This is a genomic window from Hyphomicrobium sp. GJ21 (genome assembly GCF_001006785.1).
GTDB lineage: Bacteria > Pseudomonadota > Alphaproteobacteria > Rhizobiales > Hyphomicrobiaceae > Hyphomicrobium_B.
Map to the genome: position 1 here is coordinate 224,155 of NZ_CDHO01000001.1, position 55,133 is coordinate 279,287.

Consider the following 55,133-nt stretch of genomic DNA (forward strand, 5'->3'; position numbering starts at 1 on the left):
AGCTTGTCGACTTCGCTCTGCGGCAGCTTGATCGGCAGAATGCCGTTCTGGAAGCAGTTGTTATAGAAGATGTCGGCGAAGTCCGGAGCGACGACGCAGCGGATGCCGAAGTCGAGCAGGGCCCAGGGCGCGTGTTCGCGCGAGGAGCCGCAGCCGAAGTTCTCGCCCGCGACGAGGATTGTCGCCTTGCGGTACTGCGGCTTGTTCAGAACGAATTCGGGAAGCTCGTTGCCGGTCTCCGGGTCGTAGCGCATCTCGTAGAAGAGCGATTTGCCAAGACCGGTCCGCTTGATCGTTTTCAGAAACTGCTTCGGAATGATCATGTCGGTGTCGACGTTGCGGATCGGCAAGGGCGCCGCGACGCCCGTCAGAACCGTGAACTTGTCCATGCTTTCGTCTCCAATCAGCCGCGCCGTCGATCAGGCGCGCAACGTATCCGCAAGTGCCCGGAAATATCCCTCCGCCGCCGTCAGGCGCCGCGCCTGCGGAAAGGCGCCGAATTCCCGGATGGCAGCTTCGAGGTCAAAGGGCTTCAGATGTTCCAGGCGCCGTTTAACGCCAGCCCGCTTGCGTCCGTCAAGATGCACGGCGAGCGCGGCCATGATGGTTTCGAGGTAGCCGGCGATGCGGCCAAGCTCACGCGTGGCCGTCAGCACCGCCAAGCGGTCGTCAGGCGCGTTTTCGAGCGTGCCGAGGGCGGCGGCTGCCCGCGAGAGGGTTGCGGCGATCTCTTCGGCGTAAAGGGCCACCTTTTCGCGGCGGAGTTCATCGAGGCGGGCGGCTTCTCCCAGCCAGCGGTGGATCGTCTCGGCAAAGCTCGATAGGCGTCGAAGGTAGGCGGCAAGCCGCATTGGCAAAATCCTGAACTCTACGGTCCAGGATTTTACGGCCGACGCCGGGCGCGGGGATAAGATTCAGCGGCAGGCGCTATTTGATCGTCGGGTCGTCGTAACATTTGCGCATGTAGGCGCAACGATAGGACCCCGAGAAGTGCATCGCGTCGCCCTTGGCCGGGGAAATGAAGGTGCAGACTTCCTCGAGCCCCTCGGGCTTCAGCCAGCCTTGGCGGCGGCCGCGCTGCACGGCGAAGCAATCGGCGGTTTCTTCATCGGGACCGCGGAACTGGTGGCCGCATTCGTGGGCGTAGATCCACTGTTTGACGGGCGTCGAGACTTTCTCGAGGTATCGCGGATTCATGATCAGGAAGCCAGGATAGGCGGCGCCATAGTCGTCGAGCTTGTTGTCGATGACCGTCGGCCGTTGGCCGCAATACTGCGTGTTGCCGTCAAGCTTGAATTCGCCGGGCTTCACAATGCGACTGTCGCCGCCGACCGTCGCGACGTACTGCTCCGGTGTTGGAATGCCGTCGCCGAGGTTCTTGGCGTCCTGCGCATCGGCGCCGGGCGCAAGCATGAGCATCGCGCCCATGCACAGACCCAAGGCGATCCGGTGAAACAATCCCCGCGCTTCCATCCCCGCTTCCGTTCTCAAAACGACCCCACCGGTTTCGTGCACGTCCCTACAACATGGCGCGAAACGGCTTATGGCTCAATCCCATCTAACTTGTGACGTGTGGGAGGTTAACTTCGCGTGTTCTGACCCTGTTCAGGACGCAGCCCCGGCTTCGATATGCTCCATATCCTCATCGGAAAAGCCGAAATGATGGCCAATCTCATGGATGAGCACATGCCCGATCAGGTGGCCTAACTCCTCCCCGTTTTCCGACCATTCGTCGAGAATAGCGCGCCGGTAGAGGAACACCATATCTGGTTCGCGCGCACTTTCCATGACGCTTTGCTTCGTCAGGCTCACGCCCTGGTAGAGGCCCGTCAGCTCGAACGGATCCTCGATGCCGAGGCTATCCAGGATTTCGTCAGTGGCGAAGTCTTCGACGCGGATGAGAAGATCGCCAGCGATGTCGCGGAATTCTGGTGGCAGTTTTTCCCATGCCTCCATCGCGAGAGCCTCGAACTCGGCGAGCGTCGGGGCCTTGGCGCTGGCCCATTGCACTGACACGTTTGCACTCCTTCCGCTGCCGAACCGCAATCTACCGAGATAGTGTCGCGATAAGCGAATGAAAGGGCTGCGAAACCGCCCATTCAGGCGGTCTTGTCGGCAACAATCAGCAGCTCCTGCAGGGTGAAATGCAACTCGCCGTCTTGATCGGTGCGCGGCTGCAAGAAGGTTCGCAGGCCCGACGGGCCGCTCGTGAGGATGCGCCGAAGTTCGGTGACGGTATCGGGCGCGCATCGCATTCGCGTCACCCATGACGAGAAATCGAGTTCTTTGCCGAACTGCTCTCTCGCGACGATCCTGAAGCCTGCATCCGTCAGCAGGCTGATCCATGTTTCGGGCGGCGGCGCGAGGGCATGGCTCGGGTCGCGCAATTTCTCGAAGGCGTTGTAGGCGGTAGCCGTGTCCGCAATGTCGCTTTGAGATGCGTCCGGCAACTGCTGCGCGTCCGGAGCGACGTTGTCGACGAGGGCGAAGCGGCCTCCCGCCTTCAAGACGCGGCGGACTTCGGCAACGAAGCGACGCAAGTCTGGGAAATGATGAGCCGCCAGGCGGCAACAGACGAGATCGAAGCGGGAGTCCTCGAAGGGAAGCGCTCCAGCTTCGGCCTTGGCGGTCGACACGTTGGCAAGGTTTCGGTCAGCGGCGAGCTTCGCTGCTTCGCGCAGCATCTCGTCGGTGATGTCGCTGGCTATAATGTTCGCCAAGTGTGGCGCGAATGCCGCGGCCATATGGCCTGCCCCGGTCGCGACGTCGAGGCCCTGCCAGCGGCGCTGCGGCTGGGCCAATTCCACGATCCGGGCGAGACTTTCGCCTTTGGCGTGCACATCCGAGGTCGCATACGCGGCGGCGGACGCACCAAACTGCGAGCGGACGAGGTCGGAGCCGTCTTTCGTCATGATGAGCTCAATTAAGCATTAACGGTTTGCTAAAAAGTCTTTTTTAGTCAGGTGTCTCGGCGCGTGTTCTTAACATCTCGCAAGAATATATGCCGCATCGTCGCGCATCGGTTGCATGCTTATGTTCCGTGCCACTTTCTGTGAGCCGTTTGCCATAACTGGTTGAGAGAATTTGATGTCGAAGACGCTCGCGTTTCGCCCACGGCAAGAGTCTATGCCGATCGATGAGGGCTCGTGGCACGGTAACAGCAATTCCTTCGAACTGCGCATTCTCGAAGACGAGAAAGACATTAGTGAAGCCTTACAGCTCAGGGGCCGCGCTTACACGGCCATCGGCTACGACATCGACAAGGCCGACGGCGAATATACGGATCACTTCGATACGCTCGCGACGACCGTCTTGTTCGGCGCCTACGATGGCGGACGTATCGTCGGGACGGTGCGCCTCTGTTTCTCGCTCCCGCAGTCCGTCGCGACGCTGCCCTGCGCCTCGCACTATCCGGCGCTGAGGGATATGCATCGCTCGCAAAGCCACGGCTTCGTTGAAATTTCGAGACTGTCCATCGAGCCGGACATCGCCAATGTGTCTTACCGGACGACGCTTTATGCGTTCCTCGTCCGGGCTTCGCTGACGGCGGCGCTGGCGACGGGTGTCTCGATGCTGCTGATCGCGACGCGGCCCGATTGGGTGAAGTTCTATCGCTATATGCTTGGCTTCCAGCAGATCGGCGAGCCGGCGTTCTATCCGCCCGGCGATTTCAAGATCACGCTGCTCGGCGGCAGCCTGGAGCAGGCGCGCATGCGCCAGCGGCTGCAGAACCGCTTCTTCAAGATCACGGAAGAGGAAGTCGCCAGCATGAAGGGCGCGATCGGACGGACGCTGAGCCGTGCGGATCAGGCCGAAGAGATCAAGATCGCGGTGTAGTTTTGTTGGGCGATGGCGACTCTCCTGCGGAGAGCCGGCCGCCATCGCCGTATTATTGATTAAGCCTGCCAGCTCCGGACGTCGACGAAGTGGCCTTCGAGCGCGGCTGCGGCGGCCATGATCGGCGAGACCAGGTGCGTGCGGCCTTTGTAGCCCTGACGCCCCTCGAAGTTGCGGTTCGAGGTCGAGGCGCAGCGCTGGCCCGGCTTCAACTGATCCGGGTTCATGCCGAGGCACATCGAGCATCCGGGCTCGCGCCATTCGAAGCCCGCTGCCCTGAAGATCTTGTCCAGACCTTCCGATTCCGCCTGCTCTTTGACGAGGCCCGAACCCGGCACGATCATCGCGTAGGCGAGGCGTGACGAGATCTTCTTGCCATCGACGATTTTCGCGACGGCCCGCAGGTCTTCGATGCGGCCGTTGGTGCAGGAGCCGATCCAGACGACATCGAGCGGGATGTCGGTGATCTTGGTTCCCGGGGCGAGGCCCATGTAGTCGAGCGCGCGCTGCATCGAGGCCCGCTTGTTCTCGTCTACGACGTCGGCGGGATTGGGCACGACGCTGGTGATCGCGGTCACGTCCTCGGGGCTCGTGCCCCAGGAGACGATCGGCGGCAGCTTCGCGGCATCGAGACGGATTTCGCGATCGAAGTATGCGCCCTCGTCCGAATGCAAGGTTTCCCAGTATTTCATCGCCATGTCCCAGGCCATGCCTTTCGGCGCCTTGGGGCGATCCTTGATGAATGCGAACGTCTTTTCGTCCGGCGCGATCATGCCGGCGCGGGCGCCGCCCTCGATCGACATGTTGCAGACGGTCATGCGGCCTTCCATCGACAGCGCACGGATGGCGTCTCCGGCGTATTCGATGACCGAGCCGGTGCCGCCCGCCGTGCCGATCTCGCCGATGATGGCGAGGATGATGTCCTTGGCGCCGACGCCGTGCGGTGCGACGCCGTCGACGACGACGCGCATGTTCTTGGCTTTCTTCTGGATCAGCGTCTGGGTCGCGAGCACGTGCTCGACCTCGGAGGTGCCGATGCCATGCGCGAGCGCGCCGAACGCGCCGTGCGTCGAGGTGTGGCTGTCGCCGCAGACGATGGTCGTTCCCGGCAGCGTGAAGCCCTGCTCGGGTCCAACGACGTGGACGATGCCCTGCCGCTTATCGAGCTCGTTGTAGTATTCGATGCCGAAGTCGCGGGCGTTCGTCGCCAGGGTTTCGACCTGGACGCGGCTCTGCTCGTCGGCGATGCCCTTCGTGCGGTCGGTGGTCGGAACGTTGTGGTCGACGACGGCGAGGGTTTTCTCGGGCGCGCGCACCTTGCGTCCGGCCATGCGCAGCCCTTCGAACGCCTGCGGGCTCGTGACCTCGTGAACGAGGTGGCGGTCGATGTAGAGGAGGCATGTTCCGTCCTCGGACTTTTCGACCACGTGATCGTCGAAGATTTTATCGTAAAGCGTTTTTGCCATGATTTTATGGGCCTTAACGGGCGTCGGACGGTGAAACCGGTTAGATAGCGTCAGACCGGCGATTGCGCAAATAAGCCGTCGTCGCAGGTTCGATCAGGAAAGCTTCGCGGTTTACCGAAACCGGCTGATCTTGGATACCAGAAAGTCGCGCAAAAGCTGGACTTTTTTCGAGGCTTTCAATTCCTCGGCGTAGGCGAAGATCAGGTTTAGCGAGGGCTGCTCGAATTCGGCCAGGACCGGCACGAGTTCCGACTGCTCGTCGCTCATGTAGTCGGGGATCATTCCGATGCCGATGCCGGCCTGGATGGCGTATTTGATCGCGACGACGCTGTTGACCCTGAGGGCCGCTTCGCGCGGCGATGCGCCTTCGCGCCCGGCCGTCTCGATCCACGACATGGCGTCGAGGTGCTGCGCCGGAATGCCCGTATAGGCGATGATCCGGTGCTGATCGAGTTCGGCCAGCGTCTTCGGCGTTCCGTGCTTGCGCAGGTACTGGGCGGACGCGAAGGCGCGAACGCGGCTTTCAAACAGCGAACGGCGGATCAGGTCGGCCTGTTCCGGTTCGCGCGTCCAGATCGCAACGTCGGCGGCGCGCATGCCGATATCGACCTGATCGTCGTTGAGGATCAGCTCGACGCGAATTTCAGGATAGAGATCGCCGAATTCCTGGAGCCGGGGCGTCAGCCAGATCGTGCCGAAGCCGATTGGCGCGGTGATGCGCAGATCGCCCGACGGTTTCGAGGTCGAGTCCGACAGCAGCGTTTCGGCAGTCTGGAGTTTGGCGAACACCTCGGCGACGGTGCGATTGAGGAGTTCGCCCTGTTCCGTCAGAACGAGGCCGCGGGCGTGACGATGAAAGAGCGTGACCTTGAGGTTCGCTTCGAGCGCCGAAATCTGGCGGCTGACTGCGGACTGGCTCATGTGCAGCTGCTCGCCGGCATGCGTGAAACTGCCGGCCTCCGCTGCCGCGTGGAAAATACGCAGTTTGTCCCAATCCATCTTCAACGCTTTCGGTGATTGGCCAAGTTGCACCCGATCGGGCGCAGCTCTGAAGCGGCGGCGAAGTCTAGCGAAATATGGTTACGTTACAATGCAGTGTTGGTCAGTCGAGGCGTTATTCGGCGGCGTCCGCTTGGGCTTCGACTTTGGCGAGATACCGTTCGGCTTCGAGCGCGGCCATGCATCCCATGCCTGCCGCCGTCACAGCCTGACGGAAAACCTCGTCCTTGACGTCGCCTGCCGCGAACACACCCGGTATCGCCGTTGCCGTCGAGTCGGGTGCCGTAATCAGGTAGCCGGACGGTGTCGTCTCGAGCTGGCCTTTGAACAGCTCGGTCGCTGGCGCATGACCGATGGCGACGAAAAATCCGTCCGCCGGAATTTTGGACGTCGCGCCGGTTTTGACGTTCTTCAGAACGACGCCAGTGACGGACTTCGGCGTCGTCGTTCCGACGACTTCCTCGACGGCGCTATCCCAGACGACCTCGATCTTCGGGTTCTTGAACAGGCGCTCCTGCAGGATCTTTTCGGCGCGCAGGAAGTCGCGGCGATGGACGAGCGTCACCTTGTTGGCGAAGTTGGTCAGAAACAGCGCTTCCTCGACGGCGGTATTGCCGCCACCGACCACCACGACATCCTTGCCCTTGTAGAAAAAGCCGTCGCAGGTGGCGCAGGCAGAGACGCCGTGCCCCTGGAAATGCGCTTCCGACGGCAGGCCAAGCCAACGCGCCTGGGCGCCGGTGCAGATGATCAGCGCATCGCACGTGTAGATATCGCCGCTATCGCCTTCGAGGCGGATGGGCCTAGCGCGCAGATCGACCTTGTTGATCTGGTCCATCACGATATGGGTGCCGACGTGCTCGGCCTGCGCCTGCATCTGCTCCATCAGCCAAGGGCCCTGGATCGGCTCGGCAAAACCGGGATAGTTCTCGACGTCGGTCGTGATCGTGAGCTGGCCTCCGGGCTGCGAGCCCTGAATGAGCGTCGGAGCGAGCATGGCGCGGGCCGCGTAGATGGCTGCCGTGTATCCGGCCGGGCCGGAGCCGAGGACGATCACCTTGGAATGGTGCGGTTTCTTGGTCATGATTCAAAGCTCCGGGAAGGGCAGATAATTAGGGGACGCGGGATCGGATCGTCAATGACAGGCAAGGTCGGCGCGGCAATAGGGGCATCCGTCAGGTGTGAGCGGGCGGGGCTCGGCTTGTTTTTGGGCAAAACCGGGAGTCTGATTGCATGAACGAGCAGCCGACAGCGCCGCCGGTGCTCGGGATGCGAGAGAGAATCAGGGCCATCCTGATCGGCTCCTCCGGCAATCTGGTCGAGTGGTACGATTTTTACGTCTACGCGGCGTTCTCGCTTTACTTCGCAAAGGCATTCTTTCCGGCGGGCGATCAGACGGCGCAGCTCCTCAACACGGCCGCCATCTTCGCAGTCGGGTTCCTGATGCGACCGATCGGGGCGTGGCTGTTCGGGCGCATGGCGGACCGTCATGGCCGGCGTGTCGCGCTGACGACGTCGGTTCTGCTGATGTGTTTCGGTTCGGCGCTGCTCGCCGTTACACCGGTTTATGCGACGATCGGCATCGCGGCGCCGATCATCCTGCTCGTGGCGCGGATGATCCAAGGTCTGAGCCTCGGTGGCGAGTACGGCACGAGCGCCACTTATCTTTCCGAAATGGCGACAGCCGAGCGGCGCGGTTTCTATTCGAGCTTCCAATACGTGACGCTGATCGGCGGGCAGCTCGCGGCCATGCTGGTTCTGGTTGTGCTGCAGAAATTCGTTCTGACGCCGGCCGAACTCGATGCCTGGGGCTGGCGCATTCCGTTCGCGATCGGCGCGGGACTTGCCGTCGTCGCTTATGTCATGCGGCGGGATCTCGCCGAGACGGAAGCGTTCCATCGCTCGAAGCGGCGTGAGGGCTCGCTCAAGGCCCTGTTCGCCCATCCGAGGGAGGTCGCCATCGTCGTCGGATTGACGCTCGGCGGCACGCTCGCGTTCTATACGTACACGACCTACATGCAGAAATTTCTGGTCAACACGTCGGGGTTTTCAAAGGATACCGCGACGCTGATCTCGGCTTCCGCGTTGTTCGTCTACATGCTGATGCAGCCCGTTGTCGGCGCGATCTCGGACAGGATCGGACGACGTCCCGTGCTGATCGCGTTCGGCGTGCTCGGCGTTTTGTTTACGGTGCCGCTGCTCACTGCAATTCAATCGACGCAAGATCCGCTCGCCGCCTTTGCCCTGATCGTTGCGGGTCTCGCGATCGTGTCGTGCTACACCGCGATCAACGCTGTCGTGAAGGCGGAGCTGTTTCCGACTTCGGTGCGGGCGCTGGGCGTCGGATTACCCTATGCGCTGACGGTGGCGCTGTTCGGCGGCACGGCGGAATATATTGCGCTCTGGCTGAAGCAAGCCGGCCGCGAGACGGACTTTTTCTGGTACGTCACGATCTGCATCGGTCTCTCGCTCGTCGTCTACGCAACGATGCGCGACACGCGCAACGACAGTGCGATCAACAAAAGCGAAGGCTCTTAGATCAATCGCAACGCCTTGAGGCTGGCGTGGCCGTGGCGGCCGACGATGACGTGGTCATGGACAGTGACGCCCAGCGGTTTCGCGGCGTCGATGATCTGCTTCGTGACATCGATGTCGGCGCGCGACGGCGTCGGATCTCCCGACGGGTGATTGTGGATCATCCCCCTAAAATCCGAACCGCATTGATATTCCAGACATTTTTCTGGATTTCGGTGGAGCTGGTGCCGGGGAATGGGGCATGTTCCCAATGATCGACCGTGATTATCACGGCTGATCACCGGTGAGTTCAGTGAGTCGCCTTGATGCACGGCAACTCACTTTATTCCTTCCGTCCCACGCTTCAAGCTCGTCGATCGGATAGAGGACGGCTTTGCCAATCTTAACGAACGACGGGCCGATCTTCATCGCACGCCAGTTCCGAAGCGTTCCAACCGAGACGCCGCCGCGATAGCGCTCCGAGACTTCCTCCGGGGTAAGAAATTTGTTGTCCAATGTCAGCCTCCCTCGATCGACAAGGTGGTGTCGCTCATTCGATGGTCATCGAGCGCGAGGCGATTTCCTTGAGTACAATGTCACCCGACGTCACCATTGGGCGTGCTTGTTATCGGTCGCTCACGCTGTTGCACGAGTGACCATGCAGCGCGGAGGTGAAATTGGGGAAGTCTGATTTTATCGGAGTAGGGAATGCGGATAGCCAGGGTTAGATATAGGACGGTGGAACAACCGTGCTTGGCTATTCCTTGTTCAAGATCGCTCGTGCATTTAGTCCTTGCTCTCCGAAGGTGGAGGCCTCAGGTTCGAAAACTGATGGGTGTGCCGACACGCGGTTGAAGCGATGCTGATCGCGTGATTCCCAGCCCCGACCGCTGTCTGCCCAGGCACTACGAGCGATCTTGCAACCGCCTCAGGGAATCCACCGTCAGGCTATCGCCTTCTCTCGATGCGCATCTGCCTCTCCACGATCGAAGCGGGCGTATCGAAGAGCGAGGGTTGGCAAGACCAGCAGGTTGAGCGCCATCGACGTCATGAGGCCGCCCAGGATAACGATCGCCATCGGGCCTTCGATCTCGCGCCCTGGTTCGCCCGCCCCCAGCGCGAGCGGAAGTAAACCGAGGCCAGTCACCAGAGAGGTCATGAGAATCGGAACGAGTCGATCCGCGGCACCTCAACGGCAGTCTCGAGGCCCCATGCGCGGCCTTCGACCATGACGAGATGTTCGTAATGCGAAATCATCAGGATGGAATTGCGTAGCGTGATGCCGAACAGCGTTACGAAGCCGACCAGTGATCCGAGCGAAAGCAGCCCACCGGTCAAAGCGACCGCAAAGACCCCACCCACGAACGCGAAAGGCAAGTTTATCAGAACCAGGACGAGGTTGCGCCAGTGGCCGGTGACGATCGAAAGCAGGAGAACGATGCCGAGTGCAGCCAGCAGTGCATTCACGAGTAGGTCGCGCTGCGACTGAGCTTGCGCCTCGGCCGAACCCGCAAACTCCACGTGCGCGCCGGGCGGCAACGTAACCTCCTTGGCGATCTTCCGTTTGACGTCACTCACAAAGGACGCGAGATCACGTCCGCTCACGTTCGCGGTCACCGTCTGAACACGCTGCGCGCTCCGATGCAGGACCTGGTATCGCCCGGATGTTTCGTAGACATCAGCTACTTGTTTTAGAAGAACGTAGGCTCCGCCCGAGGTTCGCAGCGGGAGATCGCCAATCTGCGTGAGCCTGGCGCGCGCCTGCGCATCGAGGATCACGGTAACGTTGAAGACTGCATTGCCTTCATATGCCTGCCCGACTACATCCCCTTGGTAGGCTGTGCGAATCAACTCAAGCACTTCCACCGCGTCGATCCCCCATCGCTGTAGGTCGGCAGGACGGAGCGTTACGTTAATCTGCGGCATCCCCGGCGGAGATTGTAGCTGGACATCTACGGCGCCTGAAACCTCGCTCAGTTCGCGTGCGACATCCCGTGCAGCTTTTTCAAGTGAATCGAGGTCAGCGCCGTAGACATTCACGGCGAGCGCGGCGGTAAAGCCCGATACCGTTTCCTCGACCCGTTCCGCCAAATAGGTCTTGAGCGAGAAACTGATGCCAGCGAACTTCGCAAGGGCTGCTCGCATGTGCGTTTCGGCCACGCTTTGATCGTGGCCGGAGAGGCCCGGCTGCAGGTCAATCTCGAACTCACTGTAGTGGGGCCTACGGTATCCACGCCGGCTTCGGCACGCCCTGCGTGCTGCGCGACGCTGCGCACGCCCGGAACCTTTCGGAGGGCTTCCGTGATCAAGCCTCCGATCCGAAGTGACTCATCGAGCGAAGTGCCCGGTATCGCCGAGACGTGGAGGATGAGATGTCCTTCCCGTAGGTCGGGTAGGAACGTACCGCCAAAGAACGGCAACATCGCCGCGCCCGCGATGGTAAGGGCAAAAGCCGTCGCGATGACGAGCCTCGGAAAGCGCTCGATATGCCGGAGCAGCGTCTCATAATAGCCGCGCGACCAGCGGACCATTGGCGGGTCCCGATGCTCTCGTCGGCTCTTTCCGACGAGCAGCACCATCGAAAGTGCGGGCGTAACGGTCAGCGCGACCGCGAGGGAGGCGAGCACCGCAAGGATGTAGGCGACCCCCAAAGGTCCGAACAGACGGCCGCCGACGCCCGAGAGCGTGAGGACAGGCAAGAACACCAGCAAAACGGCGAAAGTCGCGTACACGACCGCGCTGCGGACCTCGAGGATCGCATCGAGCACGACGCGCCCCTCAGTCCTCGGTTCAGCCAATCGGCGATTTTCGCGCAGTCGGCGCACAACGTTTTCGACGCCGATCACAGCGTCATCGACCACCTCGCCGATAGCAATCGCGAGTCCACCGAGCGTCATGGTGTTGAGGGTCTCACCCATCCATTGCAGGGCAAGCACGGCCGCGATCAACGAGAGCGGGATCGCGGTGCAACTGATGATCGAGGTGCGCCAGTCGAACAGGAAAAGGAACAGAACAATGATTACAAGCGCACCGCCGATCAGGAGGGCGTGCAACACATTTTGGGTTGCCGTATCGATGAAATTGGCCGGACGAAACAGATCCGCATGAAGTTGAACCTTTTCGCCCTCAGCGCCGGCCGCAGTTCGTGCAGTGCAGCTTCCACCCGCGTCGTGACGTCCCGCGTGTTGGCCCCGTATTGCTGGCTTAACATTAGCACGATGCCAGGCCGACCATTGATGAGACCGGCACCGATCGGCGGCTCGGGAGCCATGACGACGTTCGCGACATCGCCGAGCACGATGCTTGCGCCGCCCTCGTGCATCAGAACGGTGCGGGCGACTTGCTCCGGCGTCAAAGACTGGCCGAAGGTCTGGAGGGTCAAGCGCTGATTGACCGTGTCAACGAAACCGGCACCCCGCACGCCCGTGGCCTTGCGCGCGGCAGCCAAGACATCGTTCATGCCAACCCGAAATCGGATCAGATCATCCGGACGGACCTGCACCTGTAGAGATCTCACGTCTCTGCCGTAGATCGAAACTTGCGCAACACCTGGCACAGCCAATAGGCGCCTCGCCACGGTCCAATCCGCGATGGTGCGCAAGCCCATCAGCGAGCGCTGCTCGGATGTCAGACCGATGACGAGCACCGTGCCAGCCGTGGGGGTCAACGGCGTCATCGCGGGAGGTAGGACGCCTTGCGGCAGCCGGGTGGCGACCACCGCGAGACGCTCGTTGACGAGTTGGCGCGCGCGGTAAATGTCGCTGCTGGGGCGGAATACGACCGTTATGACCGACAACCCCTGGATCGAGGACGAACGCATACTTTCGACGCCCGCCAACCCGTTGATGGACGTTTCGATCGGCTGGGTGACAAGAACCTCGACTTGCTCTGGGCTCAGGCCGGGCGCTTCCGTCTGGATCGCGACTTGCGGCGGCGCGAATTCGGGGAACACGGCGTATTTGGCGCTCGCAAGCGAACACAGTCCGTAGCCCAATAGCGTGCAGAGCACGATTCCACGGAAGCGAATGGCGAACGAGACAAGGGCAGCTTGAGGCCCCGCGTGGCTGCCGAGACGGTTGTCAGTCATTGTCAGCGCTGGCCCGAAGCTCGCTCTTGGCCTCCTCGGAAAGGAGGACCTGCGCGCCGCGGGTCACGACTTCCGCGCCGACGGGAAGGTCCCGCACGACGTAATCGTCGTCGGAGACCGGTTGGTCGGTGTTGATCGGGTGCCGCTTGAACGCCTCGGGGCCGACGCGCAGGTACACCCAGGAGCGCCCCTGCCAGCGCACGATGGCTGTGTCCTCGACGAATACCCCCTCGTATGTCTTGCCAGACGGCACATAGACCGTCGTGTTATACCCGGCAGGAGGCCGCTGTCTCCCTGCGCCGTGAAGAAGTAGCTCACGCCCTGAATGCGCGCGTCTGTCCGTGTTGCGGGTGAGAGGTACTGGAGGTCGATATTGGCGTCACGCGTGGGCGCCTGCGCGAGAGCTGTCCGAGGAGGGGCCGCCAAGGTGGCGCCGGGTTGTAGCGTTACCTGAACCAGAAACCTTTCGCGCTCGATCAGTCGGACAACGGTTGGCGAACGCTCGATGATTGCCCCGCCGATCAGCGGCCCCCATTCCTGTTGCGCCGTCGCCCCTAAGGTTCTCACCTGCGATTCAGCGGCGGACAGTGCGGCCTGCTCGGTCCGAAACGTTCCTTCAGCGGCTTCGGCATCCTTCCTGGGGAGAGCTGCGGACTGCGCCAGATTCTTCGCGCGCTCAAATGCGCTCTTTGCGACGTCGAACCTGGCCTGCGCCATCTGAAGCTGAGCGTAGGCATTGGCATAGCTGTTGGTGAGTTCGGTGACGCGGGCGATATCGAGGACGGCGCCGTAGGCACGGAACTGTTCGGGATGGGGTTCCACGATCAACACCGTGGTCTGAAGCCCAATTTGCTTCTGCTGTTCCGGAGAAAGCTTGACCGTTGTCGGATCGCCAGCGGCCAAACCCAACGGCTGAGGGTGAATGGCGGGCTGGGCCCGCCCGATTTGGGCGGCACCGACCCAACATGACAGAGTCAGCACAAGCAGCGCCGCGCGGAGTGCGGCCACAGAGCGCACCTGTTGGCAAAGCATATTTAGGCTTTCATAGAGCGTGTGGACAAAATAAATGTTACAGCCGTAACATCTATCTCGGATATTGAATCGGTTCAAGGAGCGGCTGGCAGGGGACCGAACGAGGTCTGCCCAAGTCGAATCAAAAATCATGACAAAAGAACGCAGCCGCGCAAAAAAAGCGCGTCGTCCGGAAATCAAAGAAGAGCCACAGGCCATAGAGTCGAAGTCCGGGAAAGCCCGCCAAGGCGGTTCTCGGTCATGGCTGCTTCTGACCTACAAGGTGCCCGCCGAGCCGGCAAAGCGCCGCATTGCGCTGTGGCGCAAGCTGAAGGCCTTGGGGGCCATCTATCTGCAAAGCGGCGTATGCCTGTTACCGAAAATCGACGCACACGAGCGACGTTTGAAGGTCCTGCAGAACGAGATCTTCGAGATGGACGGGGACGCGGTGCTTCTCGAAACCGTTGGGCTCGACCACGCACAGGAGCAGAGGGTGATCGCTCGATTTTCGGCCGAGCGAGATGAGGCCTATCGCGAATTCATCAGTCGCTGCGACGACTTTGACGGCGAAATCGCGAAGGAGCGCGGCAACGGAAAGTTCACCTATGCCGAGGTTGAAGAGAACGAAGAGGATCTGACGAAGCTGCGGGCGTGGCTCGATAAAATCGTCCGTCTCGATTTCTACGGTGCCTCGCTCCGCGAGGAAGCTGAGGAACGGTTCGCTCGTTGTGCAGCACTGCTGGATGAATATGCGCGCGAAGTGTTCGAGGCGCAGGACGAAAACAGCACAAGCACCAATTCCGCCTGAAGAGGCAGACCTTCTTTGGCTGTGAAGTCCTGCTCGGCGGCGACGCCAAGCGCGTCGTCAACGCCCGCGAACAGAAGAGATGAGATGGACAAGATTACGGAGAAAACCCCGGTCCACGAAGCGCGGCACGGCATTCCCGCCGGCGTGTGGGCGCTGGGCTTCGTATCGATGCTGATGGACATATCGTCGGAGATGATCCACGCGTTGTTGCCTGTCTACATGGTGACGGTGCTCGGGACCTCGACCCTTGCCGTTGGCATCATCGAAGGCATCGCTGAAGCGACGGCCTCGATCACCAAAGTTTTTTCGGGCGCTCTCAGCGACTGGCTAGGCAAGCGGAAGTTTCTAGCCGCCCTCGGCTACGGGCTTGCCGCGTTCACCAAACCGATCTTTCCGCTCGCCGCCTCGCTTGATTGGCTCGTCGCCGCCCGTTTCATCGACCGTGTCGGCAAGGGTATTCGCGGCGCACCGCGCGACGCCCTGGTGGCCGACATCGCGCCGCCCGAGCTGCGCGGGGCCGCCTTCGGCCTGCGTCAGTCACTCGATACGATCGGCGCCTTCATCGGCCCGCTACTCGCCATCGGCCTCATGTGGCTGACGGCGGACCATTTTCAGACGGTGTTCTGGATCGCCGTCATTCCGGCCTTCCTGTCGGTCGCGCTGATCCTCGTCGTGGTCAAGGAGCCGGAGCGGTCGAGGGACCTACGCAAAGTTCGCATGCCGCTGCATCGCGAGGAGTTACGACGCCTCGGCTCGGTCTATTGGTGGGTCGTAGCGGTCGCGGCGGTGTTCACGCTCGCGCGCTTCAGCGAAGCATTTCTCATCCTGCGCGCCCAGTCGATCGGTCTGCCGTTGGCGCTCGTCCCGATCGTGCTGGTGCTCATGAGTCTCGCTTATTCGGCCTCGGCCTATCCGATCGGCGTTCTCTCCGACCGGATGGATCGCATGACGATTCTGATACTCGGCATGATCCTGCTCGTCCTTGCCGATCTCGTGCTCGCCTTCGCGGGTAGCCTTTGGGGCGTCGGCATCGGCGTCGTGCTCTGGGGGCTGCATATGGGCTTCACCCAGGGCCTGCTCGCGGCCCTGATAGCCGAAGCGGCACCCGCCGAACTGCGCGGCACCGCCTTCGGCATGTTCAATCTGGTTGCCGGCTTGGCGCTGCTGGCTGCCAGTATAATCGCCGGCGCGCTCTGGGATGTGATCGGTCCGCAAGCCACCTTTATGGCTGGCGCGGCTTTCGCCGTGCTGACTACGTTGGGTCTGCTGCTTGTTCGCGGCCAGATGAAACACCCGCGCTAAGTTTGAACAGCAACACCGACACTTTCACAAGATGCCGACGACGAGATAAGGATTCAGAATTGCAGTTACACGACGTAGACGCCGCAGCGACGCGTGCCATCAACAGTCTGGCTGGAGCGAGCACCACCATCGATTTTCTGATGATCTGGAGCTCGGCGCTCGGTATCCCGCTTCTTGTTTTGGCGGTCGCCGGGCAATGGTGGCGGCACGACGACCGGCAGCACGTTCGGCATGTATTGGTCGCCGCCGGGTTTTCCTTTCTCCTCGGCCTTGCAATCAACCAGATCATCTTGTTGTTCGTCCATCGGATACGACCTTATGACGGTGGCATCACGCATCTTCTGATCGATCGCAGCGCCGATCCGTCATTCCCCTCCGATCACGCCACCGCGACCTTCGCCATCGCCGCGGCCTTTCTGCTGCACGGCATGCGGCGGCTTGGTGCGTGGTTTCTGGCAGCCGCCGTACTTGTGACGTTCTCCCGAGTCTATGTCGGAACGCACTATCTCGGCGACGTTCTTGGCGGCGCCTCGACCGGGATTGTCGCCGCCATGCTGGTCCGCTCGCTCTATAGGGAAGGGACGCGGGCCGATCGCATGATCACCAGCATTCTTTAGGGCCAGTGCGGTAATCCGGGCGCAGAAAAGGCCCAGTTATCTTGGCTGTGGTTGAGCTTGAGGCGACAGAGCTTCGATGATCCGGCAATCAGCAACGGTGCCGCAGCGGCATTGATCGATCATGCTGTCCAGCTCGCGGCGCAACGCGCGCAAGTCGGCGATCTTTCGATCGACTTCAACTCGATGCTCTCTGGCAATGGCATCGACGGCTTCACACGATCGGTCGCGCTGGTCGGCCAAATCGAGCAATGCGCGGATCTGGTCGAGCGAAAAGCCAAGGTCGCGCGAGCGCCGGATGAAGCTTAGGCGCTTGAGGTGCTCCGCTCCATAGGCGCGATAATTGCCCGCCGTCCGGCCCGGCGCGGCCAGCAGCCCGATCCGCTCGTAATAGCGGATGGTCTCGACCTTGGTGTCGGTTCCTCGCCCCAGTTCTCCGATCGTCAGAAAATTGCCTGTCATGGCCTTGACCCTGTAGTTGCTACAGGGTGCATATGGGTCGTCATGTCTAACTTGTCGAGGGGATCCCAATGGCAGCCGACGGCAAACTTGGCTTGGGCTCCTTGATTTTGTGGCGACTACAGAACGTTGGGTGCGCTCACGATTCGAGCCACGCTCAAGAAAGTTAAGCAATTCAGGAGTTCATGATGACCGCAGATGCCGGGACAAGGAGCACGTCAAGCTCGCTACGCTTCAAGGTCGACGGCTTGGATTGTCAGAACGAAGTTCGGATGCTTCGTGCCGCGGTCGGTCCGGTCGTGGGTGGCGATGACAAGCTGGCGTTCGACACCAAGGGCGGTATCATGGAGGTGGCGGGCCAGGGCATCTCGTCTCTCGATGTAATCGAACAGGCGGTCGCCACGACAGGGATGCAAGCCAAGCTGTTGCCGCAGCCGGATAAACCGACGACATCTGCGTGGCTGTTCAAGGTTGAAGGGCTCGATTGCAAGAACGAGGTCGCGATCCTCAAGCGCGAAATCGGTCCACTGGTGGGTGGTGACGACCGGCTTGCTTTCGACACGACAAAGGGACTGATGACGATCGCGATTCAGCAGCGGGTCTCGATCGACGACCTCTTGCGCGGCGTCTCAAAGACCGGAATGTCCGGTGCTCTCGTCGAAGATGGTACGGACGACACCTTACTTCTGCGCGTGCACGGTCTCGACTGCAAGAATGAGGTAGCTGCTCTAACCCGGGAACTGGGGCCGCTCGTCGGCGAGGATAAGCTCGCCTTCGACACTGCGCAGGGCGCCATGACCGTTGCACCCCAGAGCCGGGCAACGCTCGAACAGATCGAGCAGGCGGTCGCGCGGACGGGAATGCGGGCGGAACCGTGGTCATCGCCAACCCCTCAAGATTCGGCAACCTGCGATGCTGTTGGATTTGCGTGCAGTTGCGCGGTCGACGTGCAGGAAGCTCTCAGCCCGCCGCTCCCAACCAATCTGCCTGGTGGCGTTATCTATCGAATCCACGGCATGGATTGCGCCGACGAGATCGCCGCCCTGAAGCGCGAAGTTGGCCCGCTCGTTGGCGAAGACAAGCTTGCCTTTGACCTCCTTAACGGCCGCATGTCGATCGACATGACGCCCGACGCCACGTTGGAAGCTCGCATCGAAAAGGCTGTCTCACGTGCAGGTCTGCGGGCGGAGCCTTGGACCGAGGGCGCGACAAGCGAGGCCGCGCAGGCAGAAGAACGCCGAAGGCGCATTCAGTCATGGCTGACCGCTGCGAGCGGCGTTTTTGCTGCGCTCGGCTTTGCGGTCCACGCTTGGCTCTTAGGCGGTATTGTCGCGGCCTTCGAGGCTGGCGAACACGGTGCAGGCGCAACGCCGCTGGCGAGCATCATTCTTTATACGCTCGCTGTGCTGTGTGCGGTGCGCTATGTCGCCCCGAAGGCTTGGCTCGCGGCACGACGCCTGCGTCCCGACATGAACCTCCTGATGGTGATAGCGGTCGTAGGCGCGATCAGCATCGGCGCCTGGTTCGAGGCTGCGACGGTCTCGTTCTTCTTCGCACTGGCTCTTGCGCTTGAAGCGTGGAGCCTCGGCCGGGCACGGCGCGCCGTTGCGGCTCTGATGGAGCTCGCGCCGTCCACGGCCCGTATCAAGCTCGATGATGGTAGCGAGCGCGATGTTCCGGCAGCCGAGGTTCGTGTCGGCTCGCACATCATCATTCGACCTGGTGACAAGGTTCCGCTCGACGGCCGGGTGGCCGCTGGCGAGAGCGAGGTCAATCAGGCGCCGATCACCGGCGAAAGCGTTCCCGTCTTCAAGTCCGAAGGAGACGAGGTCTTTGCAGGCACCATCAATGGCGAAGGCGCCCTCGACGTCGTGACCACCAAGGCCGCGAACGACACGACGCTCGCGCAAATCATCCGCATGGTCGGCTCCGCGCAGGGCCGACGCGCACCGAGCGAGCAATGGGTCGAGAAGTTCGCACGCGTCTATACGCCGGTTGTGATGGTGCTCGCGATCGCTGTATTCCTCATCCCGCCCCTGTTGCTCGGCGGTGGTTGGGAGATCTGGTTCTATCGCGCCCTCGTGCTGCTCGTGATCGCCTGCCCCTGTGCCCTTGTGATCTCGACGCCGGTAACGATCGTAGCCGCCCTCGCAGGAGCGGCGAAGCAAGGCGTCCTGGTGAAAGGCGGCGTCCATCTCGAAACGCCGGCGCGTCTGAAGGCGATCGCCATGGACAAGACCGGGACCCTCACCGAAGGACGCCCTCAGGTCGTGGAGATCGTCGCGCTTGGCAACCGCAGCGAAGGCGACGTTCTTCGGCTGGCCGCAGCCCTCGAGGCCCGTAGCGAGCACCCGATAGCGCGCGCTATTCTGGCAAGAGCCACGGAAAGCGGCATCGCCGCGCAACCGGCCGAGGCGGTCCAGGCCATCACGGGTCGAGGCATGACCGGCCGCGTCTCCGGTCGCGACGTCTGGCTTGGGTCGCGTCGGTATCTCGATGAACGTGCGATCAGCTCGCCGGCCATTTTGGAGCGCGCCGGCGCTCTTTCCGACGCGGGCCGCACCATTGTCGCCGTCGGCAACGACCAAGAGGTTTGGGGACTGATCGCCGTTGCCGATGCCGTGCGGGCAGAGGCCAAGGAGATCGTGGCCGCGCTCCATCGCGCTGGCGTCGAAAAGGTGGTGATGCTGACAGGCGACAACCGGGCCACCGCCGAGGCGATTGCCAAGCAGACCGGCATTGACGAAGTTCGCGCCGAGCTTCTGCCTGGTGACAAGGTCGCCGCCGTCGAGGACCTGGTTCGGCGTTATGGGGCCGTCGCCATGGTTGGCGATGGAGTCAACGACGCTCCTGCCATGGGCCGCGCCAATCTCGGCATCGCTATGGGCGCGATGGGTAGCGATGCGGCCATTGAAACCGCCGACGTTGCGCTGATGTCGGATGATCTTTCGAGGTTGCCCTGGCTTGTGCGCCATTCGCGAGCCACGCTCACCGTTATTCGACAGAATATCGCCTTCTCGATCGCGGTAAAGCTATTGTTCACGGTACTGACCATCATCGGTCTCGCGTCGCTTTGGGGCGCGATCGCCGCCGATGTCGGCGCGTCCCTGCTGGTCGTCCTCAACGGGTTGCGCCTCCTCAATCACGGACAGCGCCAGACGGAAGGTGGTCCAACCGGCGGCGCAAAAATTCGGACAGATGAGCGTGGGCATTCCGTCGTGGCTCGCCCCGCACCTGCGCATTGAACCAACAGCGGTCGCCCTGTGTTGGGGCGGCCGCTGCCGGCAGAGAAATGCCGACCTGAACTCCAATAGCATGAGGAATTGTCGTGGCCGGAAGCTCCCGTAGAGATCGCGCGATATGGGTTGGTGGCGGATTTGCCGCCGCGCTTCTGTTCGACGTCGCAACAAAGTGGTTGATCCTCAATGTCGTTATGGTCCCGCCGCGCATTATCGAGGTTACGCCCTTTTTCAACCTGTCGCTCAGCTTCAACACTGGCGTCAGCTTCGGCATGTTTCAAGATCTTTTTCTCGAGCGTCCGCTGGTGCTGGTCGGGATCAAAGTGGCGATCACGGTCGGTCTTCTCGTTTGGGCAATGCGGACCCACAGGATTGTTGAGGCCACGGCTCTTGGTTTGATCGCCGGCGGCGCCGCCGGCAACATTGTTGACCGCGTGCGTCAGGGCGCTGTGACCGACTTTCTCGATTTCCATGCCGCCAATTGGCATTGGCCTGCCTTCAACATGGCGGACGTTGCGATCGGCGTTGGCGTTGTGCTCCTCTTGGCGAGATCGTTTCTTTCGTCCCGACCGGCACTCTGTACTCAGGAAGCGTCCAGTAACGGAAAGCGCTGAGGATGGTGGCGCTGGATATATCTCTGCTCGGTCTGGCGACAGCGGCCACTGCTGGCGCTATCTCTTTCCTTTCTCCCTGCGTCCTGCCCCTCGTTCCGGGCTACCTGTCCTATGTTGCTGGTGGTGCCGGCACGACTGGCAGCGGCGGTGTGGCATCTCGGCTTCACATCTTCCGCCCGGCGCTCCTGTTCGTGCTCGGGTTCACGACCATCTTCGTGCTGCTTGGAATCAGCGCGATGGCTCTCGGCGGCGTTCTCCAACGCTTCCAGACGGAAACCAACTTGATCGGTGGAGCTTTGATTATCGTCTTCGGATTGGCGATGACCGGGCTCGTCCGCCTCCCGATGTTGATGGCCGACCATCGATGGAATGGGCCTCGTCAGGTCAACGGACCGGTCGGTGCCTTCTTGCTGGGCGTCGCTTTTGCCTTCGGGTGGACGCCATGCATTGGCCCGGTGTTAGGCTCGATCCTTACGGTAACTGCTACTTCGTCGGGCAATGGTGCGATTCTTCTCGGAGCTTACGGTCTCGGACTCGGCGCACCCTTTCTGCTCACGGCCCTCTTCATGGGAAACGCAGCCGCCGCATTGAAGCGCATGCGCCACCTCGGCGTCGCACTGAATATCGGCGGGGGAGCCGTCATGATCGGTGTCGGCATCCTGATGATGACCGGCAGATTGCAGGAGATCGCAATCTGGATGCTGACGACGTTTCCGGCGCTGGGAGGGATTGGTTGATGCGCACACCACCGCATTTGATGGGCGGCGTGGTCGAATCTCTGCACGTTATCTTACTGCAATTTGATTTTCGAGGAAGCAATGATGGACCATCGCTCAGATGAAATACGTGCGCTCTTATTTCTGAATCCGCAGAGTCGCAATGGGAGCGGTCGCGCGGCGAATGACGCTGTTCGACAACTTGAGGTCGGCGGGATCACGCTCACGCCAAGCCTGTGCCACAAACCGGAAGAGATGAGACACGAGATCGCCCGCAGAGCACAAGAAGTCGATTGTGTGATCGTCGGCGGTGGTGACGGAACAATTAACGCGACTCTCGCCGGCTTGGTGAACACGGGACTGCCGCTTGGCATCTTGCCACTCGGCACGGCAAATGACCTTGCTCGGACACTTTGCATTCCGAATAACCCAGTAGCGGCGGCTGCAATTATCACCGCAGGCTACAAGCGCCGGATTGACGTCGGCCAAGTCAATGACCAGTTCTTCCTGAACGTTGCGAGCATGGGGCTAGGCGTTGAACTTGCGCGTAGGATGACTGGTAACCTCAAACGGCATTTGGGGCGGCTTAGCTACCCGCTAGCGGCGGTTAAAACAGCAATCTACATGAGGCCCTTTACGGCTGAAGTCATTACTACCGACAGCACCATTCAACTTCGAAGCTTGCAGATCGCTGTTGGCAATGGTGTATATTACGGCGGCGGCATGGCCGTCTACGAGGCTGCGGCAATCGACGACCAATGCTTAGATTTTTACAGTGTTGCGCCGCGACAATTTTGGCAATGGCCGCTCTTACTGGCTGCCTTTCGGCGGGGGCGTAACCGAAATTTGGGCGGCATGCGGGCTTTCTGCAGCTCAGGGCCTCTTGAGGTCCGCACGGATCCGCCACTCCCAATCAATACCGATGGTGAAATTACGACCTTCACGCCCGCCAGGTTCAAATTGCTGCCGCTCGCATTGACCGTCTTTGCGCCGGCGGCTCGGGCCTGACACCAACGACGCTGATGTGAAGGGCGGCGCATCGTGCCCTAAAATCGTGGTAGTGTTGCACCCTGAAACTTGATATTGCAGACCTCGATGAAGCGAACATCTACCCAGAGAGGGACTACACGGGCATCGGCTTTTCGCCGGGTGCTGACGGCGTTCCTTGCTGCGGTATATCTGGTGGTTGGATTTGCGGGCGAGATTTCGTGCGCGAAGGAAACCCTCGTCTCGACCAGCATAAGCGCCGCTCTGGACAAGGGCGACGAAGGCTCGAAAAAGGCCCCGACTGTGGTCGAGCATTGTTCCACTTGCGCCCCCATCACAGTGCCCGTGGCCGCGTTGGTCTACATACCAGCCAGCATGTCCCTGCAAATGTCGTTCTCAAGCGACATTGCTGTTGACCTTGAAGTGCGCCTGCCTGAACCGCCACCCCCCAAACATCTGATCTGAAGCCTTAGCCGCAGCGCGTAACTCAGTCGCGTTGTAGTCTTTTCGCTATTCAGGTCGGTAATATGCTTTCGGTTCGAGTGGCCGTGCGCCTGACGTGCGCACTGCTCATACTTACAGTTCCCGTCGAGGCTGCCGAACGTTCTTCGCGCACCATCTCGCTGCCTCAGGCATTACAGCGTGCGTTGGCTGCGAATCCGCGATTGACCGCGGCCGAGCGTGATATCGGCATCGCGGGCGGCCTCCGCGTTCAAGCCGGTGCGCTTCCCAACCCAGAGGCCTCGTTCGAACTCGACAACGCGCTCGGAACGGGGCCGTACAAAGGGGTTCGGTCGGCCGAGACGACCCTGCAACTTAGCCAACTCGTCGAACTGGGTGGCAAGCGGGAAGCACGCGTGGCGGCCGGCGAGGCCGGCATCGGCATGGCCGTCTGGCAGCGGCGGGCGACGCGACTGGAAGTCCTGTCCGAAACAGCGATTGCCTTCATCATGATTATCAGCGCGCAGCGGCGCATCGAGATCTTCGATGAGCAAATAGCGAGCTTCGATCCGCTGATTCCATTGTTGCAAAAACGCGTCCAGGAGGGCGCGTCCTCGCCTGCTGAAACGCTGCGGGCGCAGGTCGCCGCAGACCTGTTCCGGGTCGAACGGGAACGCGCCAAGACACTGCTGGCTACGGCGCGTCGCGATCTCGCGGTCCTAATGGGGGATGCCAGCCCGCAGTTCGGCAAAGCCGTGGGACGGCTGGCAAGTACCGGTCTACCGCCGCCGTTCAACGCCGTACTCCAGGCGATCGACGCTAATCCGCAATTGGCGCGCTGGACCGCTGTCACTGCGCAGCGCAATGCCGAACTCCTTATCGCCCGACTGAAGGCCATTCCGGACCTACGCATTTCAGCCGGCTGGCGGCATTACCAGGACACGAACGACAACGCGGTGCGACTTGGCGTTTCGATCCCGCTTCCGGTCTTCGACCAAAACACCGGTAACATCATCGCGGCACATGAGACGCTCGCGAAGACAGATGCGGAGCGGGCGATCAACAAGCTGGTGCTGCTCAGCATCGCCGGCCGCGCCTACGATACCCTGACTGGTGCTCTGGCGGAGCTCAAGCTGCTGCGGTCGTCGGTCATTCCCAACGCCCGCAGCGCCGCCGAGACGATCCTCAGCGGCTACTCGCAGGGTCGCTTCACGCTGCTCGAATTGCTCGACGTTCGGGGATCGCTGCTGCAGGCGCTGCTGCGCGAACAGGAGGCCCAGCAGAATTTCCATATCGCCGTGGCCACAATCGAAGGTCTCGTCGGCAATCCGTTTTCGCTCACGCATCAGAGTTCGCGATGATGAAGGCTATTGTCCGCTACTCCGTGTTCATTCTGGTCTCCGCCGCGCTTGCCTACAGCGGCTATCAGATGCTGACGCCCGCAGCGCCGAAACCAACCCCAACCGAAAAGGCCGAAAAGGAAGAGCACGCCGACAGCGTCACGCTGAGCGATGCCAAGATCGAGACGGCAGGAATCGAGCTTGCGAAAGCATCGTCCGGCGTGCTGCGCGACAGCCTGTTATTGAACGGAATGGTCCAGCCCAACCAGGAATCGCTGGTGCAGGTCACCCCCCGATTTCCCGGGATCGTTCGCGACGTGCGTAAACGGATCGGCGACGTGGTCCAAAAGGGCGATGTCCTAGCTGTCATCGAGAGCAATCAGAGTCTGACGCTGTATGAATTGAAGGCGTCGCTCGGCGGTACGGTGATCGATCGACAGACGACCTTGGGCGAGTACGTCTCCGAGCAGAAACCGGCCTTCGTCGTCGCAGACCTATCGAGCGTGTGGGTGGACTTCTCCGTCTACCGCCGCGACCTGAAGCGGGTCAGCATCGGCGACCAGGTGTTCATCGATCCCGCCGACGGCGGCCCCGCGATTGAGGCCAAGGTTTCGTATCTGTCGCCGGTCGGCAGCAGCGACACCCAGAGCGCGATTGCCAGAGCTGTGGTGACGAATTCGAAACAGCGGTTGCGTCCCGGGTTGTTCATCACGGGCCGGCTGACCCTGTCTGCGAAGCGGGTAAGCGTCGCAGTGAAGTCGTCGGCGCTACAGACCTGGGAGAATCGCACGGTCGTGTTCGTCCGTAACGGAGGGAAATTCGAAGCGCGGGATGTCGAGGTCGGAGAGCGGGATCCGCAGTTCGTCGAAATCACCTTCGGTGTGCTGGAAGGCGACGTCTATGCCGCGCAGAACAGTTTCATCATCAAGGCTGAACTGGGGAAAGGATCGGGAGACAATGACTGATGACGCTGCAATGACGCTGATCACCGCCCTCATCAGGCCGCACATGGAAGGCCACGTGGTGCGCGCGCTGCATGACTTGCCCGACTTTCCCGGCTTCACTTTCGATGAGGTCCGAGGGCAAGGCCGCGGCCGCGGGCAAGGCGGGAGCTACGTTTCGGCGGATACCGATCTGACCTATCACCAGTTTCTGGAAATGAAATTGGTCTGTCGGTCCGAGTTAGCGGATCAGATTTGCGAACGCATCGCGTCGGCTGCCTGGACGGGCAGGAAAGGTGACGGCGTCGTATTCACGACGGCGGTCCATAAATTTGCACGCATCAGGGAAATCGGCAGACACTCGGAAAAGCACGATGATTGATGGAATTCTTTCGTTTGCCATCCGTCAGCGATGGCTTGTGATGATCGGCGTGCTGGGCATGGCCGCCTTCGGTGCCTGGAATTTCACGCGGCTTCCGATCGATGCCGTTCCTGATATCACCAATGTCCAGATCCAGATCAATAGCCGGGCGCTAGGCTACTCGCCGCTGGAAGTCGAACAGCGCATCACGTTTCCGGTCGAGACCGCCATGGGCGGGCTTCCGCATCTCGACAGCACTAGATCGCAGTCGCGATATGGCATGAGCCAGGTCACCGTCATCTTCAAGGATGGCACCGACATCTACTTCGCCAGACAGTTGGTCAACGAACGGATCCAGCAGGTCAAGGACCAGCTTCCGCCCGGGATCGAAACGGCGATGGGGCCGGTCTCGACCGGTCTCGGCGAGATCTATCAGTTCACGGTGGAAGCGAAGCCGGATGCCCGCAAAACGAGCGGCGAGCCTTACACGCCGAGCGATTTGCGCACGATCGAGGACTGGATCATCAAGCCGCAGTTGCGGAATGTTCCCGGCGTCATCGAGGTGAACACTGTCGGGGGATTCGAGAAACAATTTCACGTATTGCCGGATCCCGCGCAACTGATGGCCTACAAGCTCAGCTTCCGCGACGTGATGACGGCGCTGGCGTCGAATAACGCCAACGTCGGCGCTGGCTACATTGAGCGCAACGGTGAGCAATATCTTGTCCGCACACCCGGGCAGGTCGCAAATATTGAAGAAATCAAGGACATCGTGATCGGATCGCGAAACGGCGTCCCGGTTCGGGTTTCGGATGTCGCCGACGTCACGGAAGGCAAGGATTTGCGCACCGGCGCAGCCACAGTGAACGGCAAGGAGGTTGTGCTTGGAACTGCCATGCTGCTGATCGGCGAAAACAGCCGAACGGTGGCGCAGCGCGTGGCGGTCAAGCTCAAGCAAATCGGACGCTCTCTGCCGGATGGCGTCGTTGCACGAACCGTCTACGATCGAACGCGGTTGGTCGAAGCCACCGTTGCAACCGTCGAGAAAAATCTCGTCGAAGGCGCGCTTCTTGTAATCGTGATTCTGTTCATGATCCTGGGGAATTTTAGAGCCGCCATTGCGACCGCGTTCGTCATTCCGCTTTCCATGCTCTTCACCATCACCGGCATGGTGGAAAACAAAGTCAGCGCCAATCTGATGAGTCTCGGAGCCATCGATTTCGGCATCATCATCGATGGTGCTGTCATCATCGTCGAGAACTGTTTGCGCCTGCTGGCGACAGAACAGCACCGGTTGGGGCGCGTTCTCGACCGCCAGGAACGCTTCGAGACGATCCTGGCGGCATCCCGGGAAGTCATCGGCCCAAGTCTCTTCGGAACGCTGATCATCGGTGTGGTGTACATCCCGATCCTGACGCTCACCGGTGTCGAGGGGAAGATGTTTACGCCGATGGCTTTGACAGTGCTGATGGCGCTCACCGGCGCCAGCATCCTCTCTCTGACGTTTGTCCCGGCAGCCGTTGCCCTCCTCGTCACCGGCAAGGTTTCCGAACATGAGAATTTCTTCATGCGTGGAGCGCGTCGGATCTATACGCCGCTGCTTGCCGCTTCCATCCGCAACAGGTTCGGCGTCGCTGCCATCGCTGCACTGTTGATCGTTGTCTGCGGAATCGCCGCTTCGCGGATGGGGGGTGAATTCATTCCAAGTCTCGATGAAGGCGATGTGTCCATGGAGGTGGTGCGAATCCCAGGGACGAGCTTGACGCAGTCGGTTGAGATGCAGGCGATGCTCGAGCGGCGGCTGCTTAAGCTGCCCGAAGTCAAGGAGGTGTTCGCGCGCACCGGCACGGCGGAGGTTGCGACCGACCTGATGCCGCCGTCAACATCGGACTGCTACGTGATGCTGAAGCCACGGAAGGACTGGCCTAATCCAGAAAAATCGAAGGCGGCTGTGGTTTCGGAAATTCAGCAGGCCGCCGAAGATGTTCCCGGAAGCGTCTATGGGATTTCGCAGCCGATCCAGCAACGCATGAACGAACTGATATCCGGCGTCAAAAGCGACGTCGGGGTCAAGATATTCGGAGACGATCTCGAAATATTGGTCCAGTCTGCGGCACGGGTGCAGGCCGTTTTGCAGACGATTCAGGGAGCAGCGGACGTAAAGACCGAACAGGCCGCGGGTCTTCCGGTTCTCACGGTCAAGCTCAACCGTCAGGCCTTGTCGCGCTACGGAATCAGCGTCGGTGATGTCCAAAACCTGGTCGAAATCGCCGTCGGAGGAAAGAGCTCCGGGCTGGTCTTCGAGGGCGACCGCCGCTTCAGCATTGTCGTCAGGCTTCCGGAGCATTTGCGCGCGGATATTCAGGCTATCAGGTCGTTACCGATACCGCTACCACCCCTTGAGAACCAATCCAAGGCGGTGCCTGCAGTGTGGGGCCACTCGCCACTTGCCCAAATCCGTTACGTGCCGTTGTCGGAGCTCGCGCAAATCGATCTCGCGCCCGGTCCCAATCAGATCAGTCGCGAAGACGGCAAGCGGCGGATCGTCGTGACCTCGAACGTCAGAGGCCGCGACCTCGGGTCGTTCGTCGCGGACGCTCAGCGTCAAGTCGAGCAAAAGGTGAAGCTGCCCGCGGGTTACTGGATTGGCTGGGGCGGCCAATTTGAACAGTTGGTTTCGGCCACGCAGAGGCTAACGATAGTGGTACCGATCGCGTTGGCGCTGATCTTCCTGTTGCTCTTCATCAGCCTTGGCTCGATGCCCGACGCGCTGCTGGTGTTCAGCGGCGTACCGCTGGCCCTTACCGGAGGCATCGTGGCCCTCTTGCTCAGAGGCATTCCGCTGTCGATCAGCGCGGGCATCGGCTTTATCGCTCTATCGGGCGTCGCGGTGCTCAACGGCCTCGTTATCATCACGTTCATAGAGCGCCTCCGCAGGGAGGGACACGCCCTTGTGGATGCGGTCCGCGAGGGCGCGCTGACCCGGCTGAGGCCCGTCCTGATGACTGCGCTCGTTGCTTCCCTCGGGTTCGTGCCGATGGCGATCGCGACCGGCGCCGGTGCGGAGGTGCAGCGGCCGCTAGCCACGGTCGTCATCGGAGGAATCATCTCGTCAACCATTCTTACGCTGCTTGTGCTGCCTGCTCTCTATGTCCTGTTCCGGCGCGAGGACATCGAGAGCGGTGAATTGAAAACGCCGGAACCGAACGGAGTGAAATCATGAAATACGTTTTGCTGCTTGTCGCCGCTTTGACGTTTGCCGCCCCGGTTTGCGCCGAAGAATACGAAAAAGGACCAAACGGCGGCCTCATGCTCGACGTCGCCGGCATTGACGCTGAGCTTCTTACCGCCGGGAATACCGTCACCATCAACGTCTTCGTCCCAAACACCCCAAAGCCGGTTTCTACAAAGGGCTTTACTGCGGCAGTGCTTATTGCGGGCGGTAGCGGACGGGAGACGATCACGCTCGCTCCCCAGGGCGAAAATTCGTTGAAGGGAGACGCGAAGAACGCGATAGCTGCGGGCGCGACTATCACATTGACGATCAAGACCGCAGACGGAAAATCCGGCCAGGCCAAATTCAAAAAATAGAAACGCCGATCGTGACCCGAATCCCTTGGTGGATCGAATGGTGATTGGAAACGCAGCATCGTGCCGCCGCATCCGCAATGCGACCAAATTCGTCCGGTTCGCCGGCGGGAGCGTTGGCCGCTTGTTTGGTCTACTGACCCTGTCTTCGCTTGCCTTGCTTGCAGCCGACGCAGGGCGGGACCTGCGGGCGGAAGCGCCAAAGGCAAAGATTGTCGGCTTGGGCGCTGCGACATGCCGCCAGTTCAACGATGACGTCAGATCGAATCCGTTGGTTCGGAGAGACTATCTGGCGTGGGCTCAAGGCTACATGAGCGGAATCATCCTGAGCAGGCCTCCCGGCGTCGATGAGGGGTTGGATCTTAATCCCGCAACCTTCGGCCTCGTCAATCAACTTCAGTTTCTGGAAGATCATTGCGCGAAAAACACGTTGCTGGATTTTTCCGATGCCGTCGAAGCCCTCTACAAGCGGCTGCGTCAGGAGGGCAAGACGTGAATACTGTCATGCTGTTATCGGCGGCGCGCGCCCGCATACAAGGGATGGGGCGTAAACTTACCATAGCCAGGGCCGCAGCTATCTTCTCAACGGCCGTGTCGGCCCAGACGATTCCGACCCAAGGCCAAGTGACCAAAATCGATCAAGGCCAGAACAAGGTGACGCTCAAGCACGGGCCGATCGAGAATCTGGATATGGATGGCATGGCCATGGTGTTCGTTGCCGCCGCCCCGGCAATGCTGAAGGCGGTGAAGGTCAGAGACGAGGTGAAGTTCGAGGCGGAAGGGGTCAACGGTCGTCTCACTGTCACGAAAAGAGAAAGGGCAAAATGACAGCGTCCCGTGCAGGGAGTGCTGTTGCCGGCTCCCTGCGCGGAGATTGCGCGAATGGCACACGGATTTCTGCGATCGAACTTCGACACCTGCGCTATTTTGTAGCGGCGGTCGAGCATGGCAGCTTCCGCAAGGCCAGTGCTGCGCTTCGCGTCCAGGAATCGGCAATCAGCCGCCGCATTCGCGACCTTGAGGGGCATCTCGGCGTCGCCGTTTTCCAGCGATGCAGTTGGGGCGTTGAGCTCACAAGCGCCGGTGAGCGCTTTTTGCCGCGAGCGAAACGCGCGCTTCGCCATGTTCAGGAGGGAGCTGGAGACGCCGCCGTCGTCGCGCACGGGCGAGAAGGAAGGATCAGAACTGGCATTTTCTCCTCGATAGCCTCCGGCTTTCTACGCGAACTTCTGGATGCTTTCGCGAAGGTGCATCCTGGGGTCTATGTCGAACTGATCGACGGAAATCCTTCCGAACATATCGCGGCAATTCGACAGCTTCGGCTGGACGTGGCCTTCATTACCGGAACAATCCATTGGTCGGAATGCGAGACTGAGCAGCTCTGGTCTGAGCGTGTGTTTCTGGTGCTGCCGAGTGGACATCCTCTCTGCAAACATGACGAATTGGATTGGGTGGATCTGTTGGGAGAAAAGTTCATCGTCAGCGACAGGGCGCCCGGCGAGGAGATCCGCGACTATCTGGTCCAGCACCTTGCGGACCTGGGCCAGCATCCGGAAATCAATGCGCAATTCGTCGGGCGGGATAGTATTCTGGCATTCGTCTCCCCCGAGCGAGGATTGACGCTGACCAGCGAGGCGACGACCGCGATGCAGATTCCGGGGATCAGCTATCGGCCGATGCGCAACGAAATCCTGCCGTTCAGCGTTGTGTGGTCGCCGATGAACAACAATCCCGCTGCCGACCGGCTGTTGAACCTCGCGCGTTTGATGGCCTCAAAGATTCGGACATAGAACCCGCTCCGATGACAATACGATTGGGGGAGCGAGAGCGGTCGAGGGGGAAGGAAATCCGGCGCCAGTGCAGGTCAAAGCTTCGCGGAACCGGAGATGCGCCGCGCCTTCGCGAATCCGCGATCCGTGGCGATGAAGCGCTCCAGCATCGGCACGATCAGCTTGGCGGGTTCGATCGGCGTCGCGCCTTCGGCCAGCAGACGACCATATTCCAAGAGATCGCGATGCAAGGCCGCCGGCAGTTCCAGTGCGATCTTCACCGGTCTGTCGTCGGCGATGGGGCCGAGTTTTAGTTTGGTCATGGGATTATCCTCTGTATGCCTCGAGTATCAAATCTCTCGTCACTACAATCCTGACCGGGAATCCCGGCCGGATGGTCAGCGTCGGCGCGACATTGAGCTGACGGCGGACGATCTGCTGGCCAGCGTCATTGATGGTGTTCTGCCCGCCGCTGCGGATTGCGCGCAGCAGCCGGTTCTCGTCGCTGATGGCGAGTTCGGAGCCAACCGCGAGCAAAGTGGAGAGGCCGGCAGCCTTGGCGAGATCCCACCAGTGGTAATCGACGCCATCTTCAAGCCCGGCATAGCCTTGCGTGTCGGCGCCGGGCTGGCGCTCCAGCACGATGGAGCGACCGTTCGGCATGATGATGCGGTTCCAGACGAGCAGCACACGGCGCTGCCCGAACTGCACGTTGTTGTCATATTGGCCGATCATGCGGGCGCCCTGCGGCACGAGCAGGATGCGGCCCGTGGGACTGTCATAGATGTTCTCGGTCACCTGCGCGGTGATCTGACCTGGCAAATCGGAACGGATGCCGGTGATGAGCGCGGCCGGAATGACGGCGCCGGCCTGGAGCACGAATGGCGAAGCTGGCGCCATGACGCGATCCGACGAGGTCGTGCGGCGATCGACGGGCGCGTTCAGGAATGCGAGTTGCTTGTCCTGCGCCGTCTGCTGACCGGGCAGCCCTGACAGGCCCGGCATGTCGAAGCCGGCAAAGCCCGGCGTTGGTGTTCCGGCCGCGGCCGGCGAACCTGCCCGCGACTGGAAGAACACGGTGCTGGTGCGGGCGGCTTCCTCCTCGGCGCGACGGCGTTGCTCGGTCTCGTCGACGGCGGGCGCCGGAACGACAGGCGGCACGACGGGTTGGCCTGCATTCTGTGCGGACAGGATCGGCCGACCGAGATCGCCCGGCAGCGGCGGCCCGAGAACGGGGCCAGTATAGTCGCGCGGCAGGCCGGCGAGACCATCGGCGGGCTGCCGGTTGCCGGTCGAATACAGCTCCTCGCCCTCCTTTCCGGCATTGCGGGTCTGGAGGGCGTAGATCAGCGATCCGCCGATGCCGACCAGGGCAACGGCCGCGACGCTGGCGAGCACCTTGCGCGACAGGCGGGTGACGCGCGGCGGCTCGGCACGAAGACGCATCGGGGCAGCGGTATTGGTTGAATTGTCGCTCATTATGACGGCCTCCCGTCGGTCCGGACGATACGAACGGTCTGCTGGCGGTCGCCGCTGCCGAGGCGCAGCTCGGCCGCGCCGAACAGGCGATCGACGATCAGAATGTGTTGATGGATGCGTGTATTGGCGATCTGTGTCTCGCCCTCAGGGCCGATCACGAAGATCGGCGGCATCTCGCCTTGCACGATGCCACGCGGGAATTCGACATAGACGCGGCGGCCGTCGTCATAGACAGCGATGGGTTTCCAAGGTGGATTGTCGCCGGTGAGGCCATAGCGATAGTTGCGCTCGGCGGCGGCCGGAATGACCGGCGTCGCCGGCATGGCCTGCCGCTGGCTGGGGGATTGCGGATAAGCCCAGGCGACAGCGGGCATATAGGGCTTCTGGCCGGAGCGCAGTTCGAGCATGTAGGTGCGCCGGTCGGTGGTGACGACGAGATTGGTCGTGATGTCGGCGCGCGAAGGCTTCACCAGCACATGGACGCGCCGCGTGGCGCCGCTGCCGCTCTCGGTGTCGCCGATGATCCAGCGCGCGGTGTCGCCCGCTGCGATCGGGCCTGCGCCGGTCAGGCTTTCACCGGGCTCGAGCGCGATGTCGGTGATCTGTCCCGGCGCGGCATAGACCTGGTAGAGCGCGCCATCCGACCACGGATAAATCTGGATCGCGTTGTAATAGCTTTCGCGGCGCGGCTGAACGCGGGCGGCGGCGTTGGCGTTCTCAACGCGGGCTGTCGGCGTGCCTGCGGCGACACCTCCGCGTGCAGGCGTCCACGCTGGTGGAACATGCAGCGGCTTCGGGCGGTCATCGGTGACAGCGGCCGGAACGGCGGGCAAAGGCGGCACGCTTGAATCGTAGGTAATCTCCGGCGGCTTGCTGGCGCAGCCCGCAAGCGCGCTTGCGGAAAGCAGCAAAGCCGCGATTGCGTATTTACGGAAAGATGGCATCCCGCCTTTGCGGATCGTCGGCCCGGTCATTGGCTCATCTCCCGCGACCATGAGATTGCGTGGATGTAGATGCCGAGCGGATTGGCCTTGAGCCGTTCGGCGTCGCGCGGCGGTTGAACCACGATGGTCAGGATCGCGGTCCAGCGCTCGGTCGCGGAGAGTTTTCCGTCCTCGTATCGACGCTCAATCCAGGCGACGCGGAAGGAATCCGCCGAAGCGCGGATGACGCTGGAGACTTCCACCGCGACCTGCTGCTTGCCGACCTTGGCGAAGGGGTCGTTGGCGCGGGCATAATCGTTGAGCGCGGCCGCGCCGCGATCGGTTGTCCATTCATAGGCGCGCAGCCAATTCTGCCGGACGATGATCGGATCGGCTGGAATGCTCCTGACCTGTTCGACGAAGCGGGCGAGATGCCAGGCCACTTGCGGATCGGTCGGGCGATAGTCGGCCGTAGCGGCCGCGACGGTTTGCGCCTGGCCGAGATTGTCGATCTGCACCACCCACGGCACGACGGTCCCGCGAACGGATTGCCAGACAAGCGCGGCGGCGAAGCCGGCCGACAGGATCAGCGATCCGAAGGCCATGTAGCGCCAGTTCTTCGCCTGTATGCGGGCCGAGCCGATGCGCTCGTCCCATACTTGGGCAGCGCGCTGGTAGGGCGTCTCGGGTTGTGGTGTCTTGCCGTAATGTGCGGCGGGGCGTCTGAAGGGGTTCATGAGCGGTCGCTTTCGGAGAGGTTGACGGAGGAGCCGGAGCCGTGGCTGTCGCCGGAGCGGACGGCATGAGCAACGGCGCTGACGCCGTGGCTCACGGCCTGATGGCGCTTCATGCGCCTGGCCCAGCCGGGCGCGCCGCCGCTTACCGTTGCCTGGCTTTCGGCGGATGAGGCATCGGCTGCAGGGGCGCTCCCCACCGTTCCCTTGGTCGAGGCGCCGCCTGTCATGGCGAATCCGGCTTTCGCGCCATCAGCGTTGCTTGATTTGACGCTCTCGCCGGCGCGGGCGGCGGCGCGGCGTAGCGGTGATGCGACGGCCGAGCCGGCGGCGCGCGCGACGCCACCAAGGCCGGAGGCCACGCGGGATGCGCCAGACTGCCCGAGAGAACCAAGAGTGTAGGCTGACGAAGCGGCGCCGGCAGCCGTGGCGCCGCCACGAACGGCCGCCGAGCCGCCCGAGATGGCCGCTGCTCCTCCCTTGGCGGCCAGGCCCGCCGCTCCGGCGGCAGCCACTGCCGCGCCCCCGACTGCAAGGCCGGTTCCCACGGCGGCGCCCGCGCCAAGCTGCGGACCGCCGGAGACGAGACCATTGGCGATGCCGGGACCGAAGATGCCGAGACCGAGCAACGACAGCGCGGCCAGCACGATGGCCATGGCCTGATCGACAGTCAGCGTCTGCGCGCTGGCGCTCTGCGTGAACTGCGAAAACAGCGTCGAACCGATGCCGATGATGACCGCAAGGACGAGAACCTTGATGCCGGAGGAGATGACATTGCCGAGCACCCGCTCGGCCATAAAGGCGGTCTTGCCGAACAGGCCGAAGGGAATCAGCACGAAGCCGGCGAGCGTCGACAACTTGAATTCGATGAGGGTGACGAAGAGCTGGATCGCCAGAATGAAGAAGGCGAGGATCACCAGCGCCCAGGCGAAGAGCAGGCAGACGATCTGAATCAGGTTCTCGAATACCGAGATCCAGCCCATCAGGGGCGAGATCGCGTCGAGCAACGGCCGGGCGGCGTCGAGGCCTGTCTGCGCGACCTTGCCGGGACGCATCAGGTCCGCCGCCGAAAACCCCGTCCCGCTCGCCTTCAGGCCGAGGCCGGCGAAGCTGTCGAAGACAATCTTGGCGAGATTGTTCCAGCTGGAAATCAGATAGGCGAAGACACCGACGAACAGCGTCTTCTTGACGAGGCGCGCGATGATGTCGTCATCGGCGCCCCAGCTCCAGAACAGGGCCGCCAGCGTCACGTCGATGACGATCAGCGTGCTCGCCACGAATGCGACCTCGCCGGACAGCAGCCCGAAGCCGGAGTCGATATAGCGGGTAAAAACGCCGAGGAAATTGTCGATAACGCCGCTACCCATGCATCACCGCCCTTCCGGAGTGAGAGGCGCGGTGGGCGCCGGCGTCTTTCCGAGGAAGCGGTCGCGGGTCTCGGCCCAGACGCGCAGGCATTCGGCGTCGTTCGCCGCGGCCTGCCCGAGCTGCTGACAGCGGCGCTGCGCGTCGCGCAGCGGATCGGTTGCGGGGCGGAGCTGCGGCATTGACGAAGATGTCGGCGCGTCGTCCTTGCGGGTCAGCTCGATCGCCGTCGCCGTAATGGCGACCGCGACGAACATGATTGCGCCGATGCGCGCCAGCATCTTGCCGTCCATGACGATGCTCACTTCTGGTTCTCAGTTGCCGTTGAACATCTGCGCGTTGCCGGGCTGGTAGCCGCTGCCCGGCGCTAGAAAGCGGCGGCGCCGCTCGCGGCCCTGTTCGGCGGCAGCCGTGCGCTCGGCTTCGGTCAGCATCTGCGCGCGGCCATTGGCGGCGCCGACAGCGGTGAGATCGGCAAGCTGCTGGGCGAGAAGCGCGAGGAGCTGGTTGCCGGCCTGTGTCGCTTGCAACGCGCCGGTCGCCGACTGGCTCTGGCTGACCAGCGCCGACATCTGCGTGCGGTTGCTGTCGATATTGCTGACGACACCCGCCTGCACGCGCATCGCGTCCTGCAAACCGCCGACCGTGTTCTGCCAGCGCGAGCGCGCGTCGGTGATGAGTTGCTGATCGGTCGCCGACATCGAGACGCTCCCGTATTTTTGGCTGAAAATCTGGTCGATCTGCTGGACATTGAAGGCGATGTTCTGCGCCTGGCTGAGAAGCTGCTGGGTGCGCTGGACGTTCTGCTGAAGCTGCTGGAGCGCGGAATACGGCAGGTTCGCCAGATTGCGCGCCTGGTTGATGAGCATCTGCGCTTGGTTCTGGAGCGACGTGATCTGATTGGTGATCTGTTCGAGTGAGCGCGCGGCGGTCAGCACGTTCTGCGCATAGTTCGACGGATCGAACACGATCAGTGCGTGCGCGGGCGTTGCGAGCATCGGTGTGAGCGCGATGGGCGCCGCGAGCATGGTCGCGGCCAGCATTACGGCGCGCGAGCGGATAAAACGGGTCTTCATCATGCAATCTCCTTTTCGGCTTGGGGGATGAGGGACGGGAAAGTCGGGATGAGATCGGCCGCCCATCCGGCGTCGCGGGCGCGCAGCCACGCGGCGAGGAAGCCTTCGCGGCCATGTTCGGCGACGAGGTTGGCGATCAGCGTCTGGTCGGATTTCGAGGAGGCGGCGCAGAGCGCGAGGCCGACTTCGGACAGGCCCAGCTCGAACAGGCGGTTGCCGCGCCGCGACTGGCAGTAATAGTCGCGTTTGGGCGTCGCCCGCGCCAGGATCTCGATCTGGCGATCGTTGAGACCGAAGCGGCGATAGATCGCCGTGATCTGCGGCTCGATCGCGCGTTCGTTCGGCAGGAGCAGCCGTGTCGGGCAGCTCTCGATGATGGCCGGCGCGATATTGCTCCCGTCGATGTCCGATAGCGACTGCGTGGCGAAGATGACAGATGCGTTCTTCTTGCGCAGGGTCTTCAGCCATTCGCGGAGCTGGCCGGCGAAGCCTTCATCGTCCAGCGCAAGCCAGCCTTCGTCGATGATGAGCAGCGTCGGCCGTCCGTCGAGCCGGTCGCCGATGCGATGGAACAGGTAGGACAGTACGGCCGGAGCCGCCCCGGTGCCGACCAGCCCCTCGATCTCGAATGCCTGCACGGCGGCACGGCCGAGCTGCTCGGCCTCGGCGTCGAGCAGCCGGCCATAGGCGCCACCGACGCAATACGGGCGCAATGCCTGCTTCAAGTCGTTCGACTGGAGCAGGACGCTGAGGCCCGTAATGGTGCGTTCCTCGACCGGCGCGGAGGCGAGCGAGGTCAGCGCCGTCCAGATATGCTCCTTGGCTTCGGGGGTGATCGCGATGCCCTCGCGCATCAGGATCGCCACGATCCAATCGGCCGCCCAGGCACGCTCATAGGTGTCGTGGATGCGCGCGAGCGGTTGGAGCGAAACGGAAGCGTCGGAGCCTTCGGTCAGGCCGCCGCCGAGATCGTGCCAGTCGCCTCCCATGGCGAGCGCAGCCGCCCTGATGCTGCCGCCGAAATCGAAGGCGAAGGCCTGAGAACGATCGTAGCGCCGGAACTGAAGCGCCATCAGCGCGAGCAGCACGGACTTGCCCGCGCCGGTCGGGCCGACGACCAGCGTGTGGCCGACGTCTCCGACATGAAGGGATAACCGGAACGGGGTGCTTCCATCGGTCTTGCCATAGAGCAAGGGGGGCGACCCGAAGTGCTCATCCCGTTCCGGCCCCGCCCACACGGCGCTCAGGGGGATCATGTGGGCGAGATTCAAGGTGCTGATGGGCGGCTGGCGGACATTGGCGTAGGCATGTCCGGGGAGCGAGCCGAGCCAGGCATCGACGGCGTTCACACCTTCGATCATGGCCGTGAAGTCGCGGCCCTGAATGACCTTCTCGACCAGCCGCAGCTTCTCGTCGGCGAGACGCGGATCGGCGTCCCAGACCGTGATCGTCGCGGTGACATAGGCCATGCCGGCGACATCCTGCCCAAGCTCCTGCAAGGCCATGTCCGCGTCGGCGGCCCTGTTTGCAGCGTCGGTATCCACGAGGGCGGATGCCTCGTTGGTCATGACTTCCTTGAGGATCGCGGCGATGGACTTGCGCTTGGCGAACCACTGGCGGCGGATTCTGGCGAGCAGCTTCGTCGCGTCGGTCTTGTCGAGCAGGATCGCGCGGGTGGACCAGCGATACGGGAACGCCAGACGGTTGAGGTCGTCGAGCAGGCCGGGCGTCGTCGCGGTCGGGAAACCGGTGACGGTGAGGATGCGAACGTGCTGATCGCCAAGGCGTGGCTCCAGCCCGCCGGTCAGCGACTGATCAGCCAGCAGCGCGTCGAGATAGATCGGCATCTCGGGAACACGGACGCGATGACGTTTCGTCGAAACGCAGGAATGGAGGTAAGTCAGCGTCTCGCTATCATCGAGCCAGGCGCATTCCGGCATGAAGCCGTCGAGCAGCGCCAGCACGCGGTCGGTGCGGTCGGTGAAAGCCCGCAGCACCTCGTGCGGATCGACGCCTGACTTTTCTCGGCCTTCATAGAGCCACGCTTCGGTGCGCGCGGCGTCCTCGGCCGGCGGCAGATAGAGGAAGGTGAGAAAGTAGCCCGAGACGAAATGGCTGCCCGCTTCCTCAAAATCGGCCTTGCGCTCGGCGTCGAGCAGACCAGAGGCAGGATCGGGAAACTGGCTCGCAGGATAGGTCGCGGCCTCATAACGCTGCGCTTCGACAAAAATGCTCCAGCCGGAGCCGAGGCGACGAAAGGCGTTGTTGATGCGTCCGGCGACGGCGACTAGTTCGGCCGCGACGGCGGAATCGAGATCGGGACCGCGAAAGCGCGCCGTGCGCTGGAAGCTGCCGTCCTTGTTGAGCACGATGCCTTCGGCAACGAGTGCGACCCACGGCAGATAGTCGGCAAGGCGGCTGGCGGAACGGCGATATTCGGCGAGATTCATCATGGATTGCGCTCCTCAGACCGACAGATGACCGGGGATGCGCAGATGGCGGCGGCCGACTTCCACGAAGAGCGGATCGCGTTTCGCCGCCCACACCGCCGCGAAATGGCCGACGGCCCAGATGAGGAGGCCGACCAGCCAGAGGCGCAGGCCGAGGCCCACGGCCCCGGCCAGCGTCCCGTTGAGGATCGCGATGGAGCGCGGTGCGCCGCCGAGCAGGATGTGCTCGGTCAGCGCACGATGGACCGGGACCGAATATCCCGGAACGGCGTCGAGTTGCTCGAAGGCGACCGCCATCAGATGAGCGCCCCGCCGCCGAAGGAGAAGAAGGACAGGAAGAAGCTCGACGCGGCGAAGGCGATCGAAAGCCCGAAGACGATCTGGATCAGGCGGCGAAAGCCGCCCGAAGTATCGCCGAACGCAAGCGCCAGGCCGGTCGCGATGATGATGATGACGGCGACGATCTTGGCGACCGGACCTTCGATCGACTGAAGGATTTTCTGAAGCGGTTGTTCCCACGGCATCGACGAACCGGAGGCGTAAGCGACTGGTGCGAGGATGAGATTGATGGTGGCGACGGCGACAGCCGTTGCGACGGTGCGGCGGATATGGATGGCTGTACGGATCATGCGGGCTCCATGGGGTTCGAGGTGGCAGCGGTGATGTGGTAGTCGCCGTCAGCGCCGAGCCCTTCGACGCGGGCGAGTTCGGCGAGCCGGCGCGCGGACCCGCGGCCGGAGAGGACGGCAACGAGGTCGATGGTCTCGGCGATCAGCGCGCGCGGGACGGTGACGACGGCTTCCTGGATGAGCTGTTCGAGGCGACGCAGCGCGCCGATGCCGGTTCCGGCATGGATCGTGCCGATGCCGCCGGGATGGCCGGTGCCCCAGGCTTTGAGGAGATCAAGCGCTTCGGCGCCGCGCACCTCGCCGATGGGGATGCGGTCGGGGCGCAGGCGCAGCGAGGAACGGACGAGATCGGAGAGCGTGGCGACGCCGTCTTTCGTGCGGAGCGAGACAAGGTTTTCCGCGCGGCATTGCAGCTCGCGCGTGTCCTCGATGATGACGACGCGATCGGCGGTCTTCGCCACTTCGGCGAGCAGCGCGTTGGTCAGCGTGGTCTTGCCGGTCGATGTGCCGCCCGCGACGAGGATGTTGGCGCGCGCTGCGACGGCTGAGCGCAGCGTCACGGCCTGATCGGCGCGCATGATCCCAGCAGTCACATAGTCGTCGAGTGTGAAGACGGCGACGGCCGGCTTACGGATGGCGAAGGCAGGCGCGGCGACGACCGGCGGCAACAGCCCTTCGAAGCGTTCACCAGTTTCGGGAAGCTCGGCGGAGACACGCGGGCTCCGCGCGTGAACCTCCGCGCCGACGTGATGCGCGACCAGACGCACGATGCGTTCGCCATCGGTTGCCGACAGTCGCTCGCCCGTATCAGCCAGCCCTTCGGAGAGACGGTCGATCCAAATGCGCCCGTCCGGGTTCAGCATCACCTCGACGACAGCAGCATCTTCCAGAAACCGCGCGATGGCCGGACCGAGCGCCGTGCGCAGCATGCGCGCGCCGCGCGCGTGACGTTCCGAATGTTGATGTACAACCGCCATATCGCCCCGATTTCCAGCCGGGACTGACAGACGCATCCCCATGCGGGGCTGATTAAAAGAGCCAGATCTGAGGCGACTTCAACAAGAAATCGGAGGCGTAGTAGCGTAGCGTGCAAATACAGGAGAACGGCGGAGCAGCGCATTCAAGACGATGCAAGGAGGGCCATGATGGACAAGTCTGGTGCAGAGCGAAGGATCGACTCAGCAGCGCGCTTGATCGCGGCGCCGGCCGAGACAATCTATCGTGTGCTCGTCGATGGGAGCGCATGGGAACGATGGTTGCCGCCTGCCGGGATGATCGGCCGCGTCGAAATATTCGAGCCGCGCGTTGGCGGGCGCTACAGGATGGTGCTGACCTATCGCGGGGATCACGAGAAGCGGGGCAAGACCGCTGAGGACACGGATATCGTCGAGGGCCGGTTCATCGAATTCGTCCGCGACGAGAAGGTCGTTCATGCTGTGACGTTTGAATCGGAAGACCCTGCTTTTGCAGGGGACATGCGGATGACGTGGAGCCTGTCTCCAGCGCCTGCCGGGACGAAGGTGACTATCACTTGCGAAAATGTCCCCGTCGGCATCAGCCAAGCCGATCACGATGTCGGCCTGCGGTCGACGTTGGCAAACCTCGCCACGTTCATGGAATAGTTCTCATCGTGCGTGGCGAAGCGGTCACCTAGGCTCCTCATTTGGAGGGGCGACCGGAACGTCGTCGGGAATCTCGCGCAGAAAGCTCTGGCCTTTCTGCAATCGCTTGCCGAGCGTCTCCACGAAGCCGTCAAACCGCTCGCGACCTTTGGCCTGCGCGGCAGCGTGGGCGTCCGGTGGTACGGGCGGGGTGATCGACAGCCAGAAGCGCACATAGAGTGCCAGTGTTTCGGCGGTGACGCCGAGATCGCGCTCCATCCGCTGGACCTGTCGGGACAGCCTGTCGAGCCGGCGTGCGAAGGCTGCTTCGCGCGCGTCCGCGTGGTCGGGCGACAGGAACGAACTGACGGCCGCCTCGACGATCGCGGATCGAGGTAATTTCTTGCGATCGGCAAGCTCATTGATGCGTCCGATCAGTTCGACGGGCAAAGTGAGATTGAGACGGTCGCGCATGGTGTCAGAGCTCCATGCCGTCGCCGGGATCGAGCGAGACCTGGCGGGCGATGCCGGTCATTTGGCGACGAAGCGCCTGGCGCTGGCGCGCGACGTCTTCCGGCTCGTCGTCGAGGATGCGCGTGAACTCCTCGGCGGGACGCATCTCGGTCGTCTCCTTGACGATCGCAACATGGTCGGGAAGCTCGGGTTCCCGGCGCAGGCCCGCATTGGCCTTGTCGGGCTTGTGGGCGGCTATCAGCGCGGGATCGGGCTTTTGGGGCTGGAGCGTCGACCATCCATCCTTATGACGGGTGCGCCCGGATTTCGTTGGATCGGGCGGCGGCAGCACACGTTCGCGAAACCGGACATCATCGTAGTAGCGCGCTTTCTTCGCCCGGACGGGCGGCGTGCCGGCGGCCATGACGATCTCGTCGGTCGGCGGGAGCTGCATGATCTCGCCGGGGGTGAGCAGCGGCCGGGCGGTTTCCGAGCGCGACACCATCAGATGGCCAAGCCAGGGCGAGAGCCTGTGCCCGGCATAGTTCTTCATCGCCTTCATCTCGGTCGCGGTGCCCAGCGCATCCGAGACGCGCTTGGCGGTCCGTTCGTCATTGGTGGCGAAGCTGACGCGGACATGGCAATTGTCGAGGATCGAATTGTTGGCGCCGTAGGCCTTCTCGATCTGGTTGAGCGACTGGGCGATGAGGAAGCTCTTGATGCCGTAGCCGGCCATGAAGGCGAGCGCCGATTCGAAGAAGTCGAGACGGCCGAGCGCCGGGAACTCGTCGAGCATCATCAGGATGCGGTGTTTGCGCTCCTTGGCGTGCAGGTCCTCGGTGAGGCGCCGGCCGATCTGGTTGAGGACAAGGCGGATCAGCGGTTTTGTCCGCGAAATGTCGGATGGCGGCACGACCATGTAGAGCGTGGCGGGTTTGTCGTCGGTCGTGAGGTCGGCGATGCGCCAGTCGCAGCGGCTCGTCACCTCCGCGACGACAGGGTCGCGATAGAGGCCGAGGAACGACATGGCGGTTGAGAGCACACCGGAGCGCTCGTTGTCGGATTTGTTGAACAGTTCGCGCGCCGTCGAGGCGACAACCGGATGCGGGCCGGCTTCGCCGAGATGCTTCGTCGCCATCATCGCCGACAGCGTCGCCTCGATCGATCGCTTCGGATCGGAGAGGAAGGCGGCGACGCCGGCGAGCGTCTTGTTCTCCTCGGCATAGAGGACATGCAGGATCGCGCCGACGAGAAGCGAGTGGCTGGTCTTCTCCCAATGATTTCGCTTGTCGAGCGAGCCTTCGGGATCGACCAGGACATCGGCAACATTCTGCACGTCACGGACTTCCCATTCGCCGCGGCGCACCTCGAGCAGCGGATTGTAGGCGGACGATTTCGGATTGGTCGGATCGAACAGCAGCACGCCGCCATGTTTTGCGCGAAACCCGGCGGTAAGTTGCCAGTTCTCGCCCTTGATGTCATGGACGATGGCCGAGCCCGGCCAGGTCAGCAGCGAAGGCACGACCAGGCCGACGCCCTTGCCGGATCGCGTCGGCGCGAAGCACAGAACATGCTCCGGCCCGTCGTGGCGCAGATAATCCTGGTCCAGCCGCCCCAGCACCACGCCGTCGGCGCCGAGCAGGCCCGCTGCCACCACCTCCTTCTTCTCGGCCCATCGCGCCGAGCCGTAGGTGGCGACGTTCTTGGCCTCACGCGCGCGCCAGACCGACATGCCGATGGCGACAGCGATCGCGATGAAACCGCCGGACGCGGCGATGAAGGCGCCTTCCGTGAAAATGCCCGGCGCATAGGCGTCGTAGAAATACCACCACCAGAAAAAGGCTGGCGGATAGTAGACGGATACGCCGCCGAGCTTGAACCAGGGTGTTCCAAGCTGCGCCTGAAACCCGAGCTGCCAGGCGACATATTGTGTGGCGCCCCAGGTGGTGGCGAGCACGATGAGGGTGACGACGAGAATCTGCCCCCAGAGGATTTTGGTCGCGGACATGGCGAGATCCTTTCTGCTGATGTCAGATGCCGAGATCGCGCTTGCGGCCGATCGCCCATTCGATGCCGCCGCCCTCCTTGGCGACACCGGCGACGTGCTGGCCGAGCTTGCGTTCGAGGTCGCGGGACCAGGGGACGAGCTGGAAGCCGAGCCCGTCGTCGATCATCGCGAAGCGGCCGGAGGACAGCGTCAGGCGCTGGCGCACGGTGCCGGCGACATGCTCGCCGGCCTGTGCCTTCACATGCGGCAGGCCGGTCTCGGCCGCGAGCTTCTCGCCGACGGCATCGAGTTCACGCCGACGCAGCGTCGTAAGAAGATCGCGCTGCATGACGATGCGCTGGCCATCCCGGCGCGCCAGTCCCTGATCGGCGAGATGATCGGCCCGCGCATGTATGGCGTCGCGCACCTCCTGCCCGAAGCCTGATTGTGCGAGCGGCATCGCCTCGCGCTCGACAAGGCGATGATCGAGCCAGGTCGCGCCGGGCGCCGTGACCTGCGCCTGCAGATCGAGATCAGAGCGCGTCGCGAGTACGAGGGTCGGACGTGCCTCCTCGGAACCACCGAAGCGGCGAACCTCGACGATGCCGACATTGGCCGGAGCGCGTTCGAAGGCGTCGATGTCACGAAAGCGGACATGATGCGCACGCCCGTCGACGCCATCGATGACGGCATAGGCCTCACCGCTCAGCTCGTCATGCAGGCCGCGATCGACGAGACGGCCAATGATCGGCGCCTCGGCTGCGCCGCCGTCGATCACGAAATCGGAAAAGCCGCGATCCTGGTCGCGCCCGGCGAAGGCGCGGTGCATGGTCTTGATGATGTCGCCGCGGATGGCGAGATCGCGCAGCGTGCGTTCGGCTCCGACTCCGACCGTCCACTGGCCAGGCTCTCCCTCGAACGCGAGATCCATCTTCTCGAGATGCTGGAGACGGCCGACCATGAGGCGGCGCAGTTCGGGATCGGAGGGACCACTCTGGTCGGGCCGCAGATCGATGAAACCGGTTTCGTCGGCGGCGCGTTGAATCTCGCCATCGATGCGGGTCCAGCGCTCGGCGGTGATTTCCTTTTCCAGGGCGTTGCGAATTTCGTGTTCGGGCTTCGGGCCGAGTTCTATGTCGACCAGGTCCATGGCGCGGGAGCGTAGGCCCCGGCTGATATAGTCGCGCGAGATCACGAGATCGGCGCCGGTCTCGTCGACGCCGCGCACCAGGAGATGGACATGGGGATTGTCTGTGTTCCAGTGATCGACGGCGATCCAGTCGAGGCGCGTGCCGAGATCGGCTTCCATCTGCCGGGCGAGGTCGCGGGTGAACGCCTTGAGGTCGGTCATCTCGGCCGCGTCCTCGGGCGAGACGATGAACCGGAAATGATGCCGGTCGTCCTTGCACCTTTCGATGAAGGCGAAGTCATCGGCGCGATCGGTTCCGGCGTCGAACATGACGCCTTTCTCTCCGTCGCGGCTCACGCCCTCGCGCTTGAGATAACTGAGGTGGCTGGTCAGTGGCGCCGAGCGATACGCCTTGCCCTGATGGCGGGCGATGCGCGCCTTGATGACGACGCGCCGCTGCGGCGAGAAGATTCGGGAGCGGCCGAAGACGTTGCGGCCACGCCCGAAGGTCGAGTGGCCGAGGCGCCGGCCTGCCTTGCCCGCCGGCGCTGCTCTGGGCGTATGGCCAGCACGCTGCGCGGCGGCGAGAACCTGATTGACGAAGCTCTTTGTCCTCGGCGCGCGCGTCGAACGGACGCGGCCCGGCTTGATGCGGAAGTCGCTATCGCGCTCGCTCATGCCGGCGCTCCGATCGGCGCGCAAATCGCGCCGTGCATATCGAAGCGTTGAAAACGCTCGCAAAATCCGGGCAGTATGCGCGCGACCGACCGCCATGCCCGCGAAAACGCAAGCCATGCCAATGGCTTGCGTTGATCTGGGCATGGGCTTTTACCTTGCCCTCTTCCGGTCGTTTTGCCTGCCTCCACCCTCCCTGCACGCCATGACACGCGGGAGCCCGAGACCGTGCGACAGATGCCGAGCAGGCTCATGGCGTGGTCCTATCGCCCGAACGCGCGACGAACAGGCCGCCCAATCGTGGAACGATGGCGGAGAGATCGCGCGCCGGGGCTGCATTCGGAGCGATGACGGATGAACGGCCGGGCGGCATAGGATCGGCGGCTGATCTACGATCCGGCTGCGCGATGAACAGCGGTGCGCGGGTCCAGGCGAGCGGATCGGCAGCCGCCATCATTGTCCCGCCGGAGCCGATGGCCGACGCGACAGTGGTGACATAGGCGCGGGTTTCCGCCGGTAGCGGACGGCCGTTCAACGCCTCGTCGTAGCGACCGGGACCGGCGTTGTAGGCTGCGATCCAGCCCGGCGATCCATAGCGATCGAGCAGCTCGCGGATATAGCCGCTACCCGCGATGATGTTGTCATGCACGTTGTAGGGATCGACGCCGAGACGATGGCGAGCGCGCAGCTCCGCCCATGTCGCCGGCATGATCTGCATCAGACCCATCGCGCCCTTCGGCGAGGTGGCGCGCGGATCGCCGGCGCTTTCCGTGCGCAGGACGGCGCGAATCCAAACAGCCGGCAAGCGGAAGCGCGTCGCGGCTTCAATGATATGGGCGGCATAGGGATCGCTGGCTGAGGCCGATGCGGCGGCTAAGCCCTGCGCCATCGTGACCGCCGGCATGACGTTCGCGATGGCAAGGCCGGAAAGGAGAAGAAGAGCCATGCGCCGGGCCGCATGATGCAGCCCGGACACATTCAGATGACTCGTCGGCGAACGAGAGCCAGGCATCGCTCAATCCTTCTCGCTGCGATCGCGTTGACGCGACCAGTGCAGCGACCAGGCATTGCCGGCATCGTCGTCACGGAACAGGTTGGCGCGGATCGGCTGCCCCAAACCCGGATCGTCGATCACCAGCGCGATGTATTCGCCGGCCTTCTCGCCGGTGCGTTTCCAGCCCGCGCCGATCTCCGGGCCGATGTCCCGGACGCCTGGATCGTGGTCATGGATGCGGTAGTCCGGCGCATTCTCCGCATCCGACGGATCGGCCGGAACGATGACGATGTCGTGGAAAAGTGTGAATGTCTCGATGCGCCCGACGATGCGGGATTCCTCACGCGTGAACTGTCCGATTTGCGGCATGATGGTCTCCTTGACGGTGAGGTTGGGAAAGCCATCGGCGAGCACCGCTCCCGCCGAAGGAAAGGCGGTCAGCGCGTCGGTGCGCGCCATTGAAAGCGACCGTCGCCATCCTCGTCGGTCCACAGCGGGATAGCGCGGCCGATGATCTGGTCGGTGGAGGTCAGGCCGAAATAGCGGCCGTCGAGACTGTCGTTGACCTGCCAGTTCATGAGAAAGACTTCGCCGGTCGCGATGCGGCGGCAGCCCTGCCAGACCGGAAGATCGCGGCCAGCGCGATCGCGGTCGAGCGCCACGCCGACATTGACGCCATCGACGGTGATGGCGAGGTTCGAGCGGCAAACCGCCTGCCCGGACACGGCGAGAATACGCTTCAACAGCGGCACGCCCTTCGGCAGATAGCCACGCTCGGCGAGGAAGGTGGCGAGTGGTTCCGACGCATCGACGGCGACCAGATCGGTGACTTCGAACGGTCCCTCGAAGTCGATCGAGTAGAAGCCGATCGGCGCACTGGCCGATGCGTTCCAGATGAGCTTGATCGGCATCGGCGTGAGGCCGGGATAGCCGACGCCCATGGCCGCGAGCGCGGTCGTGAATATCAAGCCAAAGCGCGTCATGGCTCGACCCTTCGGCGCAGCAGGTAGGCGTGATGCTGGTCTGGCGTGTAGGCGCGAGATTCCTGGCCGGCGGTCATTCGGTTGTGAACATGCCGCCAGTGGTCGGGCGAGACCGCTGCGGGATCGATGCCGAGATGCTCGATCGCGTCGATCGCCTGCAGCACGCGCTCGACCTTCGGCCAGCCTTCGAGCTTGAGCAGGATGTCGCCGCCGGGACGCACGAAGGGCAGCGTCTGGAACGGCTCGCCGCGGCGCACCGCGCGCACGATGTCGATGCGCGAGATAATCGTGCCGTACTCGCCCGCCGCCCAGCGGACGAAAGCGAAAATGCTGTTCGGCGCGAACCCGACGATGCTGCGGCGGCGATCGAGGATCTGTTCGTAATTCTTGCGGCCGAACCTGATCCAGTGCTCGACCTTCTGTTTCTGGAAGGTCAGTTCGACCAATGTCGTGAACGGCGCAGGCCCGTCCGGCTGCGGACGGCTGTGCGCGCGATGGGCCGCTCTGCCCGTCATGGCTGATCTCCCGCGATGGGTGGAAATTCGCGCGCGAGCAGCTCGCGCAACGCCTCGGCGACGGTGATGCCGCGCCGGAAGGCCGCGACCTTGATGCGACCGCGCAGGTCGGGCGTGATGTCGATCGTCAGGCGGGCGGTGAACGCATCGCCGGCGGCCATGCCGGTCGGTTGCGGTTCAGTCGCTCTGATCCATTTTTCGGGATTGCCCGGCCGGGACACAAACCGGCGTTTGTCGGCGCGCTCTGTCATGCCGCGCCTCCACCATGGAATGGCAGCAGGGCTGCTATGCGCGCGCGGGCGCGCTCAGCCATGACGGCATCGATCTCGCAGCCGAGATAACGACGGCCGCTGAGCCGGCAGGCTTCACCGGCCGCGCCGGAACCGGCGAACCAATCGCCGACCAGGCCGCCTTCGGGGCAGCTCGTGCGGATCAGAATTTCGAGAAGCGCTGACGGTTTCTCGGTCGGATGGATCGCGCGGCCATGACAATTGCGCACGTAGATGACGGAGCGCATGAGCCTTGGCCCGCCGTCATGGCTGAGATAGTGGCCGGCATCGATCTGGCCGGTATGCGACGGACGTTGCTTGCGTCGCGCGGTGCGCGCCGTTGCATCGGGCGTCGTCTGCACATCATTGTAGATGTCACTCCACGGCGTCTCAGTTGGGTAGAACTGGACGGCCAGTTCATGCACGCGCTTGAAGCGATCGGCATGGAAGCTGGAGCCGTTCTGTTTCTCCCAGACAATTTCCTGCGCGATGCGCAAGCCAGCGTCGGCGAAGCGGTCGGCCGTCGCCATGAAGCATCGCAGCGAGCCGAACACCCACAACGAGCCGGTCAGGCTAAGCGCATCGCGAGCGCGCGTGATCCATCCGTCGACCCGACGGTCCCAGGCGAGCGACGTGTCGCCATAGGGCGGATCGGCGAGGATCAGATCGAACGGTCCGTGCGCCGGCATGAGGTGGCGGCAATCGCCGGTGAGGATCGTCATGGTGCGATCCTCCCGATGCGAAGCTGCTCAATCTCGGTCGCCAGCGCATCGATCTCGCGCGCAGCGGGGCCATCGTCATCGATCTCGAAAGAGAGTCGGCCCGACTGCGCGGCGTCGGCGTAGATGACGCGCTGCCCGATCGCGGTGCGCAGCACCGGTGGATCGTGATCGGCCAGCGTCTCGGCCGTCTCGCGGGCGATGACGGTGCGTGCGCCGCAACGGTTGAGGACAAACCGTGCGGCAAGGCCGGGGCGATAGATGCGAGCTTCGTTCAGAAGCGCGAGCATCTCCGCCGAGGCCCAACCGTCGAGCGGCGACGGCTGCACCGGGATCAGCACGAGGTCGGCGGCCAGCAGCGCTGAACGCATCAGCCCGGCGACACGCGGCGGCCCGTCGATCACGACGTGATCGACGTCGCGCGCCAACTCCGGCGCCTCACGATGCAGAGTATCGCGCGCGAGGCCGACGACGCCGAACAGTCGTGGCTGGCGTTCGCGGGCGCGTTGTTGCGACCAGTCGAGAGCCGAACCCTGCGGGTCCGCATCGATCAGCGTGACCCGCTTCCCCTTGCCGGCCCATTCGCCCGCGAGATGCAGCGCCAGTGTCGTCTTGCCGACACCACCTTTTTGATTGAGGAGCGCCACGATCATGACGCGCCTCCGACCGTGAACCTGCCGAGCCAGTTCACGATTGAAGGAAAGCGAGTCTCCGATTCAAGGAGCAAAACAGCGGCGGATTGCCTGCTGTTTCCGGCCTTTGCGCCATCGCTGCGGAGGTTATCCGCAAGCGCGCAAAAGTGCGGGGGCGTTAGAAAGATTCCGAAGGAATCTAGGTTAGAGAAGTTACGGCCGTCGCAAGCCTTTGAATCACGGCGATGAATCGTCGATTCCGGTCCCCGATAGCACGAGGATCGGGTCCCTGATGGCACGATAAGGGCGGTCCCCGATAGCACGAGTGAATTCACAGCTTGTCCCCAAAGCGCGTTGACGGTTTCCGTCGCGGGCGCGGCGGGGTGAAAAAGGTCGGATCGGTTGCGACGAAGGTGAGCAGTTCGGGACCGCCGGCCTGCTGCGTGATGGAGAGCCGGTAGCCAGGCAGGGGTTGGCGGCGGGTGATGTCGCGCAGGTCGTAGGCGAAATGCTTCAGCGGCGAGAGGCTGCCGGATTTCTGGTGGAGGTGAGCGAAATCGAAGCTCCAGCCGAAGGACTGGCGACCGCCGTGTTTGCGCACGACGCGGTAGAGCCAGCGTTCGAGCCCGCCGGTCAGATCGAAATAGGCGCGATCGATGGTCAGAACGAGTGCGTCATCGAGAACGGCGCGATAGAACCAGTCCGGCAGGATCAGCTCGACGCCGACAGGGCGACCGTCGCGATCGGTCCGCTCCTGCCACTCGTTGATCCATGAGAAGCGATGCCGGCGGCCTTCCGCCGGCTGGCGGATCGAGGTCGCGACGGTGGTGGATTGGAGGCGGTCGAGCGCGGCCTTTAGGCGCTGGTAATCGCGCAGCGAGACGCCGCGGCCGACGAAGGTCAAAATCTCATAAGGCGTCGTCGCCATGAGCCGGGAGGTGCGCAAGCCCGCGTCGCGCGCCTCAACGATCTGGCTCGCGGCCCAGATCAGGATGTCGGCATCCCAGATGGTCGCCATGCCGTGATCGGGCACGGCCTCGACCCGGATGGTCACATCGCCGGCGTTGAAATCGATCGGCGCGATGCGTTTCGATTTGGCGAGGGAGAAGAACGGATAGGCCATGAGATCCTGCGCGTCTCGTGGGGCGAAGTCGCCGGGGAGCGCCCGGAACAGATCGAGCTGCCCGCGCTCCGAAGAAGGCTGGTGCCGCGCCGTCATTCGGAAAATTGTGCGCTGTCAGCGTGCGTATCGTCCTGCGCGCGCCGGCAACGTCGGCGACTGGCGCTTGGCGGGAAGAACCGAACCGCGCGGATCAGAGGTCGAGGTGACGGCGCCGCGATCGGCCCAGGCTTCGAGATCGTCGATGGCATAGACGACGCGGCCGCCGAGCTTTCGGTAAGCCGGGCCGGTTCCGTAGGTTCGGTGCTTTTCGAGTGTCCGGGCTGACAGGCCGAGGAATTCGGCGGCTTCCTTGGTGCGCAGGAAGCGCGGCGGGAGAACGGCGAGTTCGGGTCGCATGGATCGGCCTTTCGTGGTGCTTGCGTGAGCCGCTGGAAATCAGCGGCGGGCGAAGACCACGATGGCGAAGAGAAACAGGTGAGATGGAGTGGGATTTTAGGGGGGCCTGAAATCCCACACCACGTCCGCCGAGTCGCTGGGGCGGGCTGACAGCAAAGACGAGTTCGCGGCGGATGAAAGGAATTTTGTGAAAAGCGTTGCGATGTTGACGTTGTACGTCAGCGGTTCGCGAGAGACGGGCAACGCGTCCGCAGGAGCCCTGCGATCATGTAACGTCAACGTTCTGCGTTTATTGTTCGTCGTTTTCGGCTCGCCTGGTTCGCGAACCCTGGGACCGTCGGTGGCGCAGCAACGTTCGATAGCCTCCAGCGACCATCGCATGGGCATCGCGCAGCAAGGCCATGACGGTATGGCGGGCTGAGGATATCTGCCAGTCGTCCCGCTTCATCCGTGGAAGACGGAAGATGATCTGGGCGATTTCCTGTTGGGTGGCGCCATCCCGGAAGCCGTCGAATGCTTGCAGCATGTGACGCATCCGTCTGCGTTTCTGTCGCGTGAGGCGTGCGTCCGGCGGCACAGCGCGGCCATAGAGTGTCGCAAGAAGGCGGTAAATGGACTCCACCCGATCAAATCCTTCGAGACTAATCGGGACCATGGCGACCAAGGGAACCGCAGGCGTCTGGCCGGCGGGGAGGATGAGCTGGAGATGCTGGTTCTTGCTCACCTCGTAGAAAAGATGCGTTTCGCCATCCTGTTCGACCGAACCAGCGATATCAAATACGGCTCGTGCATCGCGATCCAAAGAGAAAATCGCGGGAGCTGCCGCCAGCACAATTGTGCTGGTGTCGGCATGCGGGAGCCAGAACACCTGCGCTTTGGGAGGAGCCTGTAGCGGATCAAGCGGGAAATCGCAGCCCCCAACGCTGCCGAATCCTGTCGGTCAGCGATTGAGGGTCTTTCTTGTTGCGGGAGTGCGCATCGAAATCATGATCATACGCTTCGTTGCGACGGAGCCATTCCCAAGCGATGTCAGAGGCTGCAAGCCCGTCAATATGGAGATAGAGCGCCGAGGAACGCCATCCTGAAGCGTCCGGTACCATCGTCGTTCCTCCCTCCGTAGATTGCGAGGGAGCCAGCATTCCCGGAGCGATTGTGATGCTGAAGTCGCGAAGTTTGGCGGGGGCGATGCCGCGGCGGCATCGTATGGATCAGTGACGCTGACTTTCGCGCACCAGCTCGCGATAACCGTGCTCGGTCATCCAGCGCGCACGGGCAAGGTGTGTGTCATGGATCCGGCGACAGCGCTGCGGATTGTTTTGTGGGTCGAGGCCAAACAGGATTTGAACGGCTTCCTGCCAGTCGGCGCCATCACGCGCTGCGTCGAGCAGCCGCAGATAGAGAACCATATGCTCGCGATCATACGGGGTCAGCCGCTGACTTAGCGGCGGTTCGTCCAGAAATGCAGGTATCGACCGTCCCGTCATCGCAGGACATTCTCACGGTTACTATATTTTAACCATCGCCCGATGCGTGCATCTTGGGAAGGCAACAAATAGTCCGATGGGGCGAAACGGCTATCGACGACGCTGATGGTTGGGCGTGTCATGATGCAGCAGAACCCCTTGCCCTTTGTCGGTGGAGAGCAGAACGATTCCCGCTGCTTCGAATGCCCTGCGCACCTGATCGCGCGTCGTTTCGTAAACCTCGAGACCGCTTTCGGATTCGAGGCGTTTCAACGCGGTCAGCGATATGCGGGCCTTGTCAGCGAGCGTCTCCTGCGTCCAACCCAGCAACGCGCGAGCGGCCCGCGATTGTCGGGAAGTGATCATGCATGATCACCTCCCACCGGCGCGAACGCACTTGCCAGAACTACGACTATAATAGTCGTAGTTCTCGCCTCGATCCAGCCGAAAGTCGCTTCATCGCGCTGCGGGGCGCGCAATCGACCGACGACTGATTCGGTCGTGCCTTTTGCCGAAGGCGAGGGCCGAGGCCCCATCCGGCTCAAGCGAACGGATCAATCTCGCCGACGATGGTGTCGGCCTCTCCATCATATTCCGCGGCGGGCATGACGCTCATGGTGCCGTCGCCGGCTCGATAGATGATGATCGTGACCATCAGGGTGGCGGCGAGGCTGAAGGCGAAGGCTTGGGCGTTGGCGAGGGACATTTTTCGCAGCTCCTGTCTGGAGGCGGGGATCATCCCCGCTCGACAGGCGCCCGATGTGTTTCGGTCGCGGCCGGGGTCATCAGAGAGGCGAAGCCGAGCTGACCGCACGCTTCGCGTAGCGGACCCCACGAGGGTTGACCCCACGCGAGGCCGGGATTGAAACCAGGGTCAGCCTCAAAAAGCGGGGTGGTGCCCGCCAACCGGAGCGGAAATCTTCGCGTTGCGCGCTGCCGTAGCCCTGCCTTCACCCTGATGGTTGCGATACCGTCGAGATGGGGCGCTGCCGCGTGTCCGCCGCCGAATATGGTGGGAACGGAGTCGGGCGCGGCTTTTCGCCTGAGCCGGATGGGGCCTCGGCGTCCATGGCCAGAAAGGGAAGCGCGTGGCGGCCGCGATCCGACGCGCACATGGAAAATCCCGGCGGCTTTCGCCGCCGGGATTTCCGGTATCCCGCCCGTTAGAACGGAATCTCGTCGTCATCGACGGTGTTGTCGCCGTCGTTCTGGGTCTGCTTCGCCCGGCTCAGGAAATCCACCGTCTCGGCGATGATCTCGCAGCCGTAGCGATCGACGCTCTGCTGGTCAGTCCATTTCGTGTAGTGAATGCGGCCGCGCACAAGAACCTTCATCCCCTTCTCGCAATGCTGCTGGATCGTTTTGCCGAGGCCGTTGAAGGCGGTGATGCGGTGCCATTCGGTGTCCTGGACCCGGTAGCCGTTCTCGTCCCGGATGACCCTGCCTTCCGAGTAGCGGGGGCGCGAGGTGGCGAGCGTGAAGTGGGTGATGCTGGTGCCGCCGTTTGTGGTGCGGGTTTCAGGGGCCTGACCGATGTTGCCGGCGAGAATGACGATGTTCTGCATGGTAAGTCTCCGTTGCTTCCCGGAGGGACCATTCCCTCCGACGAGACCCGGCCAAGACCGTCGGGAGACTCCTGCACTGGCGCCTTTGGCGGCAGCTTGACCCCCAAGGCCCGGAGTGGTGCGGGCAGGCGCTTCAGCGCCAACACGGTCCGGAGCCGCGGGGGTTGCCGGAGGAAACAGAACGGACTTAGGGGATCAGTCAGTCGGAGGGATTGGCGCCTCTCGAAAGCCGGAAGACGACGCGCAGCCGAACCATCGGCCTTGCTGGCAAGAGCGCGCGATCAGGCCCAACCGCCACGAAAACGCACCATTCAGAACCCTCTTTGCTTCCTCATGCGTCGCTGCGGACAAGGCAGGCTGGAACGAGAACGGTAATAGCTGTCGGGTTTGGGGCACATGGCGCTGCCCCACCGTATCAGCGCGAAGAGGGGATCCATGCAGATCTGCATGAGGCATGATGAAGGTGTTCGCGGCTATCTCCACGTCGATATGGGACAGACCGCTCCGGCGGGCGGTGATCGCTCTGGCTCCGGGATTCGCTGTCAGACGGCGCTTTTCGAAACGGACGATGCGGATCGAACACGCCGGCGATCGCGTCCCTGATACGGTCGATCTTGTTCTGATCGGGATACCGGACGCCGCGGCGAAAGCCCGCGGGATGTCTCGCGGGAGCGGAGGGTCGCGGCCGTTGCCTCAGCGCGAAAGGACGGCTGTTCCGACCGCGTAGAGGTTGAGCATCGCGGCGATGCCGATGAATAGACCGCCAGCGCCGCACAGCAGATTGAGGACGAGACCTCCGTCGATCATGTGCTTGGCGATGCCGTGGACAAGTGCGTAGCCGGCGATCACGGCGGGAATGGCGAAGATTGCCAGCGCAATA

General features: G+C 62.8%; 60 protein-coding genes and 2 pseudogenes (2 of these 62 only partly in view). 19 read left to right on the plus strand and 43 right to left on the minus strand.

Annotation, left to right across the window (positions count from 1 at the left end):
• From leuD to HYPGJ_RS01130, 5 genes are all read right to left on the minus strand, one after another.
• Window positions 1–389, minus strand: the 5' portion of a protein-coding gene (gene leuD / locus HYPGJ_RS01110) for a 3-isopropylmalate dehydratase small subunit (protein ID WP_046845484.1). The gene continues 220 nt to the left of window position 1, outside the view; the window shows 389 of its 609 coding nt (coding positions 1–389); its start codon is at window positions 387–389; the stop codon falls past the left edge of the window.
• Between the two features lie 30 nt (window positions 390–419).
• The gene (locus tag HYPGJ_RS01115) at window positions 420–851 is read right to left on the minus strand and encodes a hypothetical protein (RefSeq protein WP_046845485.1); all 432 of its coding nucleotides are present in this window, start codon (window positions 849–851) and stop codon (window positions 420–422) included.
• Window positions 852–927: 76 nt separating this feature from the next.
• Window positions 928–1,473: a hypothetical protein gene (locus tag HYPGJ_RS01120; protein ID WP_046845486.1), complete on the minus strand. Its 546-nt coding sequence runs from the start codon at window positions 1,471–1,473 to the stop codon at window positions 928–930.
• Between the two features lie 132 nt (window positions 1,474–1,605).
• Window positions 1,606–2,016, minus strand: a complete 411-nt coding sequence (locus tag HYPGJ_RS01125) for a metallopeptidase family protein (protein ID WP_101536097.1) — start codon at window positions 2,014–2,016, stop codon at window positions 1,606–1,608.
• 83 nt (window positions 2,017–2,099) lie between these two features.
• Window positions 2,100–2,912 (minus strand): class I SAM-dependent methyltransferase, encoded by an 813-nt coding sequence (locus HYPGJ_RS01130; RefSeq protein WP_046845488.1) that lies wholly within the window; start codon window positions 2,910–2,912, stop codon window positions 2,100–2,102.
• 175 nt (window positions 2,913–3,087) lie between these two features.
• On the opposite strand from HYPGJ_RS01130, the gene HYPGJ_RS01135 reads away from it, so the two are divergent.
• Complete coding sequence (locus HYPGJ_RS01135) at window positions 3,088–3,837, plus strand: acyl-homoserine-lactone synthase (RefSeq protein WP_046845489.1); 750 nt, start codon at window positions 3,088–3,090, stop codon at window positions 3,835–3,837.
• Between the two features lie 59 nt (window positions 3,838–3,896).
• Here the strand turns inward: HYPGJ_RS01135 and leuC are convergent, their stop codons facing one another.
• From leuC to trxB, 3 genes are all read right to left on the minus strand, one after another.
• Window positions 3,897–5,303, minus strand: a complete 1,407-nt coding sequence (leuC, locus tag HYPGJ_RS01140; protein ID WP_046845490.1) for a 3-isopropylmalate dehydratase large subunit — start codon at window positions 5,301–5,303, stop codon at window positions 3,897–3,899.
• Window positions 5,304–5,414: 111 nt separating this feature from the next.
• On the minus strand, window positions 5,415–6,302 hold the full coding sequence (locus HYPGJ_RS01145) for a LysR family transcriptional regulator (RefSeq protein ID WP_046845491.1): 888 nt from the start codon (window positions 6,300–6,302) through the stop codon (window positions 5,415–5,417).
• A 115-nt stretch (window positions 6,303–6,417) separates the two neighbouring features.
• Window positions 6,418–7,386 (minus strand): thioredoxin-disulfide reductase, encoded by a 969-nt coding sequence (trxB, locus tag HYPGJ_RS01150; RefSeq protein WP_046845492.1) that lies wholly within the window; start codon window positions 7,384–7,386, stop codon window positions 6,418–6,420.
• 149 nt (window positions 7,387–7,535) lie between these two features.
• Here trxB and HYPGJ_RS01155 point away from each other — a divergent pair, with 149 nt between their 5' ends.
• Window positions 7,536–8,840, plus strand: coding sequence for an MFS transporter (locus HYPGJ_RS01155; protein WP_046845493.1), 1,305 nt, complete (start codon window positions 7,536–7,538; stop codon window positions 8,838–8,840).
• On the opposite strand, the pseudogene HYPGJ_RS18600 reads toward HYPGJ_RS01155, so the two are convergent.
• The 4 genes and pseudogenes from HYPGJ_RS18600 to HYPGJ_RS19395 form a co-directional block, all read right to left on the minus strand.
• A pseudogene (locus HYPGJ_RS18600) lies at window positions 8,837–9,027 on the minus strand (JAB domain-containing protein); the annotation flags it as partial. The gene HYPGJ_RS01155 and the pseudogene HYPGJ_RS18600 sit on opposite strands and share 4 nt — an antisense overlap.
• Before the next feature lie 77 nt (window positions 9,028–9,104).
• Window positions 9,105–9,332: a helix-turn-helix domain-containing protein gene (locus HYPGJ_RS01160; protein WP_046845494.1), complete on the minus strand. Its 228-nt coding sequence runs from the start codon at window positions 9,330–9,332 to the stop codon at window positions 9,105–9,107.
• Window positions 9,333–9,759: 427 nt separating this feature from the next.
• Window positions 9,760–12,903: pseudogene (locus HYPGJ_RS01165) on the minus strand (efflux RND transporter permease subunit).
• Entirely contained in the window at window positions 12,896–13,156 is a 261-nt protein-coding gene (locus tag HYPGJ_RS19395; RefSeq protein WP_244465967.1) for a hypothetical protein, read from the minus strand. The pseudogene HYPGJ_RS01165 and the gene HYPGJ_RS19395 overlap by 8 nt, the downstream one beginning before the upstream one ends.
• A gap of 909 nt (window positions 13,157–14,065) precedes the next feature.
• On the opposite strand from HYPGJ_RS19395, the gene HYPGJ_RS01175 reads away from it, so the two are divergent.
• From HYPGJ_RS01175 to HYPGJ_RS01185, 3 genes are all read left to right on the plus strand, one after another.
• Entirely contained in the window at window positions 14,066–14,722 is a 657-nt protein-coding gene (locus HYPGJ_RS01175; RefSeq protein WP_348270886.1) for a Chromate resistance protein ChrB, read from the plus strand.
• Window positions 14,723–14,806: 84 nt separating this feature from the next.
• Window positions 14,807–16,024 carry an MFS transporter gene (locus tag HYPGJ_RS01180; RefSeq protein WP_046845495.1) on the plus strand — a complete coding sequence of 406 codons (1,218 nt, stop codon included), beginning with the start codon at window positions 14,807–14,809 and terminating at the stop codon, window positions 16,022–16,024.
• 59 nt (window positions 16,025–16,083) lie between these two features.
• Window positions 16,084–16,641 (plus strand): phosphatase PAP2 family protein, encoded by a 558-nt coding sequence (locus tag HYPGJ_RS01185; protein ID WP_046845496.1) that lies wholly within the window; start codon window positions 16,084–16,086, stop codon window positions 16,639–16,641.
• Between the two features lie 36 nt (window positions 16,642–16,677).
• Here the strand turns inward: HYPGJ_RS01185 and HYPGJ_RS01190 are convergent, their stop codons facing one another.
• Window positions 16,678–17,100 (minus strand): helix-turn-helix domain-containing protein, encoded by a 423-nt coding sequence (locus HYPGJ_RS01190; protein ID WP_046845497.1) that lies wholly within the window; start codon window positions 17,098–17,100, stop codon window positions 16,678–16,680.
• Between the two features lie 185 nt (window positions 17,101–17,285).
• Here HYPGJ_RS01190 and HYPGJ_RS01195 point away from each other — a divergent pair, with 185 nt between their 5' ends.
• From HYPGJ_RS01195 to HYPGJ_RS01255, 13 genes are all read left to right on the plus strand, one after another.
• Window positions 17,286–20,342 (plus strand): heavy metal translocating P-type ATPase, encoded by a 3,057-nt coding sequence (locus tag HYPGJ_RS01195; RefSeq protein ID WP_101536102.1) that lies wholly within the window; start codon window positions 17,286–17,288, stop codon window positions 20,340–20,342.
• Window positions 20,343–20,425: 83 nt separating this feature from the next.
• Window positions 20,426–20,950 carry a signal peptidase II gene (gene lspA, locus HYPGJ_RS01200; protein WP_244465968.1) on the plus strand — a complete coding sequence of 175 codons (525 nt, stop codon included), beginning with the start codon at window positions 20,426–20,428 and terminating at the stop codon, window positions 20,948–20,950.
• A 2-nt stretch (window positions 20,951–20,952) separates the two neighbouring features.
• A complete protein-coding gene (locus HYPGJ_RS01205) occupies window positions 20,953–21,687 on the plus strand; it encodes a cytochrome c biogenesis protein CcdA (RefSeq protein WP_046845498.1) in 735 nt (244 codons plus the stop codon).
• An 81-nt stretch (window positions 21,688–21,768) separates the two neighbouring features.
• The gene (locus HYPGJ_RS01210; protein WP_200185643.1) at window positions 21,769–22,674 is read left to right on the plus strand and encodes a lipid kinase; all 906 of its coding nucleotides are present in this window, start codon (window positions 21,769–21,771) and stop codon (window positions 22,672–22,674) included.
• Between the two features lie 141 nt (window positions 22,675–22,815).
• Window positions 22,816–23,118 carry a hypothetical protein gene (locus HYPGJ_RS01215; RefSeq protein ID WP_046845499.1) on the plus strand — a complete coding sequence of 101 codons (303 nt, stop codon included), beginning with the start codon at window positions 22,816–22,818 and terminating at the stop codon, window positions 23,116–23,118.
• A 62-nt stretch (window positions 23,119–23,180) separates the two neighbouring features.
• Window positions 23,181–24,455: a divalent metal ion exporter subunit IhpA gene (gene ihpA / locus HYPGJ_RS01220; protein ID WP_046845500.1), complete on the plus strand. Its 1,275-nt coding sequence runs from the start codon at window positions 23,181–23,183 to the stop codon at window positions 24,453–24,455.
• Window positions 24,452–25,399: a divalent metal ion exporter adaptor subunit IhpB gene (ihpB, locus tag HYPGJ_RS01225; protein ID WP_200185645.1), complete on the plus strand. Its 948-nt coding sequence runs from the start codon at window positions 24,452–24,454 to the stop codon at window positions 25,397–25,399. Before ihpA ends, ihpB begins: the two co-directional genes overlap by 4 nt.
• Entirely contained in the window at window positions 25,392–25,757 is a 366-nt protein-coding gene (locus HYPGJ_RS01230; RefSeq protein ID WP_046845501.1) for a P-II family nitrogen regulator, read from the plus strand. The genes ihpB and HYPGJ_RS01230 overlap by 8 nt, the downstream gene beginning before the upstream one ends.
• The gene (locus HYPGJ_RS01235; RefSeq protein WP_046845502.1) at window positions 25,750–28,959 is read left to right on the plus strand and encodes a CusA/CzcA family heavy metal efflux RND transporter; all 3,210 of its coding nucleotides are present in this window, start codon (window positions 25,750–25,752) and stop codon (window positions 28,957–28,959) included. Before HYPGJ_RS01230 ends, HYPGJ_RS01235 begins: the two co-directional genes overlap by 8 nt.
• Window positions 28,956–29,327, plus strand: coding sequence for a hypothetical protein (locus tag HYPGJ_RS01240; RefSeq protein WP_046845503.1), 372 nt, complete (start codon window positions 28,956–28,958; stop codon window positions 29,325–29,327). Before HYPGJ_RS01235 ends, HYPGJ_RS01240 begins: the two co-directional genes overlap by 4 nt.
• A 121-nt stretch (window positions 29,328–29,448) precedes the next feature.
• The gene (locus HYPGJ_RS01245) at window positions 29,449–29,820 is read left to right on the plus strand and encodes a hypothetical protein (RefSeq protein ID WP_101536103.1); all 372 of its coding nucleotides are present in this window, start codon (window positions 29,449–29,451) and stop codon (window positions 29,818–29,820) included.
• Window positions 29,821–29,864: 44 nt separating this feature from the next.
• Window positions 29,865–30,152 (plus strand): copper-binding protein, encoded by a 288-nt coding sequence (locus tag HYPGJ_RS01250; protein WP_046845794.1) that lies wholly within the window; start codon window positions 29,865–29,867, stop codon window positions 30,150–30,152.
• Complete coding sequence (locus HYPGJ_RS01255) at window positions 30,149–31,114, plus strand: LysR family transcriptional regulator (protein WP_083983989.1); 966 nt, start codon at window positions 30,149–30,151, stop codon at window positions 31,112–31,114. Before HYPGJ_RS01250 ends, HYPGJ_RS01255 begins: the two co-directional genes overlap by 4 nt.
• Window positions 31,115–31,188: 74 nt before the next feature.
• On the opposite strand, the gene HYPGJ_RS01260 is transcribed toward HYPGJ_RS01255, so the two are convergent.
• The 11 genes from HYPGJ_RS01260 to trbB are packed head-to-tail and all read right to left on the minus strand — an operon-like array spanning window position 31,189 to window position 40,726.
• On the minus strand, window positions 31,189–31,416 hold the full coding sequence (locus tag HYPGJ_RS01260) for a DUF2274 domain-containing protein (RefSeq protein WP_046845504.1): 228 nt from the start codon (window positions 31,414–31,416) through the stop codon (window positions 31,189–31,191).
• Between the two features lie 4 nt (window positions 31,417–31,420).
• A complete protein-coding gene (locus HYPGJ_RS01265; RefSeq protein WP_046845505.1) occupies window positions 31,421–32,572 on the minus strand; it encodes a TrbI/VirB10 family protein in 1,152 nt (383 codons plus the stop codon).
• Window positions 32,572–33,516: a P-type conjugative transfer protein TrbG gene (trbG, locus tag HYPGJ_RS01270; protein ID WP_101536104.1), complete on the minus strand. Its 945-nt coding sequence runs from the start codon at window positions 33,514–33,516 to the stop codon at window positions 32,572–32,574. Before trbG ends, HYPGJ_RS01265 begins: the two co-directional genes overlap by 1 nt.
• A 26-nt stretch (window positions 33,517–33,542) precedes the next feature.
• Entirely contained in the window at window positions 33,543–34,232 is a 690-nt protein-coding gene (gene trbF, locus HYPGJ_RS01275; protein WP_046845507.1) for a conjugal transfer protein TrbF, read from the minus strand.
• Window positions 34,229–35,596: a P-type conjugative transfer protein TrbL gene (gene trbL, locus HYPGJ_RS01280; protein WP_046845508.1), complete on the minus strand. Its 1,368-nt coding sequence runs from the start codon at window positions 35,594–35,596 to the stop codon at window positions 34,229–34,231. Before trbL ends, trbF begins: the two co-directional genes overlap by 4 nt.
• A 3-nt stretch (window positions 35,597–35,599) precedes the next feature.
• Complete coding sequence (trbK-alt, locus tag HYPGJ_RS01285; protein WP_046845796.1) at window positions 35,600–35,887, minus strand: putative entry exclusion protein TrbK-alt; 288 nt, start codon at window positions 35,885–35,887, stop codon at window positions 35,600–35,602.
• Between the two features lie 21 nt (window positions 35,888–35,908).
• Window positions 35,909–36,670, minus strand: coding sequence for a P-type conjugative transfer protein TrbJ (gene trbJ, locus HYPGJ_RS01290; protein WP_046845797.1), 762 nt, complete (start codon window positions 36,668–36,670; stop codon window positions 35,909–35,911).
• Window positions 36,670–39,123 carry a conjugal transfer protein TrbE gene (gene trbE / locus HYPGJ_RS01295; RefSeq protein WP_046845509.1) on the minus strand — a complete coding sequence of 818 codons (2,454 nt, stop codon included), beginning with the start codon at window positions 39,121–39,123 and terminating at the stop codon, window positions 36,670–36,672. The genes trbJ and trbE overlap by 1 nt, the downstream gene beginning before the upstream one ends.
• 12 nt (window positions 39,124–39,135) lie before the next feature.
• A complete protein-coding gene (locus HYPGJ_RS01300; RefSeq protein WP_046845510.1) occupies window positions 39,136–39,417 on the minus strand; it encodes a VirB3 family type IV secretion system protein in 282 nt (93 codons plus the stop codon).
• Entirely contained in the window at window positions 39,417–39,749 is a 333-nt protein-coding gene (locus HYPGJ_RS01305) for a TrbC/VirB2 family protein (RefSeq protein ID WP_046845511.1), read from the minus strand. Before HYPGJ_RS01305 ends, HYPGJ_RS01300 begins: the two co-directional genes overlap by 1 nt.
• The gene (gene trbB / locus HYPGJ_RS01310; protein WP_046845512.1) at window positions 39,746–40,726 is read right to left on the minus strand and encodes a P-type conjugative transfer ATPase TrbB; all 981 of its coding nucleotides are present in this window, start codon (window positions 40,724–40,726) and stop codon (window positions 39,746–39,748) included. Before trbB ends, HYPGJ_RS01305 begins: the two co-directional genes overlap by 4 nt.
• A 168-nt stretch (window positions 40,727–40,894) precedes the next feature.
• On the opposite strand from trbB, the gene HYPGJ_RS01315 reads away from it, so the two are divergent.
• Window positions 40,895–41,371 (plus strand): SRPBCC domain-containing protein, encoded by a 477-nt coding sequence (locus tag HYPGJ_RS01315; protein WP_046845798.1) that lies wholly within the window; start codon window positions 40,895–40,897, stop codon window positions 41,369–41,371.
• A 24-nt stretch (window positions 41,372–41,395) separates the two neighbouring features.
• Here the strand turns inward: HYPGJ_RS01315 and HYPGJ_RS01320 are convergent, their stop codons facing one another.
• From HYPGJ_RS01320 to HYPGJ_RS01410, 19 genes are all read right to left on the minus strand, one after another.
• Complete coding sequence (locus HYPGJ_RS01320; RefSeq protein ID WP_046845513.1) at window positions 41,396–41,824, minus strand: ribbon-helix-helix protein, CopG family; 429 nt, start codon at window positions 41,822–41,824, stop codon at window positions 41,396–41,398.
• A 4-nt stretch (window positions 41,825–41,828) separates the two neighbouring features.
• Entirely contained in the window at window positions 41,829–43,811 is a 1,983-nt protein-coding gene (locus tag HYPGJ_RS01325; RefSeq protein WP_046845514.1) for a conjugal transfer protein TraG, read from the minus strand.
• A gap of 22 nt (window positions 43,812–43,833) precedes the next feature.
• Entirely contained in the window at window positions 43,834–45,597 is a 1,764-nt protein-coding gene (locus HYPGJ_RS01330) for a DUF3363 domain-containing protein (protein WP_046845799.1), read from the minus strand.
• A gap of 247 nt (window positions 45,598–45,844) precedes the next feature.
• Window positions 45,845–46,540: a lytic transglycosylase domain-containing protein gene (locus tag HYPGJ_RS01335; RefSeq protein WP_046845800.1), complete on the minus strand. Its 696-nt coding sequence runs from the start codon at window positions 46,538–46,540 to the stop codon at window positions 45,845–45,847.
• 69 nt (window positions 46,541–46,609) lie between these two features.
• Window positions 46,610–46,957, minus strand: a complete 348-nt coding sequence (locus HYPGJ_RS01340) for a DUF736 domain-containing protein (protein ID WP_046845801.1) — start codon at window positions 46,955–46,957, stop codon at window positions 46,610–46,612.
• A 68-nt stretch (window positions 46,958–47,025) separates the two neighbouring features.
• The gene (locus HYPGJ_RS01345) at window positions 47,026–47,571 is read right to left on the minus strand and encodes a S26 family signal peptidase (RefSeq protein WP_046845515.1); all 546 of its coding nucleotides are present in this window, start codon (window positions 47,569–47,571) and stop codon (window positions 47,026–47,028) included.
• Window positions 47,568–48,086: a DUF2840 domain-containing protein gene (locus HYPGJ_RS01350; RefSeq protein ID WP_046845516.1), complete on the minus strand. Its 519-nt coding sequence runs from the start codon at window positions 48,084–48,086 to the stop codon at window positions 47,568–47,570. Before HYPGJ_RS01350 ends, HYPGJ_RS01345 begins: the two co-directional genes overlap by 4 nt.
• On the minus strand, window positions 48,083–48,337 hold the full coding sequence (locus HYPGJ_RS01355; protein WP_046845517.1) for a hypothetical protein: 255 nt from the start codon (window positions 48,335–48,337) through the stop codon (window positions 48,083–48,085). The genes HYPGJ_RS01350 and HYPGJ_RS01355 overlap by 4 nt, the downstream gene beginning before the upstream one ends.
• Window positions 48,334–49,077 (minus strand): site-specific DNA-methyltransferase, encoded by a 744-nt coding sequence (locus tag HYPGJ_RS01360; RefSeq protein WP_046845518.1) that lies wholly within the window; start codon window positions 49,075–49,077, stop codon window positions 48,334–48,336. The genes HYPGJ_RS01355 and HYPGJ_RS01360 overlap by 4 nt, the downstream gene beginning before the upstream one ends.
• On the minus strand, window positions 49,074–49,727 hold the full coding sequence (gene parA, locus HYPGJ_RS01365) for a ParA family partition ATPase (RefSeq protein WP_046845519.1): 654 nt from the start codon (window positions 49,725–49,727) through the stop codon (window positions 49,074–49,076). The genes HYPGJ_RS01360 and parA overlap by 4 nt, the downstream gene beginning before the upstream one ends.
• A gap of 310 nt (window positions 49,728–50,037) precedes the next feature.
• The gene (locus HYPGJ_RS01370) at window positions 50,038–50,925 is read right to left on the minus strand and encodes a replication initiator protein A (RefSeq protein WP_046845520.1); all 888 of its coding nucleotides are present in this window, start codon (window positions 50,923–50,925) and stop codon (window positions 50,038–50,040) included.
• 18 nt (window positions 50,926–50,943) lie between these two features.
• Complete coding sequence (locus HYPGJ_RS01375) at window positions 50,944–51,225, minus strand: helix-turn-helix domain-containing protein (RefSeq protein ID WP_046845521.1); 282 nt, start codon at window positions 51,223–51,225, stop codon at window positions 50,944–50,946.
• A gap of 289 nt (window positions 51,226–51,514) precedes the next feature.
• Complete coding sequence (locus tag HYPGJ_RS01380; RefSeq protein ID WP_046845522.1) at window positions 51,515–52,093, minus strand: DUF2285 domain-containing protein; 579 nt, start codon at window positions 52,091–52,093, stop codon at window positions 51,515–51,517.
• Between the two features lie 28 nt (window positions 52,094–52,121).
• Window positions 52,122–52,364, minus strand: coding sequence for a DUF6499 domain-containing protein (locus HYPGJ_RS19400; RefSeq protein ID WP_348270887.1), 243 nt, complete (start codon window positions 52,362–52,364; stop codon window positions 52,122–52,124).
• 69 nt (window positions 52,365–52,433) lie between these two features.
• Window positions 52,434–52,709: a DUF2285 domain-containing protein gene (locus HYPGJ_RS01390; protein ID WP_046845524.1), complete on the minus strand. Its 276-nt coding sequence runs from the start codon at window positions 52,707–52,709 to the stop codon at window positions 52,434–52,436.
• Window positions 52,710–52,799: 90 nt separating this feature from the next.
• A complete protein-coding gene (locus HYPGJ_RS01395) occupies window positions 52,800–53,054 on the minus strand; it encodes a helix-turn-helix transcriptional regulator (protein WP_046845525.1) in 255 nt (84 codons plus the stop codon).
• Window positions 53,055–53,229: 175 nt separating this feature from the next.
• The gene (locus HYPGJ_RS19280) at window positions 53,230–53,394 is read right to left on the minus strand and encodes a hypothetical protein (RefSeq protein ID WP_200185647.1); all 165 of its coding nucleotides are present in this window, start codon (window positions 53,392–53,394) and stop codon (window positions 53,230–53,232) included.
• Window positions 53,395–53,851: 457 nt separating this feature from the next.
• Window positions 53,852–54,253: a single-stranded DNA-binding protein gene (locus tag HYPGJ_RS01400; RefSeq protein WP_046845526.1), complete on the minus strand. Its 402-nt coding sequence runs from the start codon at window positions 54,251–54,253 to the stop codon at window positions 53,852–53,854.
• 693 nt (window positions 54,254–54,946) lie between these two features.
• Window positions 54,947–55,133, minus strand: partial view of a hypothetical protein gene (locus HYPGJ_RS01410; protein WP_046845528.1) — the 3' end only. 230 nt of this gene lie beyond the right edge of the window; only the last 187 of its 417 coding nucleotides appear in the window; the start codon falls outside the window, past its right edge; its stop codon occupies window positions 54,947–54,949.

Coding starts and splice junctions, on each gene's coding strand:
- parA (WP_046845519.1), bottom strand. CDS start 49,727: ATGATCGTGGCGCTCCTCAATCAAAAAGGTGGTGTCGGCAAGACGACA.
- trbJ (WP_046845797.1), bottom strand. CDS start 36,670: ATGAAGACCCGTTTTATCCGCTCGCGCGCCGTAATGCTGGCCGCGACC.
- HYPGJ_RS01330 (WP_046845799.1), bottom strand. CDS start 45,597: ATGAGCGAGCGCGATAGCGACTTCCGCATCAAGCCGGGCCGCGTCCGT.
- HYPGJ_RS19280 (WP_200185647.1), bottom strand. CDS start 53,394: ATGTCCCTCGCCAACGCCCAAGCCTTCGCCTTCAGCCTCGCCGCCACC.
- HYPGJ_RS01135 (WP_046845489.1), top strand. CDS start 3,088: ATGTCGAAGACGCTCGCGTTTCGCCCACGGCAAGAGTCTATGCCGATC.
- HYPGJ_RS01350 (WP_046845516.1), bottom strand. CDS start 48,086: ATGACGGGCAGAGCGGCCCATCGCGCGCACAGCCGTCCGCAGCCGGAC.
- HYPGJ_RS01255 (WP_083983989.1), top strand. CDS start 30,149: ATGACAGCGTCCCGTGCAGGGAGTGCTGTTGCCGGCTCCCTGCGCGGA.
- HYPGJ_RS01320 (WP_046845513.1), bottom strand. CDS start 41,824: ATGCGCGACCGTCTCAATCTCACTTTGCCCGTCGAACTGATCGGACGC.
- HYPGJ_RS01155 (WP_046845493.1), top strand. CDS start 7,536: ATGAACGAGCAGCCGACAGCGCCGCCGGTGCTCGGGATGCGAGAGAGA.
- trxB (WP_046845492.1), bottom strand. CDS start 7,386: ATGACCAAGAAACCGCACCATTCCAAGGTGATCGTCCTCGGCTCCGGC.
- ihpB (WP_200185645.1), top strand. CDS start 24,452: ATGATGAAGGCTATTGTCCGCTACTCCGTGTTCATTCTGGTCTCCGCC.
- HYPGJ_RS01210 (WP_200185643.1), top strand. CDS start 21,769: ATGATGGACCATCGCTCAGATGAAATACGTGCGCTCTTATTTCTGAAT.
- HYPGJ_RS01335 (WP_046845800.1), bottom strand. CDS start 46,540: ATGGCTCTTCTTCTCCTTTCCGGCCTTGCCATCGCGAACGTCATGCCG.
- ihpA (WP_046845500.1), top strand. CDS start 23,181: ATGCTTTCGGTTCGAGTGGCCGTGCGCCTGACGTGCGCACTGCTCATA.
- HYPGJ_RS01130 (WP_046845488.1), bottom strand. CDS start 2,912: ATGACGAAAGACGGCTCCGACCTCGTCCGCTCGCAGTTTGGTGCGTCC.
- trbF (WP_046845507.1), bottom strand. CDS start 34,232: ATGAACCCCTTCAGACGCCCCGCCGCACATTACGGCAAGACACCACAA.
- HYPGJ_RS01120 (WP_046845486.1), bottom strand. CDS start 1,473: ATGGAAGCGCGGGGATTGTTTCACCGGATCGCCTTGGGTCTGTGCATG.
- HYPGJ_RS01240 (WP_046845503.1), top strand. CDS start 28,956: ATGAAATACGTTTTGCTGCTTGTCGCCGCTTTGACGTTTGCCGCCCCG.
- HYPGJ_RS01340 (WP_046845801.1), bottom strand. CDS start 46,957: ATGCCGCAAATCGGACAGTTCACGCGTGAGGAATCCCGCATCGTCGGG.
- HYPGJ_RS01205 (WP_046845498.1), top strand. CDS start 20,953: ATGGTGGCGCTGGATATATCTCTGCTCGGTCTGGCGACAGCGGCCACT.
- HYPGJ_RS01355 (WP_046845517.1), bottom strand. CDS start 48,337: ATGACAGAGCGCGCCGACAAACGCCGGTTTGTGTCCCGGCCGGGCAAT.
- HYPGJ_RS01375 (WP_046845521.1), bottom strand. CDS start 51,225: ATGCGACCCGAACTCGCCGTTCTCCCGCCGCGCTTCCTGCGCACCAAG.
- trbG (WP_101536104.1), bottom strand. CDS start 33,516: ATGCCATCTTTCCGTAAATACGCAATCGCGGCTTTGCTGCTTTCCGCA.
- HYPGJ_RS01230 (WP_046845501.1), top strand. CDS start 25,392: ATGACTGATGACGCTGCAATGACGCTGATCACCGCCCTCATCAGGCCG.
- HYPGJ_RS01265 (WP_046845505.1), bottom strand. CDS start 32,572: ATGAGCGACAATTCAACCAATACCGCTGCCCCGATGCGTCTTCGTGCC.
- trbE (WP_046845509.1), bottom strand. CDS start 39,123: ATGATGAATCTCGCCGAATATCGCCGTTCCGCCAGCCGCCTTGCCGAC.
- HYPGJ_RS01235 (WP_046845502.1), top strand. CDS start 25,750: ATGATTGATGGAATTCTTTCGTTTGCCATCCGTCAGCGATGGCTTGTG.
- HYPGJ_RS01400 (WP_046845526.1), bottom strand. CDS start 54,253: ATGCAGAACATCGTCATTCTCGCCGGCAACATCGGTCAGGCCCCTGAA.
- HYPGJ_RS01250 (WP_046845794.1), top strand. CDS start 29,865: ATGGGGCGTAAACTTACCATAGCCAGGGCCGCAGCTATCTTCTCAACG.
- leuC (WP_046845490.1), bottom strand. CDS start 5,303: ATGGCAAAAACGCTTTACGATAAAATCTTCGACGATCACGTGGTCGAA.
- HYPGJ_RS01180 (WP_046845495.1), top strand. CDS start 14,807: ATGGACAAGATTACGGAGAAAACCCCGGTCCACGAAGCGCGGCACGGC.
- HYPGJ_RS01305 (WP_046845511.1), bottom strand. CDS start 39,749: ATGATCCGTACAGCCATCCATATCCGCCGCACCGTCGCAACGGCTGTC.
- HYPGJ_RS01360 (WP_046845518.1), bottom strand. CDS start 49,077: ATGACGATCCTCACCGGCGATTGCCGCCACCTCATGCCGGCGCACGGA.
- trbL (WP_046845508.1), bottom strand. CDS start 35,596: ATGGGTAGCGGCGTTATCGACAATTTCCTCGGCGTTTTTACCCGCTAT.
- HYPGJ_RS01395 (WP_046845525.1), bottom strand. CDS start 53,054: ATGATCACTTCCCGACAATCGCGGGCCGCTCGCGCGTTGCTGGGTTGG.
- HYPGJ_RS01345 (WP_046845515.1), bottom strand. CDS start 47,571: ATGACGCGCTTTGGCTTGATATTCACGACCGCGCTCGCGGCCATGGGC.
- HYPGJ_RS01195 (WP_101536102.1), top strand. CDS start 17,286: ATGACCGCAGATGCCGGGACAAGGAGCACGTCAAGCTCGCTACGCTTC.
- HYPGJ_RS01370 (WP_046845520.1), bottom strand. CDS start 50,925: ATGACGGCGCGGCACCAGCCTTCTTCGGAGCGCGGGCAGCTCGATCTG.
- HYPGJ_RS01315 (WP_046845798.1), top strand. CDS start 40,895: ATGGACAAGTCTGGTGCAGAGCGAAGGATCGACTCAGCAGCGCGCTTG.
- HYPGJ_RS01115 (WP_046845485.1), bottom strand. CDS start 851: ATGCGGCTTGCCGCCTACCTTCGACGCCTATCGAGCTTTGCCGAGACG.
- HYPGJ_RS01325 (WP_046845514.1), bottom strand. CDS start 43,811: ATGTCCGCGACCAAAATCCTCTGGGGGCAGATTCTCGTCGTCACCCTC.
- HYPGJ_RS01145 (WP_046845491.1), bottom strand. CDS start 6,302: ATGGATTGGGACAAACTGCGTATTTTCCACGCGGCAGCGGAGGCCGGC.
- HYPGJ_RS01190 (WP_046845497.1), bottom strand. CDS start 17,100: ATGACAGGCAATTTTCTGACGATCGGAGAACTGGGGCGAGGAACCGAC.
- HYPGJ_RS01260 (WP_046845504.1), bottom strand. CDS start 31,416: ATGACCAAACTAAAACTCGGCCCCATCGCCGACGACAGACCGGTGAAG.
- trbK-alt (WP_046845796.1), bottom strand. CDS start 35,887: ATGGACGGCAAGATGCTGGCGCGCATCGGCGCAATCATGTTCGTCGCG.
- HYPGJ_RS01175 (WP_348270886.1), top strand. CDS start 14,066: ATGACAAAAGAACGCAGCCGCGCAAAAAAAGCGCGTCGTCCGGAAATC.
- HYPGJ_RS01300 (WP_046845510.1), bottom strand. CDS start 39,417: ATGGCGGTCGCCTTCGAGCAACTCGACGCCGTTCCGGGATATTCGGTC.
- HYPGJ_RS01390 (WP_046845524.1), bottom strand. CDS start 52,709: ATGACGGGACGGTCGATACCTGCATTTCTGGACGAACCGCCGCTAAGT.
- HYPGJ_RS19400 (WP_348270887.1), bottom strand. CDS start 52,364: ATGCTGGCTCCCTCGCAATCTACGGAGGGAGGAACGACGATGGTACCG.
- trbB (WP_046845512.1), bottom strand. CDS start 40,726: ATGGCGGTTGTACATCAACATTCGGAACGTCACGCGCGCGGCGCGCGC.